Here is a 55,811-nt window from a genome sequence, read left to right on the forward strand (position 1 = left end):
GCGTTCGTTGCCTCGGCGGTAGTTGCCGGTCCAGCGGGCCATGACGAGTTGCGGGTCGGTGGTGACCTCGGCGAGGAAGAGGGCGGCCCGGTCGCCCCGCAGGACGGTGGCTCGGCGGCAGTGGTGGGTGATGTGGACGGTTCCGTCGGGGTGGGCCTCGTACGCGAAGCCGCTCGGTTTGGGCATGCGGCGGATGGTACGGGCGTGGGGGCGCGGGCGCCCAAAGGTTTTCCCGGGGGCTGTCGCAACGCCGGACGGCTGACCTTCAGCCCGTCCGGCGTTTGAGGACGAGGCCCCTTCAGGGCCGAAAGCGGGGGGCCGGGGGCGGCAGCCCCCGGGATGGGACGGGTAGGGGCGGCGGGGGCGAGGGGACTTGCTACGGCACCACCACTATCTTGCGGCCCACTCCCGACGCGAACTGGTCCAGGGCCTGGGGGTACTGGTCCAGCGGGAGGCGGTCGCTGATGAAGACGTCCGGGTCGAGGACCCCGTTCGCGAAGAGCTCCGCCGCGCGCTCGTAGCTGTGCAGGACGGCCATCGACCCCGTGATGGTGATCTCCTGGTTGTAGATCCGGTACGGATCGATCTCCACGCGCGTCGCGTAGTCGGCGACGCCGAACTGCAGGAACGTGCCCGCCTTCGCCACCCGGCCGAGCCCGTCCTGGATCGCCCCCGCGTTGCCCGTCGCGTCGATCACCAGATCCCACCCCTGTGGGCGGTCCAGCTCGTCGGGGCCGGCGGCCGACGCCGAGACGCCGAGAGACCGGGCCGTCTCCAGCCGGGCCGGGTTGACGTCCACGACGTCCACACTCGCCGCACCCGTCCGCTTCGCCAGCTCCAGCATCATCAGCCCCATCGTGCCGGACCCGTAGATCAGGACGTGCGCGCCGAGGCGGGACTGCAGCACGTCGTAGCCGCGCACCGCGCAGGACAGCGGCTCGATGAGGGCCGCGTCCTGGGTGCGGACGTGTTCGGGGAGCTTCACGCAGTTCGCCACCGGAGCGACCGCGTACTGCGCGGCCCCGCCCGCCGTGGTGACGCCGATCGCCGCCCACCGCTCGCACAGATTGTTGTGCCCGGTACGGCAGTAACGGCACTCGTGGCAGTACAGGGACGGGTCGACGGCCACCCGGTCGCCCACGGACAGCTCCGTGACACCGGTGCCGACCCCGACGACCTCGCCCGCGAACTCGTGCCCGGGCACGATCGGCAGCTCGGGCGCGAACTCGCCCTGAAGGATGTGCAGATCGGTGCCGCACAGGCCGCACGCGGCGACCTCGACGACGACCTCGCGCGGGCCGGGCGTCGGGTCGGGGACCTCGGCGACGACGGCCTTGCCCACGGACTCGATGACGGCGGCCTTCATTTCACGGCTCCCAACGACAGGCCCTGGACCAGCTTGTCCTGGGCGGCGAACCCCGCGGCGAGCACCGGCAGGGAGATGACGAGCGACGCGGCGCACACCTTGGCCAGGAACAGGCCCTGGCTGGTGATGAAGCCGGTCAGGAAGACGGGTGCGGTCTCGGCGACCACGCCGGTGAGCACCCGGGCGAAGAGCAGTTCGTTCCAGCTGAAGATGAAGCAGATCAGAGCGGTTGCGGCGATGCCCGGCAGGGCGATGGGGGCCACCACGCGGGTGAGGACCGTCGGCAGCCGCGCCCCGTCCACCCGGGCCGCCTCGATCACGGCGACGGGGATCTCGGCGAGGAACGACTGCATCATCCACACCGCGATCGGCAGGTTCATCGAGGTGTAGAGGATGACCAGCAGCCAGATGTTGTCGAGCATGCCGGTGTTCTTCGCGAACAGGTACAGCGGCAGCAGACCCGCCACGGCCGGCAGCATCTTCGTCGACAGGAAGAAGAACAGGACGTCCGTCCACTTCCGCACCCGGCGGATCGACAGCGCGTAGGCCGCCGGGAGGGCGAGGGCCAGGACGAACAGGGTGGAGACGAGTGACGCCACCGCCGAGTTGACCAGGGCCGGCCAGGGGCTCGCGCCGCCGCCCGCGCCGAAGAACTCGCGGTAGCCGTCCAGGGTCAGCGCGGCGGCGAAGGACGGCGGGTTGGTCGCCGCGTCCTGTTCGGAGTGGAAGGACGTCAGCGCCATCCAGGCGATGGGCAGGAAGAACGCGATCCCGAGCAGCCAGGCCACCAGGCCGAGGCCCGTTCCCTTGCGGCGGCTGGGACGTCGTACGGCCACGGCGCTCATGCGCGTGACACCTCCTCGCGGAACAGGGACGACACCACGCGCAGCGCGAAGGTCGCGATGATGATCGAGCCGATGACCACCAGGACACCGGCCGCCGAGGCGAGGCCGTTCTCATGGGCCTGGTAGAAGCTCTGGTAGACGGTGTAGGGGAGGTTGGCGGTGCCGAGGCCCCCGGACGTGAGCGTGAAGACCGCGTCGAAGTTCTGGACGATGTAGATCGAGCCCAGCAGGGCGCCGAGTTCGAGATAGCGGCGCAGGTGGGGAAGCGTGAGATGGCGGAAGATCTGCCAGTCGCTCGCGCCGTCGACGCGGGCCGCCTCGATCTGCTCGTGGTCGCGGCTCTGCAGGCCGGCCAGCAGGATCAGCATCATGAACGGCGTCCACTGCCACACCAGGGAGGCCTCCACCGCGAGCAGCGGGGTGTTGGAGATCCAGTCCGGCTGTGGGCCGCCCACATAGTGCAACAGCCCATTGAAAAGGCCGTATTCAGGGTTGTAGAGCACATGCTTCCAGAGCAGTGCGGCGGCGACCGGTACGACGAGGAACGGCGCGATCAGCAGGGTGCGGACCACTCCGCGGCCCTTGAAGCGGCGGTCGAGCAGCAGGGCGAGCAGCAGCCCGAGGACCAGGCTGGCCAGCACCACCGCGACCGTCAGCAGCACGGTCGTCCACACCGAGTGACGCAGGTCGGCGTCGGTGAGGACCTCCTGGTAGTTGCCGAGGCCGGCGAACTTCCGGGCGTCCGGGTAGAGGGAGTTCCAGTCGAAGAACGAGATGACCAGGGTCGCCACGAACGGCAGCTGGGTCACCACGATCATGAAGATCAGCGCGGGCAGCAGGGGTGCCCTGGTCGCCCAGTTGCGCAGCCGGGCGGAGGGCGGACGGGTGGTGCGTACGGACGGTGTGGCCACGGGGGCCGTGGTGGTCGCTGTCATCGCCCCTCGTACTCCTCGGAGATCTTCTCGGCGAGCTGCTGGGACTTCCTCAGGGCCGAGTCGACGGACTGGCGTCCGGCGATGGCCGCGCTGATCTCCTGGGAGACCTTGGTGCCGAGGTCGGTGAACTCGGGGATGCCGACGAACTGGATGCCGGGCGCGGGCCGCGGCTGCACACCCGGGTCCTTCGGGCGGGCGCCCTCGATGGACTCCTTCGTCATCTCCTGGAAGGCCGCCGCCTCCGCGCGGTAGTCCGGGTTGGCATAGGTGGAGGCGCGCTTGCCGGCCGGGATGTTGGACCAGCCGAACTCGTCGCCGACGAGCTGCTCGTACCGCTTGCCCGACGCCCAGGAGACGAACTTCCAGGCCTTGTCGGGGTTGCGGGAGGCGTCCTGGATGCCCCAGGCCCAGGTGTAGAGCCAGCCGGAGGACTCGGTCTTCTCGACGGGCGCCGGGGCGTAACCGACCTTGCCCTTCACCGGGGACTTGGCCGCCTCCAGGGAACCGGCCGCCGAGGTGGCGTCGTACCACATGGCGACCTTGCCCTGGGTCATGTTGTTCAGGCACTCGGCGAAGCCGGACTGGGCCGCGCCGGACTCGCCGTGCTCCCGCACCAGGTCGACATAGAACTTCGTCGCCTTCTTCCACTCGGGGGAGTCGAGGCGCGCCTTCCAGTCCTTGTCGAACCAGGTGCCGCCGAAGGTGTTCACGACCGTCGTGAGCGGGGCCATCACCTCGCCCCAGCCGGGGAGTCCGCGCAGGCAGATGCCCTTCATGCCCGGTTCGGCGCCGTCCGTCTTCTCCGCGAACTCGGCCACCTGTTGCCAGGTGGGGTGCGCCGGCATCGTCAGGCCCGCCTTCTCGAAGACGTCCTTGCGGTACATCAGGAAGGACGACTCTCCGTAGAACGGCTGGCCGTAGAGCTTGCCGTCGTCGCCGGTGAGGGACTCGCGCATCGGCTTGAGGACGTCCTGCTCGTCGTAGCCGGGGTCCTCGCCGACGTAGGAGTCCATCTCCTTCAGCCAGCCGTTGCGGGCGTAGATCGGTATCTCGTAGTTGGAGAGCGTGGCGACGTCGTACTGGCCGGCCTGGTTGGCGAAGTCCTGGCTGATCTTGTCGCGGACGTCGTTCTCGGGGAGGACGGTGAAGTTGACCTTGATGCCGGTCTCCTGTGTGAAGCGCGGCGCGAGCTTCTGGAGCTCGGTCATCTGGGGGTTGTTGACCATCAGGACGTTGATGGCGTCACCCCCGGAGCCGGCCCCGCCCGCTCCGGTCCAGCAGCCGGAGAGCAGCGGGGCGAGCAGCGTCCCTGCGGCGGCCGCGGCGAGCGTGGCTCGCGGTGGCCGTCGTCGGCTCTGGGTTCGCATGGATCGCTCCTGGACGTGAGGGACTTATGGGGAGATAAGGGGCGGCCGACGATGTGGCGGTGCCCCGTGGGGAGGGGGGTGGTGCGTCAGACGCGGACGACCTGCGGCCCCATGAGCGCGTAGCGGTGGGCCTCGGTGGACGGGAGCAGGGTGCTCGTGACGATCGTCTCCAGCGCGCCGATCTCGGCGAACCGGCAGAAGCTGACCGCCCCGAACTTGGTGTGCACGCCCGCGAACACGGTGCGGCGCGCGGCGCGGATGGCCTGGGCCTTGACCTCGCTGACCGCCGGGTCGGGCGTGGTGAGGCCGTGTTCGCGGGAGATGCCGTTGGCGCCGATGTACGCCAGGTCGATGACGAAGCCGGCCAGCATCTTGGTGGTCCAGTGGTCGACCGTGGCGAGGGTGCCGGACCGGACCCGCCCGCCGAGCAGGAGCACGGAGGCGTGCTCGGACCCGGCGAGGGCGCCCGCGACCGGCAGGGACGCGGTGACCACGGTCAGCGGCCGGTCGGTGGGCAGGGCCTCGGCGATGAGCTGCGGGGTGAAGCCCTCGTCGACGAAGACCGTCTCGGCGTCCCCGAGCAGCTCGGCCGCGGCGGCCGCGATCCGGCGCTTCTCGGGGACATGGCTGGTGGCGCGGAAGGCGAGCGTCGTCTCGAAGCCGGCGCTCTCCACCGGGTAGGCGCCGCCGTGGGTGCGGCGCAGCAGCCCGTGGTCCTCCAGGACCCGCAGGTCCCTGCGCACGGTCTCCTTCGCCACGCCCAGCTCGGCGGCGAGCGCGGTGACGTCCACGGAGCCGTCGCGCCGTGCGGCCAGCACGATCTCGCGCTGCCGGTCCTCGGCCGTTCTCGTGCTCATGCCCGACCCTTGCCTTCCGTCGCCGATGCCCGGCTGGTTCGCCTCCGGACCCGTCCGTCCGGTGCCCGTTCGGGCCCGGTGGTGTCCCTGGGGGAAAGTTCTACAGCGGGTGCCCGGCACTGACCAGCTCTGTTGCGCGCCCGATGCTGCCCGTATGTGCCCGTTCACGGTGCGGTGTGCCCGTCTCGGACCTGCGGGGTTGTGGGTGGCGGCGTGGTTTCGGGCGCGGCCGGTGCCCGAACACGGCGGCGGGCGGGCCCGTTCGGTGCCCGCCCGCCGTGTTCCGGCCGATGCGTTCCGGTCAGTACGGCCAGATCGGCGGGTCGCTGACGAAGTGGCCGCCGAGGTGGGCGTGCGCGATGTTCTCCGGGTCGAGCTCGCCCTGCTCCGCGATCAGCTTCGCGGCGTACGGCTCGGAGTCGTCCCGCGGTTCGTAGCCGAGGGCGCGGGCGCTGGTGAGGTCCCACCACAGGCGGGTGTTGGCGGAGGAGCCGTGGACGACGGTGTGCCCGACGTCCGGCGCGGTCAGGGCCGCGTGGAAGAGCCGGGCGCCGTCGGCGGGGCTCATCCACACCGAGAGCATCCGGACGCTGGTGGGTTCGGGGAAGCAGGAGCCGATGCGCACGGACACCGTCTCCAGGCCGTGCTTGTCCCAGTAAAGCTGGGCCAGGTCCTCGCCGAAGCACTTGGACAGCCCGTAGAAGGTGTCCGGGCGGCGCGGGGTGTCGACGGGGATCAGCGGGTCGTCGCCCTGGGGGCGGGGTGTGAAGCCGACGGCGTGGTTGGAGGAGGCGAAGACGATCCGTCCGACGCCCTCCTCGCGGGCGGCCTCGTACAGGTGGTAGGTGCCCTCGATGTTGGCGCGCAGGATCTTCTCGAACGGGGCTTCCAGGGAGATGCCCGCGAGATGGATGATCGCGTCGACGCCTCGGACGGCCTCGCGCAGCGCCTCCCGGTCGGCGAGGTCGGCGACGATCGCGTCCGGCTCGTCCTCGATGGGGCGCATGTCGAGCAGCCGCAGGTCGTAGCCGTACGCCGGGAGCAGGCCGCGCATGAGGGTGCCGAGGCCGCCGGCGGCGCCGGTGAGCAGAACGGTGCGGGGTGCGGGCATCCTCGGGCTCCTGGGGTCGGCGCGGCACGGTCGGGCTCGGGTGGGATCGCGGTGCGCATGCTTGGACCGCATTCACATGCGTGGACACTGGCGGACACGCTAAGGAGCCGTCGCCGATCGCGTCAAGTCTCCCGCGAAGTGCGCCGATTCGCCGCCGGTCCGCACGAATGCGCGCTTGACCGGCCTCGACGGCGCTCCTTAGGCTGACATCGTTCAAGAATATGGACGTGGATCAGAAACGTGAGCGCCTGTTCTAGGGAGAGCCCGTGACGCCAGCCCCTCTCGCCGCACGCCTGAGCATTCCCGGCGGGCCCCTGTTCTTCCCCGTCACCGCCTTCGGCCCCGACGGATCGGTCGACCTCGACACCTACCGCACGCATGTCCGCCGCGGTGTCGAGGACGGGGCGGCTGCCGTCTTCGCCTGCTGCGGGACCGGTGAGTTCCACGCCCTCACCCCCGAGGAGTTCCAGGCCTGCGTACGGGCCGCCGTCGAGGCCGCCGAAGGCAGGGTGCCGGTCGTCGCCGGGACCGGCTACGGCACCGCCCTCGCCGTGCGGTACGCGGCGCTCGCCGAGGAGGCGGGCGCCGACGGGCTGCTCGCGATGCCGCCGTACCTCGTCGTCGCCGGGCAGGAGGGACTGCTGCGGCACTACCGCACACTGGCCGCCTCGACCGCGCTCCCCGTCATCGTCTACCAGCGCGACAACGCGGTCCTCACCCCTGACACCGTCGTCGAACTGGCCCGCACGGACGGGATCATCGGCCTCAAGGACGGCCTCGGCGACCTCGACCTCATGCAGCGGACCGTCAGCGCCGTCCGCACCGAGGCGCCCGGCGACTTCCTGTACTTCAACGGCCTGCCGACCGCCGAGCAGACCCAGCTCGCCTACCGCGCCCTCGGCGTCACCCTCTACTCCTCCGCCGTCTTCTGCTTCGCCCCCGAGATCGCCCTCGCCTTCTACCGGGCCCTGCACAACGGCGACGAGGACACCGCCGGGCGCCTCCTCGACGGCTTCTACCGCCCGTTCGTCGAACTGCGGGCGCAGGGCCCCGGATACGCCGTCGCCCTCGTCAAGGCCGGCGTACGGCTGCGCGGCCTCGACGTGGGGGAGGTCCGACCGCCGCTGCACGAACCGGCCGAGGACCACCTCAAACAGCTCGCCCAGCTCATCGAGCGCGGCCACACCCTCCTCGACGCGGAGGGGACCCGGTGAAGGCGTCGGCGTTCGTCTACCCCTGGGACGTCAACGGGGACCCCGAGGCACCCGGCCGCATCGCCGGCCTCGGCGTACGGCAGGCCACGCTCGCCTCGGCCTACCACTCCACCCGCACCCTCACCCCGCGCCACCCCCGCCACCGCGTCGTCACCGCCGACCACGCGGCCGTGCTCTACCCGATGGACGACGGCCGCTGGGCGGGCCGCGTGCCGCGCCCGTACCCGGCGGGCGACTGGGCGCCCGGCGACGCCTTCGGCGAGGCCGCCGCCGCGCTCATGGACGCCGGTCTGGAGGTGCACACCTGGGTGGTGCTCGCGCACAACTCCCGGATGGGCGTTGAGCATCCGGCCACCTCGGTCGTCAACGCCTACGGCGACCGCTACCCGTGGGCCCCGTGCATCGCGCAGCCCGCCACGCGCGCGTACGTCGTCGACCTCGCCGCGGAGGCCGCCGTACGGTCCGGGGCGCGCGGCACCGAGCTGGAATCCCTCGGCTGGTACGGGCTCCAGCATCTGCACGCCCACGACAAGACCGCCGGGATCGCGCTCGGGGACGCCGGGCAGTACCTGATGTCGCTCTGCTTCTGCCCGGACTGCGCGCGGGGCTACGGGTCACGGGGTCTGGACGCCGACGCGCTCGCCGCCGCCGTACGCGCCGCCCTCGAACCCCTGTGGCGCGGCACGGCCGCCGACGGGGGCTGGCCCGGAGTGGAGAAGCTGCTCGGCGAGGAGTACGCGGCGGCCACGCGCGCGTGGCGCGACGACACCGCCCGCACCCTCCAGGAGGACACGGTCGCGGCGGTCCGCCGGGCCGCCCCCGCCGGATTCCAGGTGCTGCTCCACGCCGACCCGGTCACCTACCACTGCGGCGCCAACGCGGGCGTGGACCCCGCGCACATCCTCTCCGTCGCGGACGGCGTGGTGGTGCCCTGCGCGGGCGGTCCGCGGCTGCTCGCCCCGTTCGCGGAGCAGGGCCGCGAGGGCGCGGTCCTCGCGGCCAACCTCCAGGTGGTCTCCGGGATGGGCGGCAGCCCCGGCACGCTCGCCGCGGACGCGGCCCGCGCACGGGACCGGGGCGCCACCGAACTGCGGCTGTATCACGCCGGGTTGGCGTCGGACGACGACCTGTCGGCCGTGCGGGAGGGGCTCGCCGCGCTCTGACGCGGAAGTGCCGCGCTCGCCGCCCACACCACGCCCAGGACGGCGAGCAGCACCGCCACGTCCACCGCCTCGACCAGGGCGGCCCCCACCGCCAGCCCGACCGCGTTCGGCGCGAGGACCAGCGTGTGGGCGGTGGCGGCGGTACGGCCGAGCAGCGCGTCCGGCGTCTCGCGCTGCACGGCCGTGAACGCGGCGATCAGCACGCACGGCAGCCCCGCGCCGATCGCCGCCGAGCACGGCAGCGCCACCGCGTCCGACGGCACCGCCCGCAGCCCCGCCGCGACGGCGGTCACCGCGATGCCGTACCCGGCCAGCCGATGTGCGCCGAGACGGCGCAGCGCCGGGCCCGCCAGCAGCCCGGCCACCACCGAACCGGCGCCCTGGACGGCGTACAGCACCCCGGCGTAGGCGGGCGCGTGCCCCAGGGCGTCGATCACGGCGTACAGGGCCGCCCCGTTGACCCCGGCGCACAGCATGGTGGCACCGCCGGCCAGGACGAGCGGGCGGAGCCGTGGGTGCCTCCACAGGTGCCGGGCGCCCTCCCCGATCCGCACCCGCTCCCCTAGGGCCGGTGGCGGCTCGGGCACCCGCAGGCAGGCGTACAGTCCGGCCGCGAGGACGAAGGAGGCGGCGTCGAGCAGGACGACGGGGTCCGCGCCGTACGCCCCGTAGAGGACGGCGCCCGCCGGGGGAGCGACGAGCTTCAGGCCCTCGGAGACGGTCATGCGCAGCCCGTTGAACTCCCCGAGCAGGGACGCCGGGACGGCACCGGCGACGAACGCGGACTCGGCGGCGTCCTGCACGACGCCCACGGCGCCGTAGACGAACAGGACCGCGAACACGAGCCAGACGCGCCCCGGCGAGTCGACGGCGGTGAGGACGGGGAGAAGCGCCGCCGGGAGCAGATGGAGGCCGATCAGCAGCGGCCCGCGGCGGACGGTGTCGGCCAGGGCGCCGAGGACCGGGCCGGCGGCGGTGGGCGCCCACAGGGCGAGCAGACACAGGGCGGCCAGCCCGTCGGAGCCGGTGAGGTCCTTCACCCACACCCCGGCCACCAGCCACAGCGCGGAGGTGCCGAAGCCGGAGACCAGGACGGCGGCGAGACACAGGCGGGCGTCGCGACGACGCAGGACGCGGGGGAGCGTCCGGGAGACGGTGTGCTTCATGCCCGCCCACGGTGGGGCTGAGGCGGGGGTGCGGGCATCGGGCGGACGCCCTGTTCCGCGTCGTCAGTCCCCGGCGGTCTCTGAGGACGGTTTCGCGTGGAGGACCTCGCGGGCCTGCTCGGCGGCGCGGGCCAGGTTCTCGGCCACGTACTGCAGGAAGTGGCTGACGTTCTCCAGCCGGACGGCCGCCGGGGTGCCGGGCCCGAGCACGTCCACGCCCTCGCGGGTGAGCTCCACCTGCTCCTCCAGCGACCGCACGCTGGCGATCATCGACTGGTACCAGAGGTCCTCGTCGATGACGTACCGCTCGCGCCGGCGCTCGTCGCGCTCTCTGCGGACCAGGGACTGGCTCTCCAGGAACGCGATCGACTTCGAGACGGTGGCCGGGCTGATCCCCAGCCGCTTCGCGAGGTCGGCCGCCGTCATGCTGCCGGTGTCGCTGGTGAGGAGGCAGACCATCACCCGGGACATCGTCTTGGCCAGGCCCGAGCCCATCATCACGGTGGTGAACCGCTCCTCGTACTCGGCGACGGCGTCCTCGTCGCGCCCGTACGGCAGCGGGCCGGACGCAGGGTCGGGAGCCGAGGCCGTACGGCGCCGGTGCGCCCGGCGCTCGGCCGCGCGGTGGGCGAGGTCCGCGCGGTACTCGGTGGGGCCGCCGTTGCGCATGACCTCGCGCGTGACCGTCGACGTGGGCCGGTCGAGGCTCCTCGCGATCTCCGCGTAGGCCAGGCCGTCCGCGAGCCCCGTCGCGATCCGCTGGCGTTCCTGCTGGGTGAGCCTGCCTCCCGGCATCGGGTTCTCCTTCTCCGTGCGCGTAGGGGGTCAGCGTAGCGTTCGGGTCCATCTCGTTGCAACGAACGAGGGAGATGTCGTTGCATTGTCCTCAGCTCCATTGCAACGAAATAGTGGCGATGAGCTGTGCTTATGGGTTTCTGATGCAACAAGCATGTTGCCCACTCCATGAACGCAACGTAGCGTTTCGGTTGTCGGAAACAGCCGGTACAACACCTGGGAGAACCCATGCACACCTTCGACGCCCCCGCCCCGATCGCCCTCGTCCTCGACGTCCCCGCGGGCCGTCTCCAGCTCATCGCCGGCGAGCGGCGCGACGCCACCGTCGAGGTGCGGCCGGCGGACGCGTCCCGCGGCCGTGACGTCGAGGCCGCCGAGCGGATCGACGTCACCTGCGCCGACGGCGTCCTCAGCGTCACCGCCGCCACGCCGTCCGGGATGCGCTCCCTGCGCGACCCCGGCTCGGTCGAGGTGACCGTCCGGCTCCCCGCCGGCTCCCGTGTCGACGCCAAGGCATCCCTGGCCGAGCTGCGCGGCGTCGGACGCCTCGGCGACCTCGCCTTCGAGGGCGCCCAGGCCACCGTCAAGGTCGACGAGGCCGACAGTGCCCGCCTCGCCCTCCAGGCCGGCGACATCACGGTCGGGCGGCTGCGCGGCGCCGCCGAGATCAGCACCGAGAAGGGCGACATCGCCGTCACCGAGGCCGTCCACGGCGAGGTCACCCTGCGCACCGGGCACGGGGCCGTCACCGTCGGCGCCGCCCGCGACGTCTCCGCCGCCCTCGATGCCGGCACCGCCTACGGCCGTGTCCACAACAGCCTCAGGAACGCCGACGGCGCCGGCGCCGCCCTCCAGATCCACGCCACCACCGGCTACGGCGACATCACCGCCCGCAGCCTCTGACACCCACGCCACACACCCACAGGGGGAACCCGCTCATGAGCGACGCGGCCATCACCGCGCACGACCTGCGCAAGTCCTACGGCGGCACGACCGTCCTCGACGGCATCGACCTGACCGTCCCGCGAGGCACGATCTTCTCGCTGCTCGGGCCCAACGGCGCCGGGAAGACCACCGCCGTCAAGATCCTCTCCACCCTGATCCCGCCGGACCCCGGCAGCGGCACCCTCCGGGTCGCCGGCCACGACCTCGCGACCGACCCCCAGGCCGTACGCGCCGCCATCGGCGTCACCGGGCAGTTCTCCGCCGTGGACGGCCTGATCACCGGCGAGGAGAACATGCTCCTCATGGCCGACCTGCACCACCTGCCCCGGCGGGAGGGCCGGCGGGTCGCCGCCGAGCTGCTGGAGCGCTTCGACCTCACCGAGGCCGCGGGGAAGCCGGCGTCCACCTACTCGGGCGGTATGAAGCGGCGCCTGGACATCGCCATGACGCTGGTCGGCGACCCGAGGATCATCTTCCTCGACGAGCCCACCACCGGTCTCGACCCGCGCTCGCGGCACTCCATGTGGCAGATCATCCGCGCGCTGGTCGCCGACGGCGTCACCGTCCTCCTCACCACCCAGTACCTGCAGGAGGCCGACGAACTCGCCGACCGGATCGCCGTGCTGAACGACGGGAAGATCGCGGCCGAGGGGACCGCCGAGGAGCTGAAGCGGCTGGTCCCCGGCGGCCACGTCCGGCTCCGCTTCACCGACCCGGCCGCCTACCGGGGCGCCCGCGCCGCACTGGGCGGGGTCCACCCGGACGACGAGGCCCTCGCGCTGCAGATCCCGAGCGGCGGCAGCCAGCGCGAGCTGCACACCCTTCTCGGCCGGCTCGACTCCCTCGGCATCGAGGCCGACGAGCTGACCGTCCACACCCCCGACCTCGACGACGTCTTCTTCGCCCTGACCGGCGACGCCGTCATCCCCTCCCCGACCGAGGAGAACGCCCGATGAGCACCCTGTCCCTCGCCGTACGCGACTCCTCGACCATGCTGCGCCGCAACCTCCTGCACGCCCGGCGCTACCCGTCGCTCACACTGAACCTGCTGCTCACGCCGGTCATGCTGTTGCTGCTCTTCGTCTACGTCTTCGGCGACACCATGAGCGCCGGCATCGGAGGCGGGGCCGCGGACCGCTCCGCGTACATCGCGTACATCGTCCCCGGCATCCTGCTCATGACCATCGGCAGCACCACGGTCGGCACGGCGGTCTCCGTCTCCAACGACATGACCGAGGGGATCATCGCCCGTTTCCGCACCATGGCGATCCACCGCGGCTCGGTGATCGTCGGGCATGTCGTCGGCAGTGTCATCCAGTCGGTGGCCAGCGTCATCGTGGTCGGCGCGGTGGGCGTGGCCATCGGGTTCCGCTCCACCGACGCCACCGTGCTGGAGTGGTGCGCCGCGTTCGGGCTGCTCGTGCTCTTCGCCACCGCGCTCACCTGGATCGCGGTCGGCATGGGCCTGGTCAGCCCCAACGCGGAGGCCGCCAGCAACAACGCGCTGCCGCTGATCCTGCTGCCGCTGCTGTCCAGCGCGTTCGTCCCGCTCGACGCGATGCCGGGCTGGTTCCGTCCGGTCGCCGAGTACCAGCCGTTCACCCCGGCCATCGAGACCCTGCGGGGACTGCTCCTCGGCACCGGCATCGGCCACCACGGCTGGCTGGCCCTCGCCTGGTGCCTGGGCCTCGCGGTGCTCGGTCACCGCTGGTGCCGGGCCCGGTTCGACGCCGAGCCGAAGTGACCCCGGCGGAAACCCGTCGGAACCTGTCGGTCCTCCCCCTGGGGGAGGACCGCAGCCGTTCCTAGCGTGGTGCCCGTCCGAGTGGTCCAACCGCTGCACACAAGAAGGCACTTCGCATGCAGTACGTCGCGCCGATCGGCGTCGGAATTCGTCTACGTCCTCCTGATGTCGCTCATCCGGGAGCCGCACCGGCGCCGCTTCAACGCCGTCATGGTGGCCGGGGCCGGCGCCGCCTATCTGAGCGGCGGCGGGCTGGGCGGCTGGGAGTTCGCGTTCACCGCCCTGGTCACCTGGGTCGCGTACCGGGGACTGGACTCCTGGACCTTCGTGGGCGTCGCCTGGCTGCTGCACACCGCCTGGGACGCCGTCCACCACCTGCACGGCAACCCGATCATCCCGTTCGCGGACACCTCCTCCCTGGGCTGCGCGATCTGCGACCCGGTGATCGCCCTGTGGTGCTTCACGGGCGGCCGGACCCCGCGTGAGCTGCTGCGACGGTGGCGCGGGGCGGGGGAGCGGGGCGAGGACCCGGCCTGGGCGGCGGACGCCGTGCGCTGAGGGCCCCGGCACCGATGAGTTCCGCGCCCGGCGTGGGTCCACCCTTCACACGATCGATCTGTGAGGAGCCGGCTCATGACGGACACGACTCTCGACCTCGGACCGCAGGCGCTTGCCGTCGCCCGGCTCGCCCTGGCCGTACGGGACGACCAGCTGGCGGCGCCGACGCCCTGCCCGGACCTCGCCGTCCGTCATCTGCTGGGGCATCTGCTCGGGCTGTCCGTCGCCTTCCGCGACGCCGGCCGCAAGGACTTCGGTGCCACGACCGACACCGCCCCGGACTCCGCCGTACCGGACATCGGGCCCGGCTGGCGCGAGGAGCTGCCCAAGGTGCTCGACGAGCTGGCGGACGTGTGGCGCGCCCCGGCCCCGTGGACCGGGACGACCCGCGCGGGCGGCATCGAGATGCCCGGTGCCGTCGCGGGCGCCGTGGCCGCCGACGAACTGGTCATCCACGGCTGGGACCTGGCCCGCGCCACCGGGCAGCCGTACGACCCCGACCCGGCGGCGGTCCGGGCCTCCTACGCGTTCCTGTGGGCCGCCGCCGACGAGGCCGGGCCCGGGGACGACGGCGTCTTCGGACCGGTCGTGCCGGTGCCGGACGACGCGCCGCTGCTGGACCGGGCGGTGGGCCTGAGCGGGCGGAACCCCGGCTGGCGTCCCGGCCGTTGAGCACCGGGCGGCGGCCCCGCACCCGTGCCGCCGCCCCCCACTTCCTTTGTCAGAAGCATTGACGAACCCTGCGCCCCCTCCTACCTTCATCGCGTCGTACTTCGTACGTCATATATGAGACGCGATATGCGATCCCCCGAGGGATCCCCCTGTGCGAGCCCGCGCTCGCGAGATCCGAGAGGCGCGCATGACCTCTGTGCCCACGCCGATCCCCTCCCGTACGCAGTACGTGCTGGAGGAGATCAAACGCCGCATCCTCACCGGGCGGCTGACGCCCGGCCAGGCTCTGGTCGAGACCGAACTCGCCGCGCAGTTCGGGGTGTCCAAGACCCCGGTGCGCGAGGCGCTCAAGACGCTCGCCGGGACCGGGCTGGTCGTGATGAACCAGTACAAGGGCGTCACCGTGCGCATGGTGGACGCCGACATGGCGCGCGAGATCTACGACGTGCGCCTCCTGCTGGAACCCGAGGCGCTGAAGCGGGCCGTGCGGCGCGGCGCCTCCCTCGACGCGGCCCGCGCCGCCCTGACCCGCGCCGACGAGGCCGAGGACACGGCCGAACGCTCGCTCGCCAACCGGGAGTTCCACCGCGCCCTGTACCTGCCGTGCGGCAACCCGCTGCTCGGCCGCATGCTCGACGAGGTCCGCGACCAGGCGGCCCTCGTCTCCGCCGTCGCCTGGGCCGCCTCCCCCTCCTGGGAGCGGGAGGCCGGTGAGCACCGGGAGATCCTGCGGCTCGCCCTCGCGGGTGACGCCGACGGCGCCGCGCGCGCCCTGCACGCCCACATCGCGTCGTTCGTCGAGCGGGCCTTCCCGGACACGGGGGACGACGGCCGGGAGGAGGGCGGTCGGGCATGACCGCGACGTTCGAGTCCCAGCGGGCCGCCCTCGCCGACGTGGTGGCCATCCCCGTGACCCCGTTCGCCGAGGACGGCACCGTCGACCAGGACGCCCACCGCGCCCTGCTGCGCCGGCTGCTGGACGCCGGAGTCACCACCCTCACGCCCAACGGCAACACCGGCGAGTACTACGCCCTCACTCCCGAGGAGCGGCGCCTGGTCACCGAACTCACCCTGGACGAGGTGGGCGACCGCGCGGTAGTCCTCGTCGGCGTCGGCCACGACGTGCCCACCGCCGTCGCCTCCGCCCGGCACGCCGCCGAGCTCGGCGCCGCCATGATCATGGTCCACCAGCCCGTCCACCCCTACGTCTCGCAGAGCGGCTGGGTCGACTACCACCGCGCCATCGCCTCCGCCGTGCCCGGGCTCGGCGTCGTGCCGTACATCCGCAACGCCCAGCTGCCCGGGGCGCGCCTGGCCGAACTCGCCGACCACTGCCCGAACGTCGTCGGTGTGAAGTACGCCGTCCCGGACGCCACCCGGTTCGCCGCGTTCGCCCGTGACGCGGGCCTGGACCGCTTCGTCTGGGTCGCCGGGCTCGCCGAGCCGTACGCGCCGTCGTACTTCTCGGCCGGTGCCACCGGCTTCACCTCGGGGCTGGTGAACGTGGCCCCCGCCGTGTCGCTGAACATGATCGAGGCGCTGCGGGCCGGGGACTACCCGGCCGCGATGAAGGTCTGGGAGCAGATCCGCCGCTTCGAGGAGATGCGGGCCGCGAACGGCTCCGCCGACAACGTCACCGTCGTCAAGGAGGCCCTCGCCTCGCTCGGCCTGTGCCGCCGCGACGTCCGCCCGCCCGGCCGCACCCTGCCCGAGGGCGAGCGCGCCGAGGTCGCCGCGATAGCCGCGGGGTGGTCGGCGTGACCGCCCGCAGACGCCCCGAGGAGCTGCGCAGCCACCAGTGGTACGGCGCCGAGGGCCAGTTGCGCACCTGGTCGCACAACGCCCGGATGCGCCAGCTCGGTTACGAGGCGGAGGAGTACCGGGGCCGCCCGGTGATCGCCGTCGTCAACACCTGGTCCGACATCAACCCCTGCCACACGCATCTGCGGGACCGTGCGCAGGCCGTGAAGCGGGGCGTCTGGCAGGCCGGGGGCTTCCCGCTGGAGTTCCCGGTGTCCACGCTGTCGGAGACGTACCAGAAGCCGACCCCCATGCTCTACCGCAACCTGCTCGCGATGGAGACGGAGGAACTGCTGCGGTCGTACCCGGTCGACGCGGCGGTGCTGCTCGGCGGCTGCGACAAGTCGACCCCGGCGCTGCTCATGGGCGCCGCCTCGGCCGACATCCCGTCCGTCTTCGTCCCGGCCGGGCCGATGCTGCCGGGCCACTGGCGCGGCGAGACCCTCGGGTCCGGCACCGACATGTGGAAGTACTGGGACGAGCACCGCGCCGGCAACCTCACCGACTGCGAACTGCGCGAACTGCAGAGCGGACTGGCCCGCTCGCCCGGGCACTGCATGACGATGGGCACCGCCTCCACGATGACCGCGGCGGCCGAGGCCCTCGGCATGACCCTGCCGGGCGCGTCCTCGATCCCGGCCGTCGACTCGGGGCACGAGCGGATGGCCGCCGCCTCCGGGCGGTGCGCGGTCGAGCTGGCCTGGACCGGGCTCGCCCCGTCCACCGTGCTCACCCGGGAGGCCTTCGAGGACGCCGTCACCACCGTCCTCGGCCTCGGCGGGTCCACCAACGCCGTCATCCATCTGATCGCGATGGCCGGCCGCGCGGGTGTCCGGCTCACCCTCGACGACTTCGACCGCCTCGCGCGCACGGTGCCGGTGCTGGCCAACGTCCGGCCCGGCGGACGGACGTACCTCATGGAGGACTTCCACTTCGCCGGGGGGCTGCCCGCCTTCCTCTCCCGGATCACCGATCTGCTGCACCTGGACCGGCCGACGGTCAGCGGCACTCTCCAGGAGCGGATCGAGGGCGCGGCCGTCCACGACGACGACGTCATCCGCCCCCGGGACAACCCGGTCGCGCCCGAGGGCGGGGTCGCCGTGCTGCGCGGCAACCTCTGCCCGGACGGCGCCGTCATCAAGCACATCGCCGCCGAACCGCAGCTGCTCAAGCACACCGGCCCCGCGGTCGTCTTCGACGACTACCGGACCATGCAGCGCACCATCGACGACCCGGAGCTGGGCATCACCGCCGACAGTGTGCTGGTGCTGCGCAACGCCGGCCCGAAGGGCGGCCCCGGCATGCCCGAGTACGGCATGCTCCCCATCCCCGGCCATCTGCTGCGGCAGGGCGTCCGGGACATGGTCCGGATCTCCGACGCCCGGATGAGCGGCACGAGTTACGGCACCTGCGTCCTGCACATCGCCCCCGAGTCGTACGTGGGCGGGCCGCTCGCCCTCGTGCGCACCGGCGACCCGATCACCCTGGACGTCGAGGCCCGCACCCTCCGTCTCGACGTCCCCGACGAGGAGCTGGCACGCCGGCGGGCCGAATGGAGCCCGCCGCCCGCCCGCTCCGAGCGCGGCTACGGCGCGCTCTACGACGACCAGATCACCCAGGCCGACACCGGCTGCGACTTCCGGTTCCTGGCCGGGCCCGGCCGGACCGCCGACCCCTACGCCGGCTGACCGGCGGCACGACACGACCGCGCACAGCCCTGCCCGCATGGAAAGCGCTTCCCGCACGCCGTACGCACGTCCGTACCAGATCGGAGAACAGTCATGGCCCAAGCCGCAGCCGTGGCGAAACCGCCCGCGCCACCCCGGCGACGCCGTGCCTCCGCCACGCCGCGCAGGCTGCCGTATCTGCTGATCGCCCCGGCCGCCCTGCTGATGCTGGGCTTCATCGCCTACCCGGTGCTCAGCGTCTTCTACTACAGCCTGCGCCACTACAACCCCACCAAGCCGTGGCGCGACGGCTTCGCGGGCCTCGACAACTTCGTCCACGCCTTCACGGACGACCCGCTGTTCTGGGACACCCTCGTCTTCAGCGCCAAGTGGGTGGTCGTCGAGGTCGGGCTCCAGCTGCTGTTCGGGCTCGCCCTCGCCCTCATCGTCAACCAGACGTTCGCCGGCCGGGCACTGGGCCGCGCCCTCGTCTTCTCCCCGTGGGCCGTCTCCGGTGTGCTGACCTCGGCGATCTGGGTGCTGCTCTACAACTCCCAGACCGGCATCACCCGTTATCTAGCCGACGCCGGCATCGGCTCCTACGGCACCAGCTGGCTGTCGGACACCGCCACCGTGTTCCCCGCGGCCGTCGTCGCCGACCTGTGGCGGGGCGTGCCGTTCTTCGCGATCCTCATCCTCGCCGACCTCCAGTCCGTCTCCAAGGACCTGTACGAGGCCGCCGAGGTCGACGGGGCGGGCCGCCTCCAGCAGTTCTGGCACATCACCCTGCCCCATCTGAAGGACGCCATCGTCCTGTCCACGCTGCTGCGCGCGGTGTGGGAGTTCAACAACGTCGACCTGCTCTACACCCTGACCGGCGGCGGCCCCGCGGGAGCCACCACGACGCTGCCGCTCTACATCGCCAACACCAGCGTCGACGCCCACAACTTCGGCTACGCGTCCGCCCTGACCACGGTCGCGTTCGTGATCCTGCTCTTCTGCTCGATCGTCTACCTGCGGCTGAGCAAGTTCGGAGGTGAGGACAAGTGAGCGTGAAGGAAGCCACCCAGGCCGCGCCGGCACCGGTGCGCCCCGCCCCCGTACGGCCGCGTCCGGCCGGCCGGAACCGCTCCTGGGACGAGGTCCCGCGCTGGCAGATCTACCTCCCGCTGTCGCTGTACCTGCTCTTCACCCTGATCCCGTTCTACTGGATCCTGCTGTTCTCCCTGCGTCCGCCCGGCTCGACCTCGCTGGTGCCCTGGCCGATGACCTTCGAGCACTTCGAGAAGGTCTGGACGGAGCGCGGCTTCGGGACGTACTTCCAGAACAGCGTGCTCGTCGGCGCCGTCACCCTGGTGATGACGACCCTCGTCGCCCTCGCCGGCGGCTACGCGCTCGCGCGGTTCAATTTCAAGGTCAAGCGGGTCTTCATGCTCGCCCTGCTCTGCTCCCAGTTCGTGCCGGGCGCGCTGCTGCTGGTGCCGCTGTTCGAGATCTTCGCCGAGTTGCGGATGATCAACTCGCTGGGCAGCGTCATCCTCGCCGAGACGGTCTTCCAGCTCCCGCTGTCGATCATCCTGATCAGCAACTTCATCAAGAACGTGCCGTACTCCCTGGAGGAGGCGGCCTGGGTGGACGGCTGCAACCGGCTGACGGCGTTCAGGATCGTCGTCCTGCCGCTGCTGCGGCCCGGTCTGATCGCCGTCGGCTCCTTCGCCTTCGTGCACTCCTGGAACCACTTCCTGTTCGCCCTGATGTTCCTCAACAACCAGGAGAAGCAGACCATCCCGGTCGGTCTGAACACCCTGATGGGCGCGGACAGCGTGGACCTGGGCGCCCTGGCCGCGGGCGGCATCGTCGCCGCCGTCCCCGTGGTCGTCGTGTTCGCCTTCATCCAGAAGTGGCTGATCACCGGGTTCAGCGCGGGGGCGGTGAAGGGATGACCGCCAATGACACCGCCGTCGACATCGTGCTCGTGGGGGCGCGCGGCCACGGCCGCCACCACCTCGCCACCATCCGGGACCTGGCCGGCCGGGGACTCGTCCGGCTCGCCGGGATCTGCGAACTGACCCCGCTCAGCGACGAGGAGATCCCCGGCGGTCTGGGCCGCCCCCGGCAGTCCGCCGACCTCGGCGCCCTCCTCGACGCCACCGGCGCCCGGATCGCGGTGATCTGCACACCCATCCCCACCCACACCGACCTCGCGCTCACGGCTGCCGCCCGGGGTGTGCACGTCCTCGTCGAGAAGCCGCCCGCCCCCTCGTACGCGGAGTTCCGGCGGCTGGCCGACGGGGTCGCCGCGGCCGGCGTCGCCTGCCAGATCGGCTTCCAGTCGCTGGCCTCGCGGGCCGTGCCCGCCATCCGGGCCCTGATCGCCGAGGGCGCCGTCGGGCAGGTCACCGGGATCGGCGGCGCCGGGGCCTGGGCCCGCCCGGAGACGTACTACCGGCGGGCACCCTGGGCGGGCCGGCGCACCCTGCACGGCGCCGACGTGGTCGACGGGGTCCTCACCAACCCGCTCGCGCACGCCGTCGCCACCGCGCTCGCGCTCGCCGGCACCCCGCACGCCGAGGACGTCACCGCCGTCGAGACGGAACTGCTGCGCGCCAACGACATCGAGTCCGACGACACCTCTTGCGTCCGCGTCACCACCGCGCACGGCCCCCGGATCGTCGTCGGCGCCACCCTGTGCGCCGAGCGGCCGGACGAGCCGTACGTCGTCGTCCACGGCGAACACGGCCGGATCACCTTCTGGTACAAGCAGGACCGCGTCCTCCTGCAGCGCGCGGGCCACGGCCCCGAGGAGACCCGGTACGGCCGCACCGACCTGCTGGAGAACCTGGTCCGGCACCTCACCGAGGGCGCCGCACTGCTCGTCCCGCCCGAGGAGACCGGCGCCTTCATGAAGGTCGTCGAGGCGATCCGGCGGGCCCCCGACCCGGCCCCGCTCCCGCCCGGCGCCTGGCGGCTGCTCCCCGCCGAGGGGCGCCGGGTCGTCTCCGGCATCGACGCCCTGGTCACGGCCGCCGCCGACACCCTCGCCCTCTACTCCGAGCTGGGCGCCCCCTGGGCCCCGGCCGCCCGTACGAAGGAGGTGAGCCGATGACGAGCTCCGTCGACAACCCGGTGCTGCGGGTCGCCGGACGCCCGGTCGCCCGGTACGTCACCCGGCCCGAACTGCCCGCCGGGCTCGCCCCACGCCCGTATCTGCACCCCGTCACCACCCTGGCCGGCACGACGGTCACCGAGCTGAGCCCCGCCGACCACACCCACCACCTCGGCGCCGGTGTCGCCGTTCCCGACGTCGAGGGGTCCAACTTCTGGGGCGGCCGCACCTTCGTACGCGGCCGGGGACCCACCGAGCTGGACAACCACGGCGCCCAGCGGCACACCGCCTTCAGCGAGACGGGCCCCGGCGGCTTCGCAGAGGAGCTGCGCTGGGTCGCCGCCGGCACCGAGCTGCTGCGCGAGCGCCGCACGGTCACCGCCACCGAACTCACGGCCTCCGCCTGGGCCCTGGACCTCACCTTCGCCCTCACCAACGTCACCGGAGAAGCACTGACCCTCGGCAGCCCCGCCACCAACGGGCGGCCGGGCGCCGCGTACGGCGGCTTCTTCTGGCGGGCCCGCAAGGAGGCCACGCCCCCGGACGTGCTCGTCCCGGACGGCGAGGGGGAGGAGCGGGCGCACGGCGGCCGGGCCGACTGGGTCGCCCTGACCGGCTCCACCTGGACGCTCGTCTTCGCCGCCGCCACCGAACGCACCCGCGAGGACCCGTGGTTCGTACGCGCCGGGGAGTACCCGGGCGTCGGCTCCTCGCTCGCCCACGACCGGCGGCTGCCGGTGCCGCCCGGCGACAGCGTCGTCCGGCGGATCGTCACCGTCGTCGCCGACGGCCGCCTCGACCACGACACGGCCGGGGCGCTGGCCCGCAAGGCGGTGGGCGCGTGACCACCTACCGCAACCCGGTCCTGGACGCCGACTGGTCCGACCCCGACGTCGTCCGCGTCGGCGACGACTTCTACCTCACCGCCTCCAGCTTCGGCCGCTCCCCGGGCCTGCCCCTGCTGCACTCCCGCGACCTCGTCCACTGGACCCTGGTCGGGCACGCCCTCGAACGCCTGGAACCCGAGGCCGAGTTCCGGGTGCCACGGCACGACTGCGGGGTCTGGGCCCCGTCGCTGCGCCACCACGACGACCGCTTCTGGATCTTCTGGGGCGACCCCGACCACGGGATCCTGCAGGTCAACGCCCCCGCGATCCGCGGCCCCTGGACCCGCCCGCACCTGGTCAAGGCCGGTAAGGGCCTGATCGACCCCTGCCCCCTGTGGGACGAGGAGACCGGCGAGGCGTACCTCGTGCACGCCTGGGCCCGGTCCCGGTCGGGGGTGAAGAACCGGCTGACCGGCCACCGGATGCGGCCCGACGGCACCGAACTCCTCGACGAGGGCAAGGTGATCGTCGACGGCGACCGCATCCCCGGCTGGTTCACCCTGGAGGGGCCCAAGCTCCACCGGCACGACGGCTGGTTCTGGATCCTCGCGCCCGCCGGGGGAGTGGAGACCGGCTGGCAGGGCGCCTTCCGCTCGCGCGGGTTCTTCGGCCCGTACGAGGAGCGGATCGTCCTCGAGCAGAAGGACACCGACGTCAACGGCCCGCACCAGGGCGGCTGGGTGCGCACCCCGTCCGGTGAGGACTGGTTCCTGCACTTCCAGCAGCGCGGCGCCTACGGCAGGGTCGTCCACCTCCAGCCGATGCGCTGGGGGGACGACGGCTGGCCGGTGCTCGGCGACGACGGCGCCCCCGTCGCCGTGCACGAGATGCCCGCGCTGCCGCCGCAGCCGCCGGCCGCGCCCGCCACCGACGACGACTTCCCCGGCGGGCGGTTCGGCCGGCAGTGGTCCTGGACCGCCAACCCCCGAGACGGCTGGGCCACCCAGCACTCCGGGGACGGGCTCCGGCTGGCCTGCGTCCGCTCGGCCGACGCGCACGACCTGCGCCGGGTCCCGAACGTCCTCACCCAGCGGCTGCCCGGCACGCCCCGCGTGGTCGAGGTCGAGCTGCGCCTGGACAGCGAGGAGCCGGGCGCCCGGGCCGGGCTCACGGTGCTCGGCGACGCGTACGGCTGGATCGGGCTCCAGCGCGACGACGACGGGCGGGCGCACCTCGTGCACCGCTTCGCCGAACCGGTCGCCGAGCACGAGCGGGACGCAGGGGTCCCGCGGCCCGCGCCGCTCGGGCGGGCCCGGCTGCGCGTCGAGATCGGGGCCGGCGCGCGCTGCCGGTTCCTCGCCGACACCGGTGACGGCCCCGCGGCCTCCGGGCCGGTGTTCGCCGCGACGCCCTGGCGCTGGGTGGGCGCCCAGCTCGGGCTGTTCGCGCTCGCGCCCGCCGGGCAGGGGCACGCCGGCGCGGCGACGTTCACCCGGTTCCGCATCCTCGCCCCGTGACCACCACCCCCACGGCACCGACCCACCCCCACGTCCATCCCCGTCCCATCCAGCAGAAGAGAGCCGACCGATGATGATCAGCAATCGCAGAAGCAGGCGCACCGTCACCACCGTCGCCCTGGGGTCCGTCCTGGCCCTGGCCGCCACCGGATGCGGCGACGACGGGAGTGGCGCGGGCGGCGGCAAGGGTGCCGAGGGCAGCGGCACCGGGAAGATCGTCTTCTGGGACAACAACGGCGGTGTCCGCACCGACGCCTGGAAGGCGATCATCGCCGACTTCGAGAAGGCCAACCCGAAGATCGACGTCGAGTACGTCGGCATCCCGGCCACCGACTACCAGTCCAAGGTGGACACCGCCATCCAGGGCGGCGGCCTGCCGGACGTGGGCGGTGTCGGCGCGGCGATGCTCGCCGGGTTCGCCGCGCAGAACGCGCTGGAGCCGCTGGACGACCGGCTCGCGAAGTCGTCGCTGAACGGCAAGCTGAACAAGGACATGGTGACCTCGGTGCGGTCCGCGGGAGGCGGCGACGGCAAGCTGTACTCGGTCCCGACGTCCGCCAACAACGGCGTGCTGTACTACCGGACCGATCTGTTCGAGAAGGCCGGGCTCGACGAGCCGGCCACCTGGGACGCGTTCTACGAGGCCGCGGAGAAGCTGACCGACGCGAAGAAGAACGAGTTCGGCTACACGATCCGCGGCGGCGCCGGCTCCATCGCGCAGGCGCTGGACGCGATGTACGGGCAGTCGGGGATCACGTCGTTCTGGGACGCGTCCGGCGAGAAGACCACCGTGAACGACCCGCGGAACGTGAAGGCGCTGGAGAAGTACGCGGGCCTGTTCAAGAAGGTCACGCCGGCCGCCGACCTCAACAACGACTTCACCAAGATGGTCGCCCAGTGGGACTCCGGCACCATCGGGATGCTCAACCACAACCTGGGCTCCTACCAGGACCATGTGAAGGCGCTCGGCACCGACAAGTTCCGGGGCATCCCGCAGCCCACCCTCGCCGACGGCAAGCGGGTGCAGGTCTCCAATCCCGTCGACGGCATCGGCCTGTTCAAGAACTCCAAGAACAAGGAGGCCGCCTGGAAGTTCATCGAGTTCGCCACCTCGCACGCGCAGAACTCGACGTTCAACGAGGCGGCCGGGCAGGTGCCGGCGAACAACGACGCGGCCAAGGACGCGTGGATCGCCAAGGCCGAGCCGACCAAGCTGGCCGCCGCCGCGCTGACCGACGGCTCGACCACGATCGTGCAGCTGCCGTACTACCTGCCGGACTGGAACACGATCTCCAAGGCCGACAACGAGCCGAACTTCCAGAAGGTGCTCAACGGGGACATGACCGCCGAGGAGTTCCTGGACACGGTCGCGGGCCAGCTGAACGAGGCCCAGGCCGAGTGGCGGCAGCGCAACGGCTGACGCCACCCGACCCCACGCCTCATGCCCGAAAGGAAGAGCCGCACCATGAACGGAACAGCGTGGCATGCGCATGCCACTCGTAGAGCCGCCGTCCTGACCGGCTGCACCGCGCTCGTCCTCGGCCTCACCGCCGGCGGGGCCCGGGCCGGCGGCCCCCGCGACCCCGCCCGCCAGGTCCTCGGCGCGCACGACGGCTGGGCCTCGGAAGGGCCCGGCACGACCGGCGGGGCCGCCGCCGACCCCGCCCATGTGTACACCGTCACCACCTGGGAGGAGTTCCGGGCGGCGCTCGCCGCCGACGGAGACGCCCCGAGGATCGTCAAGGTCAGGGGCGTGATCGACGCGGTGTCGCAGGGCTGCGACGCCTTCGCCGCCGACGGTTACGACCTCGGCCGCTACCTCGCCGCCTACGATCCCGCCGTCTGGGGCCACGACACCCCGGTCAGCGGGGAGCAGGAGGATCTGCGGGCCGCGGCCGCCGCCCGGCAGGACACCGCCATCAAGGCCGCCGTCCCGGCGAACACCACGATCGTCGGGGTGGGCAAGGACGCGGCGATCCGCGGCGGCAGCCTCCAGATCAAGGGCGTCGACAACGTCATCCTGCGCAACCTCACCATCGAGGCGCCCCTCGACTGCTTCCCGCAGTGGGACCCGACCGACGACAACCGGACCGGCGCCTGGAACTCCGAGTACGACGGCGTCGTCGTGGACGGCTCCACCCATGTGTGGATCGACCACAACACGCTCACCGACGGCCGTCACCCGGACAGTTCGCTGCCGTCGTACTTCGGCAAGGTGTACCAGCAGCACGACGGCCTGCTCGACGTGGTGCGCGGCGCGAACCACGTGACCGTGTCCTGGAACTCCTTCCGGGACCACGACAAGACCATGCTGATCGGCAACAGCGACGGCGCCGGCGCGACCGACAGCGGCCGGCTCAAGGTCACCGTGCACCACAACCGCTTCGAGGGCATCGTGGAGCGGGCACCCCGGGTGCGGTTCGGTCAGGTCGACGTCTACAACAACCACTTCGTGGTGGCCAAGGGCCAGAAGTTCGGCTACGTCCTCGGCGTCGGCGCCTCCTCACAGCTGTACGCCACGCACAACGCCTTCACCCTGGCACCCGGCGTGAGCGTCGGGCAGACGCTGAAGAAGTGGAGCGAGGCCCCGCTCACCGCCGAGCGCAACCATGTCAACGGCCGGCCCGTCGACCTCGTCGCCGTCCACAACGCCGAGATCCCCGGGGAGTTCCTGCGGACCGGCGCCGGATGGACCCCGACGCTGCGCACCAGGGTCGACCACCCCCGGGCCGTCCCCGGGACCGTCGACCGCGCCGCGGGCGCCGGACGACTGCGCTGACCGCCGGACCTGACCCGGCTCAGCGCCCCCGAGGACGAGCGAACGCCCCGCCGGTCGTCACCGGCGGGGCGTTCGTGCTGCCGGCCGAGGGGGGCTCAGGCCGGCAGGTCCCGGGGCGGGTGGGGGGCCGCTCCGTGAAGTCAGATGACACGAACCGCGGTTCGGTTGCCTCGGCGGCCGCGGAGTGCGGGTGGGGTCTTCCGCCGATGCCCTTCCGTAACACGGGGAAAACCTGAAACCCCCGCGGCAGGGGAACAATCCAGCCAGCATCCGCACAGTGATCCATCGGGCGACGAGGAGTGACGGCATGTCAGAAGCGCAGAAGGCGGTCGACCGGGCCGGGGCGCCCGAACCGGGCGTGAACAGCGTCGACCGGTTCTTCCGGATATCCGAGCGGGGCTCCACCCTGCCCCGTGAGATACGCGGCGGATTCGCCACCTTCTTCACGATGGCGTACATCCTTGTCCTGAACCCCATCATCCTGGGCAGCGCCGAGGACAAGTTCGGCCACCAGCTCGACCCCGTCCAGCTCACCACCGCCACCGCCCTGGTGGCCGCGGTCATGACCGTCATCATGGGCGTCGGCGGCAATCTGCCGCTCGCGCTCGCCGCCGGCCTCGGGCTGAACGCCGTCGTCGCCTTCCAGATCGCGCCGCTGATGTCCTGGGACGACGCGATGGGGCTGATCGTCCTGGAGGGCCTGCTGATCTGCGTCCTCGTGGTCACCGGGCTGCGCGAGGCCGTCATGCACGCCATCCCGCAGCCCCTCAAGCAGGCGATCAGCGTCGGCATCGGCCTGTTCATCGCGTTCATCGGCTTCGTCGACGCCGGGTTCGTCACCCGCATCCCGGACGCCGCGAACACCACCGTGCCCGTCCAGCTCGGCGGCACCGGCACCCTCGGCGGCTGGCCGATCCTGGTCTTCTGCCTCGGCGTGCTGCTGACGGTCGCGCTGCTCGCCCGCAAGGTGAAGGGCGCCATCCTGATCAGCATCGTCACCATGACGGCCGTCGCGATGCTCATCGACTCCCTGGCCGACGTCAAGAGCTGGGGCCTGACCACCCCCGCCTGGCCGGACCAGGTGGTCGACACCCCGGACTTCGGTCTCCTCGGTCACTTCAGCCTGTTCGGCGCGTTCGGCGAGACCACCGCCATCACCGTGGTCCTGCTGATCTTCACGCTGATCCTGTCCGACTTCTTCGACACCATGGGCACGGTCGTCGGCGTCAGCGCGGAGGCCGGTCTCCTCGACGAGCAGGGCAAGGTGCCGAACCTCGGACGGGTGCTGCTCATCGACGGTGCCGCGGCGGCCGCGGGCGGCGCCGCGTCGGCCTCCTCGGCCACCTCCTACATCGAGTCGGCGGCCGGCGTCGGCGAGGGCGCCCGCACCGGCTTCGCCAACCTGGTCACCGGCGGCCTCTTCGCGCTCGCCCTCTTCCTCACCCCACTGCTGACCATCGTCCCGCTCCAGGCCGCCGCGCCCGCCCTGGTCGCCGTGGGCTTCCTGATGATGACGCAGGTCAAGAACATCGAGTGGGACCGGTACGAGATCGCCATCCCGGCGTTCCTGACCATCGCCGTCATGCCCTTCACCTACTCGATCACCAACGGCATCGGCGCGGGCTTCGTCGCCTATGTCCTGATCAAGATCGTGCTCGGCCGGGCCAAGGAGATCCACTGGCTGCTGTGGGGGACCTCGGCGCTGTTCCTCGTGTACTTCGCCATCGACCCGATCGAGCAGATCCTCGGCGCGCGGTGAGGACCCGCTAGCCGCGCAGGGCCGCCTCCATCACCTTCCTGGCCACGGGGGCGGCCAGGCCGTTGCCGCTCACCTCGGAGCGGGCGGCGTTCGACTGCTCCACCAGCACCGCCACGGCGACCTCCTTGCCGTCGGCCTTCCCGTACGACGTGAACCAGGCGTACGGCGTCTTGCTGTTCTTCTCGCCGTGCTGGGCGGTGCCCGTCTTGCCGCCGACCGTCGCGCCCGCGATCCGCGCGTTGGTTCCGGTGCCCTCCTCGACGACCGTCTGCATCGCCGACTGCAGCTGCTCGGCGGTGCGGGAGCTGACGATCTCCTCGCTGCCCGCGCTGTCGTCGTAGTCCTCCAGGACATCGCCGTTGCCGTCGGTGATCTGCGCGACCATGTGCGGCGAGACCAGCTTGCCGCCGTTGGCGATGGCCGCGGACACCATGGCGATCTGCAGCGGAGTCGCGGTGACGTCGAACTGCCCGATGCCGGACAGCGCGGTCTGCGCCTTGTCCATGCCCGTCGGGTACACGCTCTCGTACGCCCGCACCGGCACGTCCTGCTCGTCGTCGTTGAAGCCGAACTTCTCGGCCATCGCGCGGACCTTGTCCTGGCCCAGGTCGACGGCGACGCTCGCGAAGACGTTGTTGCACGAGTACTGCAGGGCGACGCGCAGGGAGGCGTCCTCGCAGGGCGCCGAGGGGTTCTCGTTCGTCAGCTCGTCGCTCGACTGCGCCAGCGGGTACGGGTCCGGGCTGTCCGTCGGCTCGTCCACCGACTCGTACAGGCCGTCCTCCAGCGCGGCCGCCGCGACGACCAGCTTGAACGTCGAGCCCGGCGGCAGCGGCTGGCGCAGCGCGCGGTTCGTCATCGGCTTGTCCGGGTCGGAGGTCAGCGCCTTCCAGGCGTCCGCGTCACCCGTGGTGATCGCCGTCGGGTCGTACGACGGAGTGGAGGCGACCGCCAGGATGCGGCCCGTGGACGGGTCGATCGCGACGGCGGCCCCCTTCTTGTCGCCGAGCGCCTCATAGGCGGCCTTCTGCACGGCGGGGTCGATCGTGGTCACCACGTTGCCCGGGTCGGACCGCTTGTTCGTCACCGTGTCCAGCACGCCCTTGAGACGGGTGTCCGTGCCGTCCAGCAGATCGCGGTAGACACCCTCGAGCTGGGTCGCGCCGAACGCCTGCGAGCTGTACCCGGTCACGGCCGAGTACAGCGAGCCGTCCCGGTACGTGCGCTTGTACGCCAGGTCGCCGCCCGTCGTCCGCGCGGAGCCGGTGACCGGCTTGCCGCCCACGATGATGTCCCCGAGCGGCGCGCTGTACAGCGCGATCGTGTTCCGCCGGTTGTCCTTGTCGTCCGCGAGGGCCCGGCCGTCGTAGAACTGCACCCAGGTCGCCCTGCCCAGCAGGGCGAGCACCAGGAGCAGTGTGAAGACGGAGGCCCGCCTGATCGTCTTGTTCATCCCACTTCCAGGGACGCACGGATCGGGGTGGATCGTTCCCCCGCGCCCGGTTTCTCATCTCACGTTCATGGAGCGGGCCCGGCGGCCGAGAAGTCAGCCGTCCAGATGCAGGACGTACTCCTCGATCTCCGCGCCCCGCGCCTGGGCGAAGGCCCGTGCCCTTGCCGTCACCCGGAACCCGCACTTGGCCAGCACCCGCAGCGAGCCCTCGTTGTCGGCGGCGGCGCGCGCGTACAGCGGGCGCTCGGGCACCTCGGCGAGCAGCCGGCGCAGGGCGGCCGTGGCGATGCCCCGGCCCCAGTACGCGCGGTCGACCCAGTACGTCACCTCGCGCTCCCCGGGCTCGCCGTACACGGCGGCGCTGCCCACCACGTCCCCGTCGGCGAGGATCGCGCGCAGCACGTCGGAGGAGGAGCGCAGCCTTCGCCAGTGCGCGTCGAAGGCGGCCCGGTCGGCCGGGTCCTCCGGGGTGAACGCCGCCATGCGCAGGGCCTCGGGATCGTTGAGCTGGCGGAAGAAGACCGGCAGATCGCTGTCGTGCACCGCGCGCAGTTCGACGTCCATGACGTCAGAGCCTACGAGTGGCCAGGGTCAGTCGGTCGCGCGCGTCGAACAGCGCGTCCTTCACCATCTGCTCGTGCGCGGGGGTGAGCCGCGCCACCGGGACCGAGCAACTGATCGCGTCCCGGGCCGGGGTGCGGTAGGGGATCGCCACGCCGAAGCAGCGCAGCCCCAGCGTGTTCTCCTCGCGGTCGACGGCGAAGCCCTGCTCACGGACCTGGTGCAGCTCCTCGATGAGCTTCTCCCGGTCGGTGATGGTGTTCTCGGTCAGCGCGGGCAGCGTCTCCGGGAGCATCTTGCGGACCTGTTCGTCCGAGTAGGTGCTGAGCAGCGCCTTGCCGAGCGAGGTCGAGTGCGCGGGGAGCCGGCGGCCGACCCGGGTGAAGGGGCGCAGATAGTGCTGGGACTGGCGGGTGGCGAGGTACACGACGTTCGTGCCGTCGAGACGGGCCAGGTGGATGGTCTCGGTGGTGTCGTCGGAGAGCCGGTCCAGGGTGGGCCGGGCCGCCGCGACCACCTCGTCGCCGTCGATGTAGGAGGTGCCGACCAGCAGCGCCCGGACGCCGATGCCGTACCGGGTGCCCGTCGCGTCGGTCTCCACCCAGCCCAGCTCGACCAGGGTGCGCAGCAACATGTAGAGGCTGGACTTGGGGTAGCCGACGGCCTCCTGGACCGCCGCGAGGGAGTGCATACCGGGGCGTCCGGCGAAGTACTCCAGCAGTTCGACCGTCCGTACCGCGGACTTGACCTGCGCCCCGCCGCCCGTCTCGCCAGCCGACATCGCCCTTGACCCCTTCGTTCGACGGGAAATACTCTCCGCAGCATATTCACCATCAGAGACAGCGTTCAGTATATCGAACAAGCCTGGTGGCGGACCGTGCAGTTTCCGTAGTGCGGCAATACAGGTGGAGGGACCCGCGGTGGCAGCAGCACCAGTCTGGAGTGTCGACCCCCGAACCGGGAAGCAGCGTGAACAGGTTGCGGTGGAGGCCACAGCCCAGGAGGTGGACGAAGCGGTCCGCGCCGCGCACGAGGCGCGCGGCTCCCTCGCCGACCGCACCGTCCGCGCCGCCTTCCTGCGTACGGCCGCCGACCGGCTCCAGGCGGCGGGGGAGCAGCTCGTCGAGGCCGCCGACGCCGAGACCGCGCTCGGCCCGGTCCGGCTCACCGGCGAACTCGCCCGCACCTGCTACCAGCTGAGGGCGTTCGCGGACATCGTCGACGAGGGCGCCTTCCTGGACGTCGTCATCAACCACCCCGACGACACCGCCACCCCGCCCATCCCGGACCTGCGCCGCTACAAGGTGCCGCTCGGCGTCGTCGCCGTCTACTCCGCCTCCAACTTCCCGTTCGCCTTCTCCGTCGCCGGCGGCGACACCGCGAGCGCCCTCGCCGCGGGCTGCCCGGTCGTCGTCAAGGCGCACCCCGACCACCCCGCCCTCTCCGAGCTGGTCGCCCATGTGCTGCGCACGGCCGCCGCCGCGCACGGCGTCCCGGCCGGTGTCGTCGGCCTGGTGCACGGCTTCGAGGCCGGTCTGGAACTCATCCGGCACCCGCTGGTCGCCGCGGCCGGCTTCACCGGCTCGGTGCGCGGCGGCCGGGCCCTGTTCGACGCGGCGGCCGCCCGCCCGGTGCCGATCCCGTTCCACGGCGAACTGGGCTCGCTGAACCCGGTCCTCGTCACCGAGGCCGCCGCCGCCGAGCGCGGCGAGGCCATCGGCACCGGGCTCGCGGGCTCGATGACGCTGGGCGTCGGCCAGTTCTGTGTGAAGCCGGGCCTGGTCCTGGTGCCGTCCGGCGCGGGCGGCGACAACCTGGTCAAGTCCCTGACGGACGCCGTCAGCAACTCCGAGGCCGGCGTCCTGCTCGACCACCGGATGCGCGACAACTTCCTCGCCGGGGTGGCCGAGCGCACGGGCCTGCCCGAGGTGGACTCGCCGGTGACGCCGGGCGCGGGCGGCGAGCACACCGTCAGCGCCGGCTTCCTCACGGTCGCCGCGAGCGCGCTCGCCGAGGAGGGCGCCCACGACGTGCTCCTGGAGGAGTGCTTCGGGCCGGTGACGGTCGTCGTCCGCTACGACGACGAGGCCGAGGCCACCCGGGTGCTGTCCCGGCTGCCGGGCAACCTGACGGCGACCGTCCAGCTGTCCGAGGAGGAGGCGGCGGGCCAGGGACGCGGCGCGGACCTCCTCGCGGAGCTGACCCCGCTGGCCGGACGCGTCCTCGTCAACGGCTGGCCCACCGGGGTCGCCGTCGCGCCGGCCCAGCACCACGGCGGGCCCTACCCGGCGACGACCTCGACCTCCACCTCCGTCGGCGGCACCGCCATCGAGCGGTGGCTGCGGCCGGTGGCGTACCAGGGCGCGCCCGAGGCGCTGCTGCCCCCGGAGCTGCGGGACGACAACCCGCTCGGGCTGCCCCGCCGGATCGACGGCGCCCTCGAGATCTGAGGGCGCGCGGACGACCCGGAGCGGGTGCCCGGGCGGTCCGCCTGGAAGAATTCCGTCATGGAACTGGAGATACCCGAACTGCCCTTCCCGCTGCGGACCTACGGCCCGGACGGGCACTGGGCCTACGAGGACGGCGTCCTCTCCGGATGGGCGGGACCCCGGCAGGACCGGTTCGTGCCGCCCACCGGCGAGGCCCTGGACGCGGCGTCCGACGCGCCGCGGCTGCTGGGCGCGCCCGAGGGCGACTTCCAGCTGATCGCGCGGGTCACCGTCGGGTTCGCCGGGTCCTTCGACGCCGGGGTGCTCTACGTCCATGTCGGCGAACGGGCCTGGGCCAAGCTGTGCCTGGAGTACTCCCCGGACGTGCCGACCGTCTGCACGGTCGTCACCCGGGGCCACTCCGACGACGCCAACTCCTTCACCGTGGACGGGAGTTCGGTGTGGCTGCGGGTGAGCCGCACCGGCCGCGCCTTCGCCTTCCACGCCTCCCGCGACGGCGAACGCTGGACGTTCGTCCGTCTGTTCACGCTCGGCGACGAGAAGGAGACCGGCGCCGCCCTGGTCGGGTTCATGACGCAGTCGCCGCTGGGGGAGGGCTGTGTGGTGACGTACGACCACCTGGCCTTCCGGCCCGACTGGCCGAAGGACCTGCGGGACGGCAGCTGACCCCGGTGGGCCGGGCGCCCGGAACCGGGGCTCGTCCCGCCACGTCCCTCCTCACATGATCCATGAACGAGTCCAGGGGACCCGGGTGATCCGGCCCGTCGTGCCCGCCGAGCTGGCGGACGTCGTCGCGCTGCACACCCGGGCCCGCGCGACCTACTACCCGGACGGGCTCCCGCAGGACGGCACCGACTGGCACGCGGCCTGGCGCACCGCCGTCGAGCGGCCCGACGGGCGGGTGCTGTGCGTCGTCGAGCAGGGCCGTCTCATCGGCCTGGCCTCCTTCCGCACTCCCGAGGGCGCCGCCGCCGACCTGGTCAAGCTGTACCAGTTCCACGTCGACCCCGAGCACTGGCGCCGGGGCGTCGGCACCGCCCTGCACCGGGCCTGCGTCGAGGAGTGGACGGCCGACCGCAGACGCGCGGCCGTCCTCGACGTCCACGTGGACAACCGGCGCGCCCAGGACTTCTACGCCCGCCAGGGCTGGCTGCCCGACCCGGAGAACCCGCCCGCCGACGGAGACCACCACCGGTGTCTGCGCTTCGAGGTCCCCGGCGCCTGAGGCCGAGCCCGGGGAATGAAACCGGCTGCTTGAACGTTCATCGACCCGGCGGAGGGAGTCTCCGCACCCGAACGAACCGGAGAGAGCCTCACCCATGCGCGTCGAGATCTGGAGCGACATCGCCTGCCCGTGGTGCTACGTGGGCAAGGCCCGCTTCGAGAAGGCGCTCGCCGCCTTCCCGCACCGCGACCAGGTCGAGGTCGTCCACCGCTCCTTCGAACTGGACCCCGGCCGCGCCAAGGGCGACATCCAGCCCGTGATCACCATGCTCACCAAGAAGTACGGGATGAGCGCCGCGCAGGCCCAGGCCGGCGAGGAGAACCTGGGCGCCCAGGCCTCCGCCGAGGGCCTCGCCTACCGCACCGAGGGCCGCGACCACGGCAACACCTTCGACATGCACCGCCTGCTGCACCTCGCCAAGCGGCACGGCCGTCAGGACGAGCTCATCCAGATCCTGTACCGGGCGAACTTCGCCGAGGAGCGGTCCGTCTTCGCCGAGGGCGACGACCGGCTCGTGGAGCTGGCCGTCGAGGCCGGGCTCGACGCCGACGAGGTGCGCCGGGTCCTCGCCGACCCGGAGGCGTACGCCGACGACGTCCGCGCCGACGAGCGCGAGGCCGCCCAGCTCGGCGCCACCGGCGTCCCCTTCTTCGTGCTCGACCGCACGTACGGCGTCTCGGGCGCCCAGCCCGCCGAGGTCTTCACGCAGGCGCTCACCCAGGCGTGGGGCGACCGTTCGCCGCTGACGCTCCTCGACACGGGTGACGCCGACGCATGTGGCCCCGACGGGTGCGCGGTCCCGCAGGCCTGACGAAAGCGCAGGTCAGCGCCTATCCATAAGCGTTGCTTAGATGAACGACGTAAGAAATCGCAATGGACCGGCACGGTCCGCAGGGCTCAGAGTTGGCTCATGGAGACCTTCGAGAGCCTCGTCCGCGCTGAGTTCGCCCCGAAGAACGTCTATCTGAACACCGCGAGCAACGGCCTGCTCCCGGCCCGCACCGTGGCCGCCCTCGACCGGGCCGCGCGGATGCGGGCCGACGGTGTCCCGCTCGGCTCGCTCTACGAGGACGTCGAGGCGGTCCGGGCCTCCTTCGCCCGGCTGGCCGGCGTCCCCGTCGAGCGGATCGCGCTCGGCGGGTCCGTCGCCGAGTACGGGGCGCTGATCGCCGCGTCCCTGCCCGAGGGCGCCGAAGTCCTCACCGCCGAGGCCGACTTCGCCTCCCTGGTGAACCCCTTCCACATGCGCGGCGACCTCAAGGTGCGCGCCGTCCCGCTGGAGCGGCTCGCCGAGTCCGTACGGCCGGACACCGCGCTCGTCGCCGTCAGCTCCGCGCAGTCCGCCGACGGCAGGCTCGCCGACCTGGCCGCGGTGCGCCGGGCGGCCCGGGCGCACGGCGCCCGCACCTATGTCGACGCCTCCCAGTCGCTGGGCTGGCTGCCGCTTCAGGCCGCCGAGGACGACTTCACCGCCGCCATCGCCTTCAAGTGGGTGCTCGGCCCGCACGGCATCGCGTTCTTCGTCGCCCCCGAGGACTTCGGCGGGCTGACGCCGCTGCTCGCCGGCTGGATCGCCGGGGAGGTGCCGTGGGAGAGCTGCTACGGCCCCGTCGAGGAACTCGCCCGCTCCGCACGGCGGTTCGACATCAGCCCCTCCCTGTTCGGCTTCGCCGGGCTGCGCGCCTCACTGGAGCTGGTGGAGCGGCTGGGCGTGGACGCCATCCAGGCCCATGACCTCGCGCTGGCCGACCGGTTCCGCGCGGGCCTGGCCCGCCTCGGCCACACCCCGGTGCCCGCGCCGGGCTCCGCGATCGTCTCCGTGCCCGGACTGGGCTCCCGGCAGGGGGAGTTGAGCCGCGCCGGCATCGAGGTCTCCGACCGCGCGGGCCATCTGCGCGCCGCCTTCCACCTCTACAACACCGACGCCGACGTCGACCGGCTGCTGGACGCACTGTCCGGCTGAGCCCCGCGTACACGGCGACGCGGCCCGCCCCGTACGAGAAGTCAGGGCTGGGCCGCGTCGCCGCGGGCGTGCGGGAGGTCACCGCACCGGGGTGAAGTCCCTCGCGCCGATGAACTCAGGCCGCCGGACCGGAGCCGCGAAGGGCTCCACGGCGGCGTTCTCCACGCTGTTGAACACGATGAAGACGTTGCTGCGCGGGAACGGCGTGATGTTGTCGCCGGAGCCGTGCATGCAGTTGCAGTCGAACCAGGTCGCCGAACCGGCCGCGCCCGTGAACAGCTTGATGCCGTACTCGGACGCCATCTTGGTCAGCGCCTCGTCCGAGGGCGTGCCCGCGTCCTGCATCTGCAGCGACTTCTTGTAGTTGTCCTTCGGCGTCTCTCCCGCACACCCGAGGAAGGTCTTGTGGGAGCCGGGCATGATCATCAGCCCGCCGTTGGTGTCGTAGTTCTCCGTCAGCGCGATCGAGACCGAGATGGTGCGCATGTTCGGCAGACCGTCCTCGGCGTGCCAGGTCTCGAAGTCCGAGTGCCAGTAGAAACCGCTGGCACCGAACCCGGGCTTGACGTTGATCCGCGACTGGTGGACGTAGACGTCCGAGCCGAGGATCTGCCGGGCCCGGCCGACGACCCGCTCGTCGCGCACGAGCTTCGCGAACACCTCGCTGATCTTGTGCACCTCGAAGACGGACCGGATCTCCTTGGACTTCGGCTCCACGATGGAGCGCTCGTCCGCGCGGATGTCCGGGTCGTTCACGAGCCGGTCCAGCTCCCGCTGGTAGACGGCGACCTCGTCCGGGCCGATCAGCTGGTCGACGGCGAGGAAGCCGTCGCGGTCCAGGGACTGCAGCTCAGTGGCCGAGACCGGTCCGGGGGTGTCCGGGGAGCCCCAGACGACCGGGTCCTGCCGGGGGGTCGCCACCTCGGTGGCACCGCGGGTCGGGTACAGATCGGTGACGTGCGTGGTCGTGGTCACGGTGACTCACACCTCCTCGGTGAGCAGCGGGTAGACGCCGTTCTCGTCGTGGTCCTCCCGTCCGGTCACGGGCGGGTTGAACACACAGATGCAGTGGAAGTCCTCCCTGACCTCGAGCGTGTGCCGCTCGTGGCCGTTCAGGAGGTACATGGTGCCCGGCGTGATGTGGTACGTCTCGCCGGTCTCGCGGTCGGTCAGCGTGGCATCGCCCTTGGTGCAGACGACGGCCTCGATGTGGTTGGCGTACCACATGTCGGTCTTCGTGCCCGCGTACAGGATCGTCTCGTGCACGGAGAAGCCGACCCCCTCCTTGGCGAGGACGATGCGCTTGCTCTCCCAGGTGCCGGACGCCGATTTCACGTGGCGGTCGGTGCCTTCGATCTCCTTGAACGAACGGACGATCACGGTGTTGCGATGCCTCCTAGGTGGTGGTGTTCCCTGCCGCGTACGGGTCAGGCGGTCTCGCGGACGGAGCGGGCGAGGATGCTGAGCCCCTCGTCCAGCTCCTCCGGGGTGATGGTGAGAGCGGGCAGCAGCTTCACGACCTCGCTCTCGGGGCCCGACGTCTCGATCAGCAGTCCGAGCTCGAAGGCGCGGTGGGCGATCCGGCCGGCGCGCTCCTTGTCGTGGAACTCCATGCCCCAGACCAGGCCGCGGCCCCGGTACTCCTTGACGTCGGGCAGGTTCTCCTCGCAGATGGCGATCAAACCCTGTTCGACCTGCTCGCCGCGTGTGCGGGTCTGCTTCTCCATCGCCGAGCCGTCTGCCCAGTACGACTCCAGCGCCGCCGTCGCCGTGACGAAGGCGGGGTTGTTGCCGCGGAAGGTGCCGTTGTGCTCGCCCGGCTCCCAGATGTCCAGCTCGGGCTTGAACAGGCACAGCGACATGGGCAGGCCGTAGCCGCTGATGGACTTGGACACGGTGACGATGTCCGGCGTGATGCCCGCCTCCTCGAACGAGAAGAAGGCGCCGGTGCGGCCGCAGCCCATCTGGATGTCGTCGACGATGAGCAGCATGTCCTGGCGCTCGCACAGCTCGGACAGCGCGCGCAGCCACTCGGGGCGGGCCACGTTGATGCCGCCCTCACCCTGCACGGTCTCCACGATCACGGCCGCGGGCTTGTTCAGGCCGGACCCCTGGTCCTCCAGGAGCCGCTCGAACCACAGGAAGTCCTCGACGGCGCCGTCGAAGTAGTTGTCGAACGGCATGGGCGTGCCGTGGACCAGCGGGACACCGGCGCCGGCCCGCTTGAAGGCGTTGCCGGTGACGGCCAGCGAGCCCAGCGACATGCCGTGGAAGGCGTTGGTGAAGGACACGATGGCCTCGCGGCCCTTGACCTTGCGGGCCAGCTTCAGCGCGGACTCGACGGCGTTGGTGCCCGTCGGGCCCGGGAACATGACCTTGTACGGCAGGTCGCGGGGCCGCAGCACCAGGTCCTGGAAGGTCTGCAGGAAGGACCGCTTGGCGCTGGTGGACATGTCGAGCCCGTGCGTGACGCCGTCGCGCTCCAGGTAGTCGATCAGCGCGCGTTTCAGCACCGGGTTGTTGTGCCCGTAGTTGAGCGACCCGGCGCCGGCGAAGAAGTCCAGATACTCGTGGCCGTCCTCGTCGTACATGCGGCTGCCGCGCGCACGGTCGAAGACAGTGGGCCAGCCTCGGCAGTAGCTGCGCACCTCGGACTCGAGGGTCTCGAAGACGCTGAGGTCGGGCTGGGTGATGGTCACGACGAATCGCTCCTCGTTGCGTGGGGGGAGGTCAGAGGGAGAGGGGACCGATGCGGTACAGCACTTCGGAGTCGTGCGGACCGTCGGGGAAGAGTGCGGCCGGGAACAGCACCTCGCGCTCCAGCGGCGCTCCATGGCGCTCGGCGAAGGAGGTGAACAGGCGTTCGGAGGCGGTGTTGCCCGGGGTGATGGTGGTCTCGACACCGGTCACGCCGTGCTCGCGGCGGACACGGGCGACGAGGCCGTCCAGCAGGGAGGCGGCGAGCCCGCGTCCGCGGTACGCGCCGTCCACGGCCACCTGCCAGACGAGCAGGGTGTGCGGGCGGTCCGGGCGTACGTACCCGGTGACGAAGCCGACCGGTTCGCCGCGTTCGTCACGTGCGACGGCGGATGTGCCGGCGAAGTCCCGGCACCACAGCAGATAGCTGTACGACGAGTTCAGGTCGAGCGCCTCGGAGTCGCGGGCGATGCGCCACAGCGCGGCGCCGTCGGCTGTCGCCGGACGGTCGATTTGCAGGTCTGCTTGTGCGGCAGTCATGCAAATTGAATTTACCGAGAGAAATTGAAAAATGCATGGCCGAAAAGGGTTACGGATGCCGTCGGCCTGTGTTATCACGCGGGCGTGAGCAGGGCCGCCCAGAGACGGAGATACGCCCGGTTTGCTAGGTTAATACCGGGCAAACCGGGCGTGATGTGGAACGCGTCACAGCCATGTAACTTCCGTGGGCTGTGCGCGGAATAACATATTCCGCAGTTCACGGAATCTTCGCGTTTAAGGTCCGGGAAAGCGGGCAGAAGCCCTATGGAAAGCTACCCCTGATAAAGAATTCGAGAATTACCCGGAATTCAGGCCGCAAAGATGTCGTCCACGGCCCGCAGAGCCGCCTCCACATCCACCGCCGGCCCCTTCTGCGCCAGCGCGGCCCCCAGCGCCGCCAGGCTGCCGCGGACCACCCCCGCCGTGGCGTCCGTCCCGTAGTGGTTGACCCGGATCATCTCCTTGGCCAGCGCCCCGCCCCCGGCCGCCAGCGGCAGCGCCGGATCCGACGCCAGCGCGCGGGCCACCACCTCCGACGCCTCGACGCCGGCCGGTGTCCGCAGCGTCGTCGCCACCGGAGCCGCGTCCCGCACGTCGTGCACATACGGCTCCAGGCCGCCGCCCAGCGCCACGGCCCCCGCCCGGGTGGCCAGCGCCGCCGCGCGGTGCCGGGCCATCACCGTGTCCAGGCCGTCCGCCTCGATCCGCTCCACACACGCCTCCAGCGCCAGCATCTCCAGCTGCGCCGGCGCGTGCAGCAGCGTCCTGCGGCCGCCGTCGATCCACCGCTCCTTCCAGTCGAGGAGCGACAGATACGACCGGCGCGGCGCCCCCGGGTTCGCCGCCATCCGGGCCCACGCCCGCTCGCTCACCGACACCGCCGACACCCCGGCCGGTCCGCCCATCGCCTTCTGCGCCCCGATCACGCACAGGTCCACGCCCCACGCGTCCGGCAGCACCGGCTCGGCCCCGATCGACGCCACCGCGTCCAGATAGAACAGCGCCCCGTGCTCCCGCACCACCTCGCCGATCTCCGCGACCGGGTTGGTGTTGCCGGTGGCCGCCTCCGCGTGCACCAGGGACACGAAGTCGATCTCCGGGTGCTCCGCGAAGGCCTCCCGGACCTGCTCCGCCGTGACGGCCGTGTGGAACGGCACCGCCAGATCGATCACCCGGGCGCCGCAGTCCCGCAGCCAGTCGCCGAAGGTCTGCCCGTACGGGCCCGTGATCACGTTCAGCGCGGTCGTGCCCGGACCGGCCGTCCCCCGGATGGCGCCCTCCAGCGGCAGCAGCGCCTCGCCCTGCATGATCACGACGTCCTGCCGGGTCCCGAGCAGCCGTGCCACACGGTCCTCCACCGCGGCGAAACGGGCGGCGCTCAGCGGGGCCAGATCCAGGAAGGGGTGGGTCACGGCGGAACTCTCTTCGCTCTGTGCGCTCCGGTTCTTCACTCCGAAGCCGACCCCACGAGCGTAATCCCGTCGCGTACGGGCACATCTACACCCTGGGCCCCACCCGGGCACAGCCCTGTCCGCTCCCCACTTCTCAGGTCGAACGGCCCTTGGACCATCGGTTTGGTTTGAGGACCTCAAACCTCTCCTTATAATCGGAACTCTCAGTTCCCCCACAGGAGGCTCCCCCCGTGAAGACGACCTTCGGGCGCCGGACCCGCGTTCTGGCCGCCACCACCGCGACGGCCGGGCTGGTGCTCGTGGCCGGCTGCTCCTCCGACGACGGCGGCAGCGGCACCAAGACCGCGGCCGGCGGTGTCGAGCTCGTCAAGGCGGGCCAGCTCACCACCTGCACCCATCTGCCGTACCCGCCCTTCCAGTCCGAGATCGACGGCAAGGTGCAGGGCTTCGACGTCTCCCTCATCGACCTGGTGGCGGACGACCTCGGGGTGAAGCAGGCGATCCTCGACACGCCCTTCGAGAACTTCAAGACCGGCGCCTTCCTGAACTCCGGCGAGTGCGACCTCGCCGCCGCCGGCATGACGATCACCGACGAGCGCAAGAAGAACGTCGACTTCTCCGACCCGTACTTCGAGGCCACCCAGGCCGTCCTGGTCGACAAGAAGAGCGGCATCTCCTCCTTCGCGGACCTCAAGGGCAAGAAGGTCGGCGCCCAGGCCCAGACCACCGGCGAGGACTACGCCAAGAGCAAGGGCCTCGACCCGGTCTCCTTCGAGTCCTCCGACGCCGTCATCAACGGTCTGCGCACCGGCCAGGTCGAGGCCGTCGTCATCGACTACCCGGTCGTCCAGGGCTGGCTGAAGGACAAGGCCAACGCCGACGCCTTCGAGGTCGCCGAGCAGATCAACACCGGCGAGCAGTACGGCTTCACGGTGAAGAAGGGCAACACCAAGCTCCTCGCCGCGATCAACAAGGCGCTCGCCGAGGCCAAGGCCGACGGCACCTACAAGAAGCTGTACGAGAAGTGGATCGGCCCGTACGACGAGTCCGCCTCCTCCCCGTCGCCCGCCGCCTGACCCCGATGAGCGACGCGGAAGTACCCCTCCAGCCGAAGAAGAAGGGCCTGACCCGGCGCCAGAAGCGCAGTCTGTCGCGCGGCGTCCAGTACGTCGTCTTCGTCGCGGCCGTGATCGCCTTCGCGGTCGCGGCCGACTGGGACCGGCTGAAGAACCAGTTCGCGCAAGGCTCGATCGCCCGGGAGATGTTCCCGGAGGTCATCACCCTCGCGCTGAAGAACACCGTGCTCTACACCGTGTCCGGCTTCGTCGTCGGACTCGTGCTCGGCATGGTGATCGCGCTGATGCGGCTGTCGTCCGTCGGGCCCTACCGCTGGCTGGCCGGCGTCTACATCGAGATCTTCCGCGGCCTGCCCGCCCTGCTGATCTTCATCTTCATCGGCGTCGCCGTGCCCCTGGCCTTCCCCGGCACGGAGATCCCCGGCGGCACCTACGGCAAGGTCGCGCTCGCCCTCGGACTGGTCGCCGCCGCGTACATGGCGGAGACCATCAGGGCCGGCATCCAGGCCGTCCCCAAGGGCCAGATGGAGGCCGCGCGCTCGCTCGGCTTCTCGCCCGCCCGCGCGATGATCTCCATCATCATCCCGCAGGCGTTCCGGATCATCCTGCCGCCGCTCACCAACGAACTCGTCCTGCTGTTCAAGGACTCCTCGCTGGTGCTGTTCCTCGGTGTGACCCTGGAGGAGCGGGAGCTGTCCAAGTTCGGCCGCGACCTCGCCAGCCAGACCGCCAACTCCACACCGATCCTGGTCGCGGGCCTGTGCTACCTGCTGATCACGATCCCGCTCGGCTTCGTCGTCCGCCGTATGGAGGCCAAGGCCCAGGAGGCCGTCAAGTGAGTACCACGGCAGAGATCCAGGTCCGCGACCTGCACAAGTCCTTCGACGACAACGAGGTGCTGCGCGGCATCGACCTGGAGATCCGGCAGGGCGAGGTGGTGTGCGTCATCGGCCCGTCCGGCTCGGGCAAGTCGACGCTGCTGCGCTGTGTGAACCTGCTGGAGGAGCCCACCAAGGGCCAGGTCTTCGTCGGCGGCGCCGAGCTCACCGACCCGGACGTCGACATCGACGCCGTACGCCGCCGGATCGGCATGGTCTTCCAGCAGTTCAACCTGTTCCCGCACCTCACGGTGACCGAGAACCTCACCCTGCCGCAGCGCCGGGTGCTGCGCCGGGGCAAGGAGGCCGCCGCGAAGGTCGCCGCCGAGAACCTGGCGCGCGTCGGACTGGCCGAGAAGGCCGGCGCCTACCCGGCCTCCCTCTCCGGCGGCCAGCAGCAGCGCGTCGCCATCGCCCGCGCCCTCGCCATGGGCCCGCAGGTCATGCTCTTCGACGAGCCGACGTCCGCGCTGGACCCCGAACTCGTCGGGGACGTGCTCGCCGTCATGCGGATGCTCGCCGACGAGGGCATGACGATGATGGTCGTCACCCATGAGATGACGTTCGCCCGCGAGGTCGCCGACCGGGTCGTCTTCATGGACGGCGGTGTGATCGTCGAGGACGGCACCCCCGACGAGGTCATCGGCAACCCGCGCCACGAACGCACCCGCCACTTCCTCTCCCGCCTCCTCGACCCGGCGATGGCCGACGTCGAGGAAGGTGTCCAGGACCAGGTGGGCAAGACCGAGTAGCCGCTCACTAAGGTGCAGGGCATGAGCGAACGCGCGGTGCTGCACGTGAGGGGCCGGGTCCTCGCCGGTCCGGACGACGTCCGGGACGAGCTGTGGGTCGTCGGCGGACGGATCACCTACGACCGTCCGGCCGGCGCCCGCGACGTACGCACCGTCGAGGGCTGGGCGCTGCCCGGCCTGGTCGACGCCCACTGCCACGTCGGACTCGGTCCGCACGGCCCCGTCGACGCCGGTACCGCCGAGAAGCAGGCCCTCACCGACCGCGACACCGGCACCCTGCTGGTCCGGGACGCCGGCTCGCCCTCCGACACCCGCTGGATCGACGACCGCGAGGACCTGCCGAAGATCATCCGGGCCGGCCGGCACATCGCCCGCACCCGCCGTTACATCCGCGGCTTCGCGCACGAGATCGAACCCGAGGACCTGGTCGCCTACGTCGGCCAGGAGGCCCGGCGCGGCGACGGCTGGGTCAAGCTGGTCGGCGACTGGATCGACCGCGACCTCGGGGACCTGGCGCCCACCTGGCCGCGCGAGGCCGTCGAGGCGGGCATCGCCGAGGCGCACCGGCTGGGCGCCCGGGTCACCGCGCACTGCTTCGCCGAGGACTCTCTGCGGGACCTCGTGGAGTCCGGCATCGACTGCGTCGAGCACGCCACCGGCCTCACCGACGAGCTGATCCCGCTGTTCGCCGGGCACGGCGTGGCGATCGTGCCGACCCTCGTCAACATCGCGACCTTCCCGAAGCTCGCCGACGGCGGCGAGGCCAAGTTCCCCCGCTGGTCGGCCCATATGCGCCGGCTGTACGAACGCCGCTACGACACGGTCCGCAACGCCCACGACGCCGGCATCCCCGTCTTCGTCGGCACCGACGCGGGCGGCACCCTGCCGCACGGCCTGGTGGCCGCCGAGGTCGCGGAGCTGGTCACCGCCGGCCTGTCCGCCGTCGACGCCCTCGCGGCGACGACCTGGGCGGCCCGCGCCTGGCTCGGCCGGCCCGGACTGGAGGAGGGTGCCGCGGCCGACCTCGTCGTCTACGAGACGGATCCCCGCGCCGACGTCCGGGTCCTCGCGGACCCCCGCCGCATCGTCCTGAACGGCCGCGTCGTCGGCTGACGGCTCAGCCCGACGCCGCCTCGGCGAAGACCTCCCGCGCCACGCCGTAGCCCTCGAAGGCCCGCGCGGCACCGGCGTACGCCTCGATGTGGATGAACGCCTCGACGATCTCCTCCGGGGTGACCCCGCTGTTGAGCGCGATGCGCAGCTGTCCGCGCAGCGGTTCCAGGGTGCCCAGCGTCGCGGCGATCGTCACCGACACCAGCGCCCGGGTGCGCGTGTCGAGGACCTCGGTGCGCGGCCACGCGTCGCCGAAGGTGTGGACGGTGGCCAGGCGCTTGAAGTCCGCCGCGTTGGCGGGCTCGCCCTCGCCGGGATCGAGGAAGCGCTCCAGAGGCATGCCGAGCAGCCGCTCGGCCGTGCCCAGCGCGGCGGAGTAGTCCCGCTCCTGGTCGGACATCTGCGCTTCCTCTCGTTCCGGTGAGCCGGTCGACGCAGCGTAACGACGGGAACGGCCCCGGGTGACGCGTACCGCGCCGCCGACGCCCCGTGTTCACGCGGGCGCTCGCCCGGATGAGGGTACGGAGGTGACTTCGGGGAACACCCGTGCCGCCGGATTCGAAAAGGTTCACGGGAAAGTCACGTTGGAGTGAAGTGGCGGCGGAACGCTGACTGCCGACCCGAGGTGCGCGATTGTTGCCGAGTCCCGAGCACGTTTTCTCTGGGGGTCCCCACCTTGAACGGCAAGAAATTCCGCATGCCCGCACGCCGGTTCGCCACCCTCGCGACGGCCACCGCCCTCGCCGCCGGCCCGGCGGTCCTCGGCGCCGCGGGCCCGGCCCAGGCGACCGAGGACGAGGGCCGGGCGAGCGCCGTCGTCCTGCGCACCGGCCTCGACGTCTCCCTGCTCAACAAGACCGTGAACGTCCCGCTCGCGGTGTCCCTCAACGAGGTGCAGGCTCCGCGGAGCGCGGAGAAGACGGCACTGACGGCCCGCCTCGACGGCGTCGACGGCGGCGCGCCCTTCAGCGTCGTCAAGGCCGACGTCGCCAAGGCGAGCGCCACCGTCGAGGACGGCCGCGCCGAGGGCTTCACCGAGCTGGCCCGCGCCAAGGTCCATGTCCCCGGCCTGCCCCTGCTGTCGCTCATCGAGGTCGGCCAGGTCACCTCCAAGGCGACCTGCGTGGCGGGGGAGAAGCCGACCGCCACGTCCAATCTGCTGGGCGACGTCACCGTCCTCGGCAAGAAGGTCAAGCTCACCGCGGGCGGCACCACCCAGGTCGAGGTCCCGGGCGTCGGCGAGGTGCGCCTCGACTACTCCAGGACCGAGCAGACCTCGCGGACGGCCGCCGCCACCGCCCTTGAGCTCAAGGTCTCCGTCAATCCGCTGAAGCTCAACGTGGCCGAGGTCGAGGGCACCCTCACCCTGGCCAAGGCCACCTGCGAGACCCCGGCCGCCCCCGAGGAGGAGGCCGCCCCGGGCACCGAGCCCGCCGGTGAGATCGAGCCGCAGGGCGAGAAGGCCGACGAGGGCCTCGCCGAGACCGGCGGCAACTCCATGACGCCGTACCTCGCGGGCGGCGCGGTGGCCCTGCTCCTCGCGGGCGGCGGCGCCGTGGCCCTGGCGAAGCGCGGCCGCGACTGACGGACGCCACACGCCTGAACGGGCCCCCGGGACGCCGTGCCCGGGGGCCCTGTCACGCCGAGGCCAGCACCCGGCTCAGGGCGCGGAGGAAGCCGTCCGTCGTGGCGCGGTCCCGGACCGCCAGGCGGAGCCACTCCGCGTCCAGGCCGGGAAACGTGTCGCCGCGGCGGACGGCGTACCCCTGGGCGCGCAGCGCACCGCGTACCGCCGTCGCGTCCGGCAGCCGGACGAGGACGAACGAGGCCTCGGCAGGACCGGCGACCCGAAGCCCGACCGGGGCGAACGCCTCCAGTCCGGCGAGCAGATGGGCCCGGTCGGCGGCGACGCGCTCGGCGGCCCGCGCCGCCTCCGTCAGGGCGCGCGGCGACACACACGCCTCGGCGGCGGCCAGCGCCGGTGTGGACACCGGCCACAGCGGCTGGGCCCGCTCCAGCGCGGCGACGGTCTCCGGGGCGGCGAGGACGTAGCCGATCCGCAGCCCGGCCAGCCCCCATGTCTTGGTGAGGCTGCGCAGCACCACCAGGCCCGGCACATCGGTCCGCCCCGCCAGCGCCTCCCGCTCGCCCGGCACGACGTCCATGAACGCCTCGTCCACGACCAGGGTCCGCCCGGGCCGGGCGAGCGCGGCGATCGTGGCCGCCGGGTGCAGCACCGACGTCGGGTTCGTCGGATTGCCGATCACCACCAGGTCGGCGTCCTCGGGGACGGCCGCCGGGTCGAGCCGGAAGCCGTCCTCCGCCCGCAGCAGGACCCGGCCCACGGTGTGCCCGGCGTCCACCAGCGCCGCCTCCGGCTCGGTGAACTGGGGGTGCACCACGACCGGCCGGCTCACCTTCAGCGCACGCGCGAGCAGCACGAACGCCTCCGCCGCGCCCGCCGTCAGCAGCACCCGCTCGGCCGGCAGCCCGTGCCGGGCCGCCACCGCCGTCCGCGCGGCCCGCCCGTCCGGGTAGGCGGCGAGCGAGCCCAGCGTCCCGGCGATCCGCTCCCGCAGCCAGTCCGGCGGGGTGTCCGCGCGGACGTTCACCGCGAGGTCGACCAGCGCCGAGCCGTCGTCGCGGACCTCGGCGTCGCCGTGGTGCCGCAGATCGTGGCCGCCGTCAGTGCGCATGCGCGTGACCGCCGTGGTGATGCCCGTGCCCGTGGTGGTGCCCGTCGTCGTCCGGGTGGAAGTGCGGCTGCTGCGGCAGACCCACCTTGTCCTCGAAGCCGGGCAGCGCGATCCGGTACACGCACGAGTCGCAGTTCATCCGCAGATCGCCGCGCACCGCCTCCTCGTACCGCTCCCACACCAGGTCGAGCAGCTCGGGCTCCGGGCCGATGACGTCCGCCGAGCGCACCTCGACGTCCGGGTGCGCCGCCGCCCACTCCTCGGTCTGCCGCCGCACCCGGTCCGGGAGGATCCCGGTGAACAGGAAGTACGGCAGCACGACGATCCTGCGGGCCCCGAGCCGCGCGCACCGGTCGAGGCCGCCCGGCACGTCCGGCGCGGCCAGCGACACGAACGCCGTCTCCACCCCGGCGTAGCCGCGGCCCTCCCACAGCAGCCGGGCCGCCTTGTGCACCTCGGCGTTGGCGTCCGGGTCGGTGGAGCCGCGCCCCACCAGCAGCACGGTGACGTCCTCGCGGCCGTCCGCCGTGCCGAGCGCCTCGTCGAGCCGCCGCTCCAGGACCCGCAGCAGCGACGGGTGCGGGCCGAGCGGACGGCCGTAGGTGTACGTGATCCCGGGGTGCCGTTCCTTCTCGCGGGCCAGCGCCGCCGGGATGTCGCCCTTGGCGTGCCCGGCCGACACCAGCATCAGCGGCACGGCGGCGAACCGCCGCACCCCGCGTTCGACGAGGCCGGTCACGGCGTCGCCGAGCGGTGGCGGGGACAGCTCGATGAAGCCGCCCGCGACGGGCAGTTCGGGGTGCCGGTCCCCCAGTTCCCGGACGAAGGCGCGGAACGCCTCGGCTCCGGCCTCGTCCCGGGTGCCGTGGCCGGCGATGAGCAGGGCGGGCGGGGAGGGGGTCACGATGTCTCCTCGGACGATGAAGGGAAGGGTGGAACGGGGTGGTACAGCAGGGCGTTGAGCGCGGCCGAGGCGACCGCCGAACCGCCCTTCTCGGACACGTTGCTGACGGCGGGCAGCCCGCTCGCGCGCAGCGCGGCCTTGGACTCGACGGCACCGACGAACCCGACGGGCAGCCCGATGACGAGCGCGGGCCGGGCGTCCAGCGTCAGCAGCTCCTCCAGGGCGGTCGGCGCGTTGCCGATCACCCAGATCGCGCCGGCGCCGACCTGCTCGTACGCCAGCCGGACGGCGTGCGCGGACCGGGTCAGTCCGGGCCCGGACCGGGCGTCCCTGATCCGGCAGACGGTCTCCCGGCGGGTGATCCCGGCCGCCACCATCTCGACGTCCGTGACGACGGGGGCCCCGGCGTGCAGCGCGGCGTGCGCCCGCTCCAGGACCGGCTCGTCCAGGACGAGGTCGGCGGCGTAGTCGAGATCGGCGGCGGAGTGCACGACCCGCTCGACGACGGCCCGGGTCAGCGGCGGCAGGTGCGAGGTGTCCAGCCGAGCGCGCATCCGCCGGTAGGACTCCTCCTCGATGGGGTGGACGACACGGTTCACCTCGGACCCTCCTGAGCGCTCTGCCAGCGGTAGCCGCGCGGGGTCACCATGCGTCCGGCGACCTCCCGGGTGGCGGTGTTGCCGACCGTGACGACCGTCATCATGTCGACCGTCGCCGGGTCCAGGCCGCCCAGCGTGGTGAGCCGGGCGGACTCGTCGGGCCGGGACGCGTTGCGCACGACGCCGACCGGTGTGGTGGGCGTGCGGTGCTTCGCGAGGATCGTGAGCGCCTCGGGGAGCTGCCAGTTCCGGCCGCGCGAGCGCGGGTTGTAGAAGGTGACGACGAGGTCGGCCTCGGCGGCGGCCCGGACCCGCCGCTCGATGACCTCCCACGGGGTGTGCAGGTCGGAGAGGCTGATCGACACATGGTCGTGGCCGAGCGGGGCGCCGAGGACCGCGGCCGCCGCGAGGGCCGCCGTCACCCCGGGGACGCCGATCACGTCGATGTCGTCGGACGCCTCGGCCAGCGCGGGGGAGGCCATGGCGTACACGCCCGCGTCCCCGCTGCCGATGAGGGCGACGGCGTGCCCCTCGCGGGCCTCCGCGACCGCCGTGCGGGCCCGCTCCTCCTCCGCGCCGAGGCCGGACTCGAGCACACGGGTGCCGGGCCGCAGCAGATCGCGGATCTGGTCGACGTACTGGTCGAGACCGACGAGCACCGAGGCCCGCCGAAGCTCCTCCTTCGCGCGTGGGGTCAGCAGATCGCGGGCGCCGGGCCCGAGGCCCACGACCGCGAGCCGGCCGCGCCCCGGCCGCCGGGCCACCGCGCAGGTCGCCATCGCCGGGCTGCCGTCGGCCCGTTCGGACTTCCGCTTCGGTACGAGCAGTTCGCCGCCGCGCACCAGGGCGGCGGCCTCGGCGACCGAGGGGGTGCCGACGGCGGCCAGCGGCGCCTCGGAGGGGTGGGGGACCGGGACGGTGGCCAGCAGCTCCGGGGCGTGGGTGACCAGGGGGACGCCGAGGCGTTCGGCGGCCTCGACGATGCCGGGCTCGCCGGCCTTCGCGTCGACGGTCGCGAGTTCGGCGACGGACGCGGCGGACAGCCCGGCGTCGCGCAGCGCGTCCCGTACGAGCGTCAGCACCTCGTCGGCCGGGGCGCCCCGGGAGGCGCCGACGCCGACGACCAGGGTCGGCGGGCGCAGCACGGCCTCGCGCTCCGAAGCCTCCACCAGCCGGTCCGTCACCCGGACCGTGTACGCGCCCTCGGTGCCGGCCGGCAGCGGCGGCAGCGGCCACGCCACCTCGGCCCGCAGCGCCACCGGCTCCCCGTCCAGCAGCGCCCGCGACACCCCGGCGACATCGCCCTCGACCGGCAGGCCGAGCGTGTCCAGACCGGGCAGCCCCACGGCGTCGGTGGCCGTCGTCACCACGGGCTCGGCGCCCAGCACCTCGCCGACCTCGTACGCGAGTTCGTTGGCGCCGCCGCCGTGCCCGCCGGTCAGCGCCACGGCGAACCGCCCGCCCTCGTCGACGCACACCACCCCGGGGTCGGCGGTCTTGTCGTCGAGCAGCGGGGCGATGAGCCGGACGACCGCGCCCGTGGCCAGGAAGCACACCAGCTGCCCGCACTCCCCGAACGCCCGCCGGACGGCGTCCCCGACGGGCCCGTCGTACACGCGGGTGCGGTCCGGCCACGCCGCGGCCAGCCGGTCCCGCGCCGCCGCCCCCGCCGCGGTGGCGGAAATGAGGCCGATCACTGAGCAACTCCCTTGCCGTCCACGGGGCTTCTGACGCCCCACAACAGGAAAACCGGATTGGCGGCCGCCAGCCGGGTCACGTCCCCGGGCAGCGGTGCCAGCCGGGACGACTGCAACAGCACCCCGTCGCAGTCGAATCCGGCGTCGGTGAGCGCCGCCCGCGCGGCAGGCACCCGGTCCAGCGCCGCCATGGCGACCACGACCGTCCGCCGAGCCCGGAGGGCGCACGCGGTGACGACGGCGGGCAGCTCCCGCCCCCCGCCGCCCACGAACACGGCGTCGGGGGCGTCCAGTTCGGACAGGACGTCGGGTGCCGTCCCGTGCACCACATGGACGTCCACACCGTGCGCGGCCGCGTTGTCCCGGATCCGCCCGACACCGTCCGCGGTCTTCTCCACGGCGGTGACGGCCGCCCCGAGCCGCGCGCACTCCACGGCCACCGAGCCGGAGCCCGCGCCGACGTCCCACACCAGGTCGCCGAGCCGGGGCCCGAGCCGGGCCAGCGCGAGCGCCCGCACCTCGAACTTCGTGATCATCGAGTCGCGGTGCGCGAACGCGTCCTCGGGCAGCGCCCAGGAGGCGGGACCCCGCTCCGGTCCGGCGACCGTGCGCGCGGCACCCGGAGCGGCGGAGCCCTTGAGACACAGCACGACGTTCACGGCCGCACCCCAGTCCCGGGCGGCGGCCTCCGCCGGCGTCACCCGCTCGACCCGCTCACCGGCGGACCCCAGCGCCGACGCGACGACCAGCACCCGGTCCGCGTCCGCGCGGGCCAGCGCAGCCCCCAGCTCGGCGGGACCGGCGCCCGGACCGGTCAGCACGGCCACCTTCGGATGCGCCCGGCAGACCCGCACGGCCGTCCGCGCGTCCCGCCCGTGCGCGCTGACGACGACCGCGTCGTCCCAGGTCAGCCCGGCCCGCGCGAACGCGGTCGCCACCGAGGACACCCCCGGCCGTACGTCCAGGCACTCCGCGCCGAACCGCTCGGCCAGCACCCGCGCGATCCCGAAGAACCCCGGATCACCCGAGGCGAGCACGACGACGGGGCGCTCCTTCGCGACGTACGCGGCGATGGTGTCCAACGCCGGCGCCAGCGGGCCGAGCACGACCCGCTCCGCCGCGGCGGGCAGCCGTACGGCCTCCAGGTGGCGCCGTCCGCCGACCACCAGCTCGGCACCGGCCAGGACGTCCCCGGGCGGCGGGGCGCCCGTCCCCGTGCCGACCACCGTGATCATGTACTGGCCCCCCGCTCGCGCAGCGCCCGGCGGGCCGCCGGGTCGGCCTTGCGGTACCCGTGGAAGTGGCCCGGGTGGTACAGGTGCGAGCGGGTGCCGTGCGCCTCCAGGGCCGGGCCGACCAGGAAGAGCGTGTGCTTCCAGAGCTTGTGCTCCTTCACGGTCTCCTCCAGCGTCCCGACCGTGCACCGCACGACCAGCTCCTCCGGCCAGGTCGCCTGGTAGGCGACGACGACCGGGGTGGACGTCGGGTAGCCGCCCTCCAGCAGCTCGCGGACCAGCTGCCCGCTGCGGGCGGCCGACAGGAAGACCGCCATGGTGGTGCCGTGCTTGGCGAACTCGCGGACCTCCTCGCCGGGCGGCATCGGCGTCTTGCCGCCGCCGAGCCGGGTCAGCACCACGGACTGGGCGACCTCGGGGATCGTCAGCTCCCGCTGGGCGATGGCGGCCACGGCGGAGAACGCTGACACACCCGGCACCACCTCGGTCGTGAGGCCGAGGTCGGCGCACCGGTCGAGCTGCTCCTGCGTACCGCCCCACAGGGCGGGGTCCCCGGAGTGGATGCGGGCGACCTTCAGGCCCTCGTCGCGGGCCCGTTCATAGACGGCGACGACGTCCTCCAGGGACAGCGCCGCCGAGTCGAGGACCTCGGCGTCCTCGCGGGCGTGCTGGAGGACCTCCGCCTGGACCAGGCTGGCCGCCCAGATCACCACGTCGGCCTCGGCGATGGCGCGGGCGGCACGGAACGTCAGCAGATCGGCGGCGCCGGGGCCGGCACCGACGAAGGTCACCTTGCCGGTTCGGGCATCGGCCATGGGGTGGGGTCCTCTCAAGGGGGTGTGGCAGAAGGGGAGGTTCAGAGCTTTCCGCCCCGGCCGCCGTCGCGGCGGGCCGGTGCGATGAGCGTCGACAGATAGGGCAGCGGGGCGTCGTCGAGGTCGGCGGCCGGACGGATCGACTCCTCCGGCAGCCCCAGCGCCGACCCCCACACCGCGCCGTCGGCGCGCCCGCTCTCGCGCAGCGCCTCGGCGACCTCGCGCGCCTGGCGCCCGAACTTGTAGGCGACGACCGTGCCGGGCCCGGCCAGGGCCTCCTTGAGCACCGCCGCCCCGGCCGTCACGGGCACCAGGGTCAGCGGCTCGGTCCCCTCGGTCAGGACGGCACCGGAGCGCGCCGCGAGGTCCTGCATGGCGGTGATGCCCGGGACCGTCTCGACGACGGTGCCCGGCACCGACGCGACGATCGTCTGCGCGAGATAGGTGAACGTCGAGTACACGTTGGGGTCGCCGATGGTGGCGAAGGCGACGGCCGAGTGCCCGGCCAGCAGCTCGGCGACCCGCCGCCCTGCCGCGTCCCAGGCGGCCTCCCGCCGGGCGCGGTCCGTGCGCTCGTTCAGCGCGAACACCACCCGGACGACCTTCTCGGCGGGCACGTAGTGCAGCACGGTCGCCTCGGCGCGCCCCCGCTCCCCGCTGTCCATCACGGGGACGACGACCACGTCGGCGGCGCGCAGCGCGTTGACGCCCTTGACGGTCACCAGCTCCGGGTCGCCGGGGCCCACCCCGACTCCGATCAGCCTGCTGCTCATGACGTCCGGCACCTCTCGACGAACCGACGGGCCACACCGGGTTCGGCGGCCCAGTGGGTGTGCAGATAACTCGCGTGCACGCCCCCGTGCACGAACCCCTCGACGCGCCGCTCGGGCGCGCGCACGCCCCAGGCGGGCGCCGGCCCCGCGCCCGGCTCGACGACAGTCCGGTGGAACTCGTGGGCCCGCATCCGCGTCCCCGCGACGGCGAGCGGACTGTCCCCGACGGCGACGGCGTCCCGGTAGCCGAGCGTGAGCCGCTCCGTCATCCGGGCCGTGGCGTCCAGCACCCCGCACATCGGCAGCCCGTCCAGCTCACGGCACAGATACAGCAACCCCGCGCACTCGGCGGCCACCGGGGCGCCGCTCGCCGCGAGATCGCCGACGGCCTTGCGCAGCGGCTCGTTCGCGGACAGCTCGGCGGCGTACACCTCGGGGAACCCGCCCCCGATCACCAGCCCGGCCGTGCCGTCCGGCAGGCCCTCGTCCCGCAGCGGATCGAAGGGGACGACGTCGGCCCCGGCGGCGGTGAGGAGTTCGGCGTGCTCCGCGTAGGAGAACGTGAACGCCGGTCCGCCGGCCACGGCGACCACCGTCCGGCCGCCCGGCGCGACGGCCGGCGGCTCCCAGGCGTCGCACGCCAGCTGCCCGGCTCCGCGCGCCAGCGCCAACAGGGCGTCCAGATCGCATCCGGCCTCGACCTGCGCCCCCATCGCCGCCACGGCCTCCACCGCGTCGGCGTGCCGTTCCGCGGCCGGGACCAGCCCCAGATGCCGGGACGGCGTGTCCACCGGCGCGGCCCGCCGCAGCACGCCCAGCACCGGCACGCCCGCCGAGTCCAGCGCCTCCCGCAGCAGTTCCTCGTGCCGGTCGGAGGCGACCTTGTTGAGGATCACCCCGCCGATCCGCACCTCCGGGTCCCAGGACGCGAACCCGTGCACGAGCGCCGCCACCGAACGGGACTGCGACGAGGCGTCCACGACCAGCACCACCGGCGCCCGCAGCAGCTTCGCGACCTGTGCCGTGGAGGCCAGCTCGCCCTCGCCGGCGGCCCCGTCGAACAGCCCCATCACACCCTCGACCACGGCGAGGTCGCAGCCCCGCGCCCCGTGCCGGAACAGCGGGCCGATCAGGTCAGGGCCGCACAGATAGGCGTCGAGGTTGCGGCCCACCCGCCCGGTGGCGAGCGCGTGATAGCCGGGGTCGATGTAGTCCGGGCCCACCTTGTGCGGGGACACGGCGAGGCCCCGCGCGGCGAACGCGGCCATCAGCCCGGTGGCGACGGTGGTCTTGCCGCTGCCCGAGGAGGGCGCGGCCACGACCAGCCGGGGGACGGACGGGCTCACCACTCGATGCCCCTCTGGCCCTTCTGGCCGGCGTCCATCGGATGCTTCACCTTGGACATGTCGGTCACCAGGTCGGCGTACGCGACCAGCTTCTCCGGCGCGTTCCGCCCGGTGATCACGACGTGCTGGGTGCCGGGCCGGGCCCGCAGCACCTCCACGACCTCGTCGGTGTCGATCCACCCCCAGTGCAGGGGATACGCGAACTCGTCCAGCACGTACAGCCTGTACGTCTCGGCGGCCAGGTCCCGTTTGACCTGCTCCCAGCCCTCGCGGGCCTTCTCCTCGTTGTCGAGCTGCGCGTCCCGCTGCACCCAGGACCAGCCCTCGCCCATCTTGTGCCAGTCGACGGTGCCGCCCTGGCCGCTGGCGCCGAGCACCCGCAGCGCGTTCTCCTCGCCGACCTTCCACTTGGCCGACTTCACGAACTGGAACACCCCGATGGGCCACCCCTGGTTCCAGGCGCGCAGCGCCAGCCCGAAGGCCGCGGTCGACTTGCCCTTGCCGATGCCCGTGTGCACGACCACCAGCGGCCGGTTGCGCCGCTGACGTGTCGTCAGCCCGTCGTCCGGCACCACACTCGGCTGTCCCTGCGGCATTACGCGGCCCTCCTCTGCACGTCCTTCACCAGTCCGGCGATGCTGTCCGCGCGCAGCTCGTCCAGCGTCACCGCCGTACCGCCCAGTTCGCCCGCCAGCTGCCCGGCGAGCCCGAGCCGCACCGGGCCCGACTCGCAGTCCACGACGACCGAGGCGACCCCGTCGGCCGCGAACAGCCGCGCCGCGCGCCCGGCCAGGGCGACCGGCTCGGGACCGCCGGTGGCCCGCCCGTCCGTCACCAGCACCACCAGCGGCCGGCGCGCGGGATCGCGCAACCGCTCCACGCGCAGCACCTCGTGGGCCCGCAGCAGCCCCGCGGCGAGCGGGGTGCGCCCGCCCGTCGGCAGCGTCTCCAGCCGGGCCGCCGCCGCGTCCACCGACGACGTCGGCGGCAGCGCGACCTCGGCGGCCGACCCCCGGAACGTCACCAGGCCCACCTTGTCCCGCCGCTGGTAGGCGTCCAGCAGCAGCGACAGCACGGCCCCCTTCACGGCACTCATCCGCTGCCGGGCCGCCATCGACCCGGAGGCGTCCACCACGAACAGCACGAGATTGCCCTCGCGCCCCTCACGGGTGGCCTGGCGCAGATCGTCCCGGCGTACGACCAGGCCCGGCCCGGACCGTCCACGCGCCCTCTGATGGGGCGCCGCCGCCTGCACGGTCGCCGCGAGGTGCAGCTTCGTCAGCGCGCCCTTGGGGCGGCGGGCGCCCGTGGTCCGCCCGTGCTCGGTCCGCGCCCGCGACCGCCGACCGGCGGCCCCCTCACCGATCCCGGGCACGCTCAGCACCTTGGCGCGAAAGGGCTCCGAGGCCCGTACGGGCGACTGCTCGCCGGCT

55 protein-coding genes and 1 pseudogene (1 of these 56 running past the window's edge) are annotated in these 55,811 nt (G+C 72.5%); 28 read left to right on the forward strand and 28 right to left on the reverse strand.

Annotation, left to right across the window (positions count from 1 at the left end; all coding sequences use genetic code 11):
• From KBY32_RS29965 to KBY32_RS29995, 7 genes are all read right to left on the reverse strand, one after another.
• Positions 1-186: hypothetical protein (locus tag KBY32_RS29965; protein ID WP_210982306.1), on the reverse strand; the 186-nt coding region annotated here is incomplete at its 3' end.
• Between the two features lie 190 nt (positions 187-376).
• Positions 377-1,366, reverse strand: coding sequence for a zinc-dependent alcohol dehydrogenase family protein (locus KBY32_RS29970; RefSeq protein WP_210982307.1), 990 nt, complete (start codon positions 1,364-1,366; stop codon positions 377-379).
• Complete coding sequence (locus KBY32_RS29975) at positions 1,363-2,211, reverse strand: carbohydrate ABC transporter permease (protein ID WP_210982308.1); 849 nt, start codon at positions 2,209-2,211, stop codon at positions 1,363-1,365. Before KBY32_RS29975 ends, KBY32_RS29970 begins: the two co-directional genes overlap by 4 nt.
• Entirely contained in the window at positions 2,208-3,146 is a 939-nt protein-coding gene (locus KBY32_RS29980) for a carbohydrate ABC transporter permease (RefSeq protein ID WP_055621424.1), read from the reverse strand. Before KBY32_RS29980 ends, KBY32_RS29975 begins: the two co-directional genes overlap by 4 nt.
• Positions 3,143-4,513 (reverse strand): sugar ABC transporter substrate-binding protein, encoded by a 1,371-nt coding sequence (locus KBY32_RS29985; protein WP_210982309.1) that lies wholly within the window; start codon positions 4,511-4,513, stop codon positions 3,143-3,145. The genes KBY32_RS29980 and KBY32_RS29985 overlap by 4 nt, the downstream gene beginning before the upstream one ends.
• Positions 4,514-4,599: 86 nt before the next feature.
• A complete protein-coding gene (locus tag KBY32_RS29990) occupies positions 4,600-5,370 on the reverse strand; it encodes a DeoR/GlpR family DNA-binding transcription regulator (protein ID WP_210982310.1) in 771 nt (256 codons plus the stop codon).
• A 301-nt stretch (positions 5,371-5,671) separates the two neighbouring features.
• Entirely contained in the window at positions 5,672-6,481 is an 810-nt protein-coding gene (locus KBY32_RS29995) for an NAD(P)-dependent oxidoreductase (protein ID WP_210982311.1), read from the reverse strand.
• A 266-nt stretch (positions 6,482-6,747) separates the two neighbouring features.
• Here KBY32_RS29995 and KBY32_RS30000 point away from each other — a divergent pair, with 266 nt between their 5' ends.
• On the forward strand, positions 6,748-7,695 hold the full coding sequence (locus tag KBY32_RS30000) for a 5-dehydro-4-deoxyglucarate dehydratase (protein ID WP_210982312.1): 948 nt from the start codon (positions 6,748-6,750) through the stop codon (positions 7,693-7,695).
• Positions 7,692-8,858, forward strand: coding sequence for a hypothetical protein (locus KBY32_RS30005; protein ID WP_210982313.1), 1,167 nt, complete (start codon positions 7,692-7,694; stop codon positions 8,856-8,858). Before KBY32_RS30000 ends, KBY32_RS30005 begins: the two co-directional genes overlap by 4 nt.
• Here KBY32_RS30005 and KBY32_RS30010 read toward each other — a convergent pair.
• Positions 8,795-10,024: an MFS transporter gene (locus KBY32_RS30010; protein ID WP_210982314.1), complete on the reverse strand. Its 1,230-nt coding sequence runs from the start codon at positions 10,022-10,024 to the stop codon at positions 8,795-8,797. The two genes, KBY32_RS30005 and KBY32_RS30010, sit on opposite strands and share 64 nt — an antisense overlap.
• 63 nt (positions 10,025-10,087) lie before the next feature.
• Positions 10,088-10,819, reverse strand: coding sequence for a helix-turn-helix domain-containing protein (locus KBY32_RS30015; RefSeq protein ID WP_210982315.1), 732 nt, complete (start codon positions 10,817-10,819; stop codon positions 10,088-10,090).
• A gap of 228 nt (positions 10,820-11,047) precedes the next feature.
• On the opposite strand from KBY32_RS30015, the gene KBY32_RS30020 reads away from it, so the two are divergent.
• The 16 genes and pseudogenes from KBY32_RS30020 to KBY32_RS30095 all read left to right on the forward strand — a co-directional run bounded on the left by KBY32_RS30020 (position 11,048) and on the right by KBY32_RS30095 (position 28,193).
• The gene (locus KBY32_RS30020; protein WP_210982316.1) at positions 11,048-11,722 is read left to right on the forward strand and encodes a DUF4097 family beta strand repeat-containing protein; all 675 of its coding nucleotides are present in this window, start codon (positions 11,048-11,050) and stop codon (positions 11,720-11,722) included.
• A 35-nt stretch (positions 11,723-11,757) separates the two neighbouring features.
• A complete protein-coding gene (locus tag KBY32_RS30025; protein ID WP_210982317.1) occupies positions 11,758-12,720 on the forward strand; it encodes an ATP-binding cassette domain-containing protein in 963 nt (320 codons plus the stop codon).
• Positions 12,717-13,508, forward strand: a complete 792-nt coding sequence (locus KBY32_RS30030) for an ABC transporter permease (protein ID WP_115506151.1) — start codon at positions 12,717-12,719, stop codon at positions 13,506-13,508. Before KBY32_RS30025 ends, KBY32_RS30030 begins: the two co-directional genes overlap by 4 nt.
• 116 nt (positions 13,509-13,624) lie before the next feature.
• A pseudogene (locus KBY32_RS30035) lies at positions 13,625-14,066 on the forward strand (DUF6010 family protein).
• A 75-nt stretch (positions 14,067-14,141) separates the two neighbouring features.
• Positions 14,142-14,738, forward strand: coding sequence for a TIGR03086 family metal-binding protein (locus KBY32_RS30040; RefSeq protein WP_210982318.1), 597 nt, complete (start codon positions 14,142-14,144; stop codon positions 14,736-14,738).
• A 187-nt stretch (positions 14,739-14,925) separates the two neighbouring features.
• Positions 14,926-15,594: a GntR family transcriptional regulator gene (locus KBY32_RS30045; RefSeq protein WP_210982319.1), complete on the forward strand. Its 669-nt coding sequence runs from the start codon at positions 14,926-14,928 to the stop codon at positions 15,592-15,594.
• The gene (locus KBY32_RS30050; RefSeq protein WP_210982320.1) at positions 15,591-16,499 is read left to right on the forward strand and encodes a dihydrodipicolinate synthase family protein; all 909 of its coding nucleotides are present in this window, start codon (positions 15,591-15,593) and stop codon (positions 16,497-16,499) included. Before KBY32_RS30045 ends, KBY32_RS30050 begins: the two co-directional genes overlap by 4 nt.
• Positions 16,496-18,226: an L-arabinonate dehydratase gene (araD, locus tag KBY32_RS30055; protein WP_210982321.1), complete on the forward strand. Its 1,731-nt coding sequence runs from the start codon at positions 16,496-16,498 to the stop codon at positions 18,224-18,226. The genes KBY32_RS30050 and araD overlap by 4 nt, the downstream gene beginning before the upstream one ends.
• Before the next feature lie 93 nt (positions 18,227-18,319).
• Complete coding sequence (locus tag KBY32_RS30060) at positions 18,320-19,255, forward strand: carbohydrate ABC transporter permease (RefSeq protein WP_210982322.1); 936 nt, start codon at positions 18,320-18,322, stop codon at positions 19,253-19,255.
• On the forward strand, positions 19,252-20,148 hold the full coding sequence (locus tag KBY32_RS30065) for a carbohydrate ABC transporter permease (RefSeq protein WP_210982323.1): 897 nt from the start codon (positions 19,252-19,254) through the stop codon (positions 20,146-20,148). The genes KBY32_RS30060 and KBY32_RS30065 overlap by 4 nt, the downstream gene beginning before the upstream one ends.
• Positions 20,145-21,311 (forward strand): Gfo/Idh/MocA family protein, encoded by a 1,167-nt coding sequence (locus tag KBY32_RS30070; protein WP_210982324.1) that lies wholly within the window; start codon positions 20,145-20,147, stop codon positions 21,309-21,311. Before KBY32_RS30065 ends, KBY32_RS30070 begins: the two co-directional genes overlap by 4 nt.
• Complete coding sequence (locus KBY32_RS30075) at positions 21,308-22,156, forward strand: PmoA family protein (RefSeq protein ID WP_210982325.1); 849 nt, start codon at positions 21,308-21,310, stop codon at positions 22,154-22,156. The genes KBY32_RS30070 and KBY32_RS30075 overlap by 4 nt, the downstream gene beginning before the upstream one ends.
• Positions 22,153-23,655 (forward strand): glycoside hydrolase 43 family protein, encoded by a 1,503-nt coding sequence (locus tag KBY32_RS30080; protein WP_210982326.1) that lies wholly within the window; start codon positions 22,153-22,155, stop codon positions 23,653-23,655. The genes KBY32_RS30075 and KBY32_RS30080 overlap by 4 nt, the downstream gene beginning before the upstream one ends.
• A gap of 70 nt (positions 23,656-23,725) precedes the next feature.
• Entirely contained in the window at positions 23,726-25,075 is a 1,350-nt protein-coding gene (locus KBY32_RS30085; protein ID WP_210982327.1) for a sugar ABC transporter substrate-binding protein, read from the forward strand.
• 45 nt (positions 25,076-25,120) lie between these two features.
• A complete protein-coding gene (locus KBY32_RS30090) occupies positions 25,121-26,434 on the forward strand; it encodes a polysaccharide lyase family 1 protein (protein WP_210982328.1) in 1,314 nt (437 codons plus the stop codon).
• 307 nt (positions 26,435-26,741) lie between these two features.
• Complete coding sequence (locus KBY32_RS30095; RefSeq protein WP_210982329.1) at positions 26,742-28,193, forward strand: NCS2 family permease; 1,452 nt, start codon at positions 26,742-26,744, stop codon at positions 28,191-28,193.
• Between the two features lie 7 nt (positions 28,194-28,200).
• Here KBY32_RS30095 and KBY32_RS30100 read toward each other — a convergent pair whose 3' ends face one another.
• The 3 genes from KBY32_RS30100 to KBY32_RS30110 all read right to left on the reverse strand — a co-directional run bounded on the left by KBY32_RS30100 (position 28,201) and on the right by KBY32_RS30110 (position 30,988).
• A complete protein-coding gene (locus tag KBY32_RS30100; RefSeq protein WP_210982330.1) occupies positions 28,201-29,646 on the reverse strand; it encodes a penicillin-binding protein 2 in 1,446 nt (481 codons plus the stop codon).
• A 93-nt stretch (positions 29,647-29,739) separates the two neighbouring features.
• A complete protein-coding gene (locus tag KBY32_RS30105) occupies positions 29,740-30,210 on the reverse strand; it encodes a GNAT family N-acetyltransferase (protein WP_055621400.1) in 471 nt (156 codons plus the stop codon).
• Between the two features lie 4 nt (positions 30,211-30,214).
• Positions 30,215-30,988 (reverse strand): IclR family transcriptional regulator, encoded by a 774-nt coding sequence (locus tag KBY32_RS30110; protein ID WP_030956770.1) that lies wholly within the window; start codon positions 30,986-30,988, stop codon positions 30,215-30,217.
• Positions 30,989-31,127: 139 nt separating this feature from the next.
• Between KBY32_RS30110 and KBY32_RS30115 the strand changes: the two genes are divergently transcribed.
• From KBY32_RS30115 to KBY32_RS30135, 5 genes are all read left to right on the forward strand, one after another.
• Positions 31,128-32,657, forward strand: coding sequence for an aldehyde dehydrogenase (NADP(+)) (locus tag KBY32_RS30115; protein ID WP_210982331.1), 1,530 nt, complete (start codon positions 31,128-31,130; stop codon positions 32,655-32,657).
• Positions 32,658-32,714: 57 nt separating this feature from the next.
• Positions 32,715-33,323: a DUF1349 domain-containing protein gene (locus KBY32_RS30120; protein ID WP_115506164.1), complete on the forward strand. Its 609-nt coding sequence runs from the start codon at positions 32,715-32,717 to the stop codon at positions 33,321-33,323.
• A gap of 55 nt (positions 33,324-33,378) precedes the next feature.
• Positions 33,379-33,882, forward strand: a complete 504-nt coding sequence (locus KBY32_RS30125; protein WP_210982332.1) for a GNAT family N-acetyltransferase — start codon at positions 33,379-33,381, stop codon at positions 33,880-33,882.
• Between the two features lie 94 nt (positions 33,883-33,976).
• Positions 33,977-34,693 (forward strand): DsbA family oxidoreductase, encoded by a 717-nt coding sequence (locus tag KBY32_RS30130; protein ID WP_055621396.1) that lies wholly within the window; start codon positions 33,977-33,979, stop codon positions 34,691-34,693.
• A gap of 99 nt (positions 34,694-34,792) precedes the next feature.
• Positions 34,793-35,845, forward strand: a complete 1,053-nt coding sequence (locus KBY32_RS30135; protein ID WP_210982333.1) for an aminotransferase class V-fold PLP-dependent enzyme — start codon at positions 34,793-34,795, stop codon at positions 35,843-35,845.
• 78 nt (positions 35,846-35,923) lie between these two features.
• On the opposite strand, the gene thpD is transcribed toward KBY32_RS30135, so the two are convergent.
• The 5 genes from thpD to KBY32_RS30160 form a co-directional block, all read right to left on the reverse strand.
• Entirely contained in the window at positions 35,924-36,820 is an 897-nt protein-coding gene (gene thpD, locus KBY32_RS30140) for an ectoine hydroxylase (protein ID WP_210982334.1), read from the reverse strand.
• Positions 36,821-36,826: 6 nt separating this feature from the next.
• Entirely contained in the window at positions 36,827-37,225 is a 399-nt protein-coding gene (locus tag KBY32_RS30145; RefSeq protein ID WP_055621393.1) for an ectoine synthase, read from the reverse strand.
• A gap of 47 nt (positions 37,226-37,272) precedes the next feature.
• Positions 37,273-38,544, reverse strand: a complete 1,272-nt coding sequence (ectB, locus tag KBY32_RS30150) for a diaminobutyrate--2-oxoglutarate transaminase (RefSeq protein ID WP_210982335.1) — start codon at positions 38,542-38,544, stop codon at positions 37,273-37,275.
• Positions 38,545-38,575: 31 nt separating this feature from the next.
• On the reverse strand, positions 38,576-39,082 hold the full coding sequence (gene ectA, locus KBY32_RS30155) for a diaminobutyrate acetyltransferase (RefSeq protein WP_055621391.1): 507 nt from the start codon (positions 39,080-39,082) through the stop codon (positions 38,576-38,578).
• Positions 39,083-39,390: 308 nt separating this feature from the next.
• The gene (locus KBY32_RS30160) at positions 39,391-40,494 is read right to left on the reverse strand and encodes an aminotransferase class V-fold PLP-dependent enzyme (RefSeq protein ID WP_210982336.1); all 1,104 of its coding nucleotides are present in this window, start codon (positions 40,492-40,494) and stop codon (positions 39,391-39,393) included.
• 230 nt (positions 40,495-40,724) lie between these two features.
• Between KBY32_RS30160 and KBY32_RS30165 the strand changes: the two genes are divergently transcribed.
• The 4 genes from KBY32_RS30165 to KBY32_RS30180 are packed head-to-tail and all read left to right on the forward strand — an operon-like array spanning position 40,725 to position 44,313.
• Positions 40,725-41,570: a basic amino acid ABC transporter substrate-binding protein gene (locus tag KBY32_RS30165; protein ID WP_210982337.1), complete on the forward strand. Its 846-nt coding sequence runs from the start codon at positions 40,725-40,727 to the stop codon at positions 41,568-41,570.
• 5 nt (positions 41,571-41,575) lie between these two features.
• Positions 41,576-42,409 carry an amino acid ABC transporter permease gene (locus KBY32_RS30170; RefSeq protein WP_055621388.1) on the forward strand — a complete coding sequence of 278 codons (834 nt, stop codon included), beginning with the start codon at positions 41,576-41,578 and terminating at the stop codon, positions 42,407-42,409.
• Positions 42,406-43,200, forward strand: a complete 795-nt coding sequence (locus KBY32_RS30175; RefSeq protein WP_308293810.1) for an amino acid ABC transporter ATP-binding protein — start codon at positions 42,406-42,408, stop codon at positions 43,198-43,200. Before KBY32_RS30170 ends, KBY32_RS30175 begins: the two co-directional genes overlap by 4 nt.
• A gap of 21 nt (positions 43,201-43,221) precedes the next feature.
• Entirely contained in the window at positions 43,222-44,313 is a 1,092-nt protein-coding gene (locus KBY32_RS30180; protein ID WP_115506171.1) for an amidohydrolase family protein, read from the forward strand.
• Positions 44,314-44,317: 4 nt separating this feature from the next.
• Here KBY32_RS30180 and KBY32_RS30185 read toward each other — a convergent pair whose 3' ends face one another.
• On the reverse strand, positions 44,318-44,713 hold the full coding sequence (locus KBY32_RS30185; protein ID WP_055621385.1) for a carboxymuconolactone decarboxylase family protein: 396 nt from the start codon (positions 44,711-44,713) through the stop codon (positions 44,318-44,320).
• Between the two features lie 276 nt (positions 44,714-44,989).
• Between KBY32_RS30185 and KBY32_RS30190 the strand changes: the two genes are divergently transcribed.
• Positions 44,990-45,898 (forward strand): SCO1860 family LAETG-anchored protein, encoded by a 909-nt coding sequence (locus tag KBY32_RS30190; RefSeq protein ID WP_210982338.1) that lies wholly within the window; start codon positions 44,990-44,992, stop codon positions 45,896-45,898.
• 52 nt (positions 45,899-45,950) lie between these two features.
• On the opposite strand, the gene cobC is transcribed toward KBY32_RS30190, so the two are convergent.
• The 10 genes in view from cobC to KBY32_RS30240 are tightly spaced (at most 41 nt apart) and all read right to left on the reverse strand, a layout consistent with a single transcriptional unit that may run on beyond the window.
• A complete protein-coding gene (cobC, locus tag KBY32_RS30195; protein WP_210982339.1) occupies positions 45,951-47,009 on the reverse strand; it encodes an Rv2231c family pyridoxal phosphate-dependent protein CobC in 1,059 nt (352 codons plus the stop codon).
• Positions 46,999-47,913, reverse strand: a complete 915-nt coding sequence (locus tag KBY32_RS30200; protein ID WP_055621382.1) for a sirohydrochlorin chelatase — start codon at positions 47,911-47,913, stop codon at positions 46,999-47,001. The genes cobC and KBY32_RS30200 overlap by 11 nt, the downstream gene beginning before the upstream one ends.
• Entirely contained in the window at positions 47,910-48,512 is a 603-nt protein-coding gene (locus KBY32_RS30205) for a precorrin-8X methylmutase (RefSeq protein WP_055621381.1), read from the reverse strand. The genes KBY32_RS30200 and KBY32_RS30205 overlap by 4 nt, the downstream gene beginning before the upstream one ends.
• The gene (gene cobJ / locus KBY32_RS30210) at positions 48,509-50,209 is read right to left on the reverse strand and encodes a precorrin-3B C(17)-methyltransferase (RefSeq protein ID WP_210982340.1); all 1,701 of its coding nucleotides are present in this window, start codon (positions 50,207-50,209) and stop codon (positions 48,509-48,511) included. The genes KBY32_RS30205 and cobJ overlap by 4 nt, the downstream gene beginning before the upstream one ends.
• The gene (gene cbiE, locus KBY32_RS30215; protein ID WP_210982341.1) at positions 50,206-51,444 is read right to left on the reverse strand and encodes a precorrin-6y C5,15-methyltransferase (decarboxylating) subunit CbiE; all 1,239 of its coding nucleotides are present in this window, start codon (positions 51,442-51,444) and stop codon (positions 50,206-50,208) included. The genes cobJ and cbiE overlap by 4 nt, the downstream gene beginning before the upstream one ends.
• Positions 51,441-52,259, reverse strand: a complete 819-nt coding sequence (gene cobM / locus KBY32_RS30220; RefSeq protein ID WP_055621378.1) for a precorrin-4 C(11)-methyltransferase — start codon at positions 52,257-52,259, stop codon at positions 51,441-51,443. Before cobM ends, cbiE begins: the two co-directional genes overlap by 4 nt.
• Before the next feature lie 41 nt (positions 52,260-52,300).
• Complete coding sequence (cobI, locus tag KBY32_RS30225) at positions 52,301-53,032, reverse strand: precorrin-2 C(20)-methyltransferase (protein ID WP_107096735.1); 732 nt, start codon at positions 53,030-53,032, stop codon at positions 52,301-52,303.
• Positions 53,029-54,378: a cobyrinate a,c-diamide synthase gene (locus tag KBY32_RS30230; protein ID WP_210982342.1), complete on the reverse strand. Its 1,350-nt coding sequence runs from the start codon at positions 54,376-54,378 to the stop codon at positions 53,029-53,031. Before KBY32_RS30230 ends, cobI begins: the two co-directional genes overlap by 4 nt.
• Entirely contained in the window at positions 54,375-54,974 is a 600-nt protein-coding gene (gene cobO / locus KBY32_RS30235; protein WP_210982343.1) for a cob(I)yrinic acid a,c-diamide adenosyltransferase, read from the reverse strand. The genes KBY32_RS30230 and cobO overlap by 4 nt, the downstream gene beginning before the upstream one ends.
• Positions 54,974-55,811 carry the 3' end of a putative cobaltochelatase gene (locus KBY32_RS30240; RefSeq protein WP_210982344.1) on the reverse strand. 1,157 nt of this gene lie beyond the right edge of the window, so only the last 838 of its 1,995 coding nucleotides appear in the window; the start codon falls outside the window, past its right edge; the stop codon is at positions 54,974-54,976. Before KBY32_RS30240 ends, cobO begins: the two co-directional genes overlap by 1 nt.

Source organism: Streptomyces sp. RK62, assembly GCF_018070255.1.
GTDB lineage: Bacteria > Actinomycetota > Actinomycetes > Streptomycetales > Streptomycetaceae > Streptomyces > Streptomyces nigra.

What these genes read in the sequence shown, in the direction of transcription:
- KBY32_RS29970 (WP_210982307.1), bottom strand. Translation starts at nt 1,366, where the DNA reads ATGAAGGCCGCCGTCATCGAGTCCGTGGGCAAGGCCGTCGTCGCCGAG.
- KBY32_RS29975 (WP_210982308.1), bottom strand. Translation starts at nt 2,211, where the DNA reads ATGAGCGCCGTGGCCGTACGACGTCCCAGCCGCCGCAAGGGAACGGGC.
- KBY32_RS29980 (WP_055621424.1), bottom strand. Translation starts at nt 3,146, where the DNA reads ATGACAGCGACCACCACGGCCCCCGTGGCCACACCGTCCGTACGCACC.
- KBY32_RS29985 (WP_210982309.1), bottom strand. Translation starts at nt 4,513, where the DNA reads ATGCGAACCCAGAGCCGACGACGGCCACCGCGAGCCACGCTCGCCGCG.
- KBY32_RS29990 (WP_210982310.1), bottom strand. Translation starts at nt 5,370, where the DNA reads ATGAGCACGAGAACGGCCGAGGACCGGCAGCGCGAGATCGTGCTGGCC.
- KBY32_RS29995 (WP_210982311.1), bottom strand. Translation starts at nt 6,481, where the DNA reads ATGCCCGCACCCCGCACCGTTCTGCTCACCGGCGCCGCCGGCGGCCTC.
- KBY32_RS30010 (WP_210982314.1), bottom strand. Translation starts at nt 10,024, where the DNA reads ATGAAGCACACCGTCTCCCGGACGCTCCCCCGCGTCCTGCGTCGTCGC.
- KBY32_RS30015 (WP_210982315.1), bottom strand. Translation starts at nt 10,819, where the DNA reads ATGCCGGGAGGCAGGCTCACCCAGCAGGAACGCCAGCGGATCGCGACG.
- KBY32_RS30020 (WP_210982316.1), top strand. Translation starts at nt 11,048, where the DNA reads ATGCACACCTTCGACGCCCCCGCCCCGATCGCCCTCGTCCTCGACGTC.
- KBY32_RS30025 (WP_210982317.1), top strand. Translation starts at nt 11,758, where the DNA reads ATGAGCGACGCGGCCATCACCGCGCACGACCTGCGCAAGTCCTACGGC.
- KBY32_RS30030 (WP_115506151.1), top strand. Translation starts at nt 12,717, where the DNA reads ATGAGCACCCTGTCCCTCGCCGTACGCGACTCCTCGACCATGCTGCGC.
- KBY32_RS30040 (WP_210982318.1), top strand. Translation starts at nt 14,142, where the DNA reads ATGACGGACACGACTCTCGACCTCGGACCGCAGGCGCTTGCCGTCGCC.
- KBY32_RS30045 (WP_210982319.1), top strand. Translation starts at nt 14,926, where the DNA reads ATGACCTCTGTGCCCACGCCGATCCCCTCCCGTACGCAGTACGTGCTG.
- KBY32_RS30050 (WP_210982320.1), top strand. Translation starts at nt 15,591, where the DNA reads ATGACCGCGACGTTCGAGTCCCAGCGGGCCGCCCTCGCCGACGTGGTG.
- KBY32_RS30060 (WP_210982322.1), top strand. Translation starts at nt 18,320, where the DNA reads ATGGCCCAAGCCGCAGCCGTGGCGAAACCGCCCGCGCCACCCCGGCGA.
- KBY32_RS30070 (WP_210982324.1), top strand. Translation starts at nt 20,145, where the DNA reads ATGACCGCCAATGACACCGCCGTCGACATCGTGCTCGTGGGGGCGCGC.
- KBY32_RS30075 (WP_210982325.1), top strand. Translation starts at nt 21,308, where the DNA reads ATGACGAGCTCCGTCGACAACCCGGTGCTGCGGGTCGCCGGACGCCCG.
- KBY32_RS30085 (WP_210982327.1), top strand. Translation starts at nt 23,726, where the DNA reads ATGATGATCAGCAATCGCAGAAGCAGGCGCACCGTCACCACCGTCGCC.
- KBY32_RS30090 (WP_210982328.1), top strand. Translation starts at nt 25,121, where the DNA reads ATGAACGGAACAGCGTGGCATGCGCATGCCACTCGTAGAGCCGCCGTC.
- KBY32_RS30095 (WP_210982329.1), top strand. Translation starts at nt 26,742, where the DNA reads ATGTCAGAAGCGCAGAAGGCGGTCGACCGGGCCGGGGCGCCCGAACCG.
- KBY32_RS30100 (WP_210982330.1), bottom strand. Translation starts at nt 29,646, where the DNA reads ATGAACAAGACGATCAGGCGGGCCTCCGTCTTCACACTGCTCCTGGTG.
- KBY32_RS30105 (WP_055621400.1), bottom strand. Translation starts at nt 30,210, where the DNA reads ATGGACGTCGAACTGCGCGCGGTGCACGACAGCGATCTGCCGGTCTTC.
- KBY32_RS30110 (WP_030956770.1), bottom strand. Translation starts at nt 30,988, where the DNA reads ATGTCGGCTGGCGAGACGGGCGGCGGGGCGCAGGTCAAGTCCGCGGTA.
- KBY32_RS30120 (WP_115506164.1), top strand. Translation starts at nt 32,715, where the DNA reads ATGGAACTGGAGATACCCGAACTGCCCTTCCCGCTGCGGACCTACGGC.
- KBY32_RS30125 (WP_210982332.1), top strand. Translation starts at nt 33,379, where the DNA reads ATGATCCATGAACGAGTCCAGGGGACCCGGGTGATCCGGCCCGTCGTG.
- KBY32_RS30130 (WP_055621396.1), top strand. Translation starts at nt 33,977, where the DNA reads ATGCGCGTCGAGATCTGGAGCGACATCGCCTGCCCGTGGTGCTACGTG.
- KBY32_RS30135 (WP_210982333.1), top strand. Translation starts at nt 34,793, where the DNA reads ATGGAGACCTTCGAGAGCCTCGTCCGCGCTGAGTTCGCCCCGAAGAAC.
- ectA (WP_055621391.1), bottom strand. Translation starts at nt 39,082, where the DNA reads ATGACTGCCGCACAAGCAGACCTGCAAATCGACCGTCCGGCGACAGCC.
- KBY32_RS30170 (WP_055621388.1), top strand. Translation starts at nt 41,576, where the DNA reads ATGAGCGACGCGGAAGTACCCCTCCAGCCGAAGAAGAAGGGCCTGACC.
- KBY32_RS30180 (WP_115506171.1), top strand. Translation starts at nt 43,222, where the DNA reads ATGAGCGAACGCGCGGTGCTGCACGTGAGGGGCCGGGTCCTCGCCGGT.
- KBY32_RS30185 (WP_055621385.1), bottom strand. Translation starts at nt 44,713, where the DNA reads ATGTCCGACCAGGAGCGGGACTACTCCGCCGCGCTGGGCACGGCCGAG.
- cobC (WP_210982339.1), bottom strand. Translation starts at nt 47,009, where the DNA reads ATGCGCACTGACGGCGGCCACGATCTGCGGCACCACGGCGACGCCGAG.
- cbiE (WP_210982341.1), bottom strand. Translation starts at nt 51,444, where the DNA reads ATGATCACGGTGGTCGGCACGGGGACGGGCGCCCCGCCGCCCGGGGAC.
- cobM (WP_055621378.1), bottom strand. Translation starts at nt 52,259, where the DNA reads ATGGCCGATGCCCGAACCGGCAAGGTGACCTTCGTCGGTGCCGGCCCC.
- cobI (WP_107096735.1), bottom strand. Translation starts at nt 53,032, where the DNA reads ATGAGCAGCAGGCTGATCGGAGTCGGGGTGGGCCCCGGCGACCCGGAG.
- cobO (WP_210982343.1), bottom strand. Translation starts at nt 54,974, where the DNA reads ATGCCGCAGGGACAGCCGAGTGTGGTGCCGGACGACGGGCTGACGACA.